Consider the following 57671-nt stretch of genomic DNA (forward strand, 5'->3'; position numbering starts at 1 on the left):
CAGTTGGGCGGGCTCAACGACCGCCGGCAGTTGTGGAGGTGTCATGACCACGATGCCCCTGTCCCGCGCCATACTGCACGATCACGACCCCACGCACCAGCCGCAGACCTCGCGCCCGGCTCAAGCCGCTGCGGTCGAGTCGCGCACAGTCCGGACGACGACCGAACGCAGCGATTCCAGGTTGGCCGCCATGCCCGCGATCGCCTGCCTCACCTCCGTGGCGCGCGCGTCCACCGAGGCGGCGTCGCGGCTGACATTAGCGATCTTGGCCGAGACCTCCTTCGCAGCGGATGCCGATTCGGAAATCGACCGCGCGATCTCCCTCGTCGCGGAGTCCTGCTCTTCCATCGCCGCCGCGACCGACGTCGCCACGCCGTCGATCTCGACGATGTGGCCTCCCATCGTCTCGACGGCATCGACTGCGGCCTGGGTCGAGGCCTGAACCTCGGCGATCAGGCGCCCGATCTCTTCGGTGGATTTGGCGGTCTGGTCGGACAGGGATTTCACTTCGGCCGCAACGACCGCAAAGCCGCGGCCGGCCTCGCCGGCCCGCGCGGCCTCGATCGTGGCGTTGAGCGCCAGGAGGTTGGTCTGGCCGGCGATGCCGCCAATGAGGTCGGAGACCTCCGCAATCTTCTTCACCGCGCCCGCCAGCGCCTGGATGGTCGAACGCGCCTGCTCGCGGCCGGCGACCGCCGATTTCGTGACCGTGCTGGTCCGCGCCACCTGCGTTGCGATGTCCCGGATCGAGGCACTCAGTTGTTCGGCCGCGGCCGAGACGGTCTGCGAGCTGCCCAGCGCCTGGGTGGACGCCGAGGCGACCGCCTGCGACTCCGCGGACAGCGACCGGGCGATCTCGGACAGGCTGGAGGCGGCCCGTTCGACGCCCTGGCTTGCCACGCTCGCAGAATCGACCGAGCGGCCGGTCTCGCGCTCGACGGTCTCCGCCATCTGGTGCAGGGCGCCGCGTTTGGCCGTCGCGGCCTCCTGCTCCTTCCGCAACTGCTCCTCGCGCAGCCGCGAATTCTCGATCGCCCCCAGCTTGAACACCTGGAGCGCCCCCGCCATCGAGCCGACCTCGTCCTGGCGGTGCGCGAAGGGGATGTCGACAGCGAGTTCGCCGGTCGCGAGCTTCTGCATCGTGTCCGTCATGCGTACGATCGGGCGCACCACGCCAAGCGCGACGCCGAGCAGGCCTGCGGCAATGAGGGCCAGGACGGCTGCGGAGACGCCGAGGAGAATGTAGAGGATCGAGCTGTCGCGTTCGGCGGCCAGCTTCTCCATGTCCGCATTCTGCTTGTTGGCGCTCTCGACGATGCTGTCGATGATGGCGCGGTGTGCGGTATAGGCGTCCTTGAGCTGCGCATAGGCGCGTTCGGCGCCGGCCACGTCCTTGGCTTTGAGGGCCGGCAGGAGCTGGTCGGACAGAAGCTTCCAGAACTTCTGCACCTCGGCGTCGGATTTCGACACCAGCGCCGTCTTCAGATCGGTGGAGAGACTGGAGGTGGTCCAGAATGCCTTGCGCTCGTCGTAATCCTTGCGGAGCTGGACCAGGCGTTCGCCATGGGCCGACAGCTGGTCCGGCTCGCGCATGGCGAGCGTGGCCTCGAGATAGGCTTCGATCACATATTCGGGCGGCGGCAGGATGTCCGCGATGAGGTCGTTGCCGAGCTTGATGTCGGAATAAAGCGGACCGCCGACCTTGAGCTCGCGCAGGGCGTAAAGGCTGGTCGAGACGACGGCAGTAAAGCCGATGGCGAGAACGATCCCGAATGCAATGACCGCAGAAGAAAGCGAGAGACGAATTTTCATGAAACAATCCAATGGCGCAGGTCGAAATCCGAACGGACCCTAAACAACTGCGGTAAACACGGGATTGCTTCGCGCGGAAATTGTATCCCGCGGGCACCGGAAAATTACGAAAAGAGGACGTCAGTCGGTCGTTTGTGAGTCAGCGAGACCAACTCAGGGCACGAACAGAAACGTCTCAGGCCCGATGAAACGCAGCAACCAGCTCAGTTGCGCTGGATGAGAAACGCGTGGCGGCTGTCGATATCGCCGCCACGCGTTGCTGCCTCACATGTCGAAGAAGACCGTCTCGTCGTCGCCCTGAAGCCGCAGGTCGAGCCGATAGACCGCCTTCCCCGCCTCGCGCGTCGCGATCAGCGTCGCGCGGCGATCGGCCGGCACCAGTCCCAGCACGGGATCGGTGGCATTGCCGGCCTCGTCGCTGAAATAGATGCGGGTGTAAAGATGCCGCAGCATGCCGCGACCGAACACCGCAAGGACGATGTGCGGCGCCTGTGGCTTGCCGTCGGGATCGGGCACCGCGCCCGGCTTGACGGTGTCGAAGGAATAATTGCCGTCCTTGTCGGTGCCGCAGCGGGCAAAGCCGCGGAAGCTGGCATTGGGCAACGCGCGCTTGTCCTGGGGGTCGGCGAAGCGGCCCTGCGCATCCGCCTGCCAGATCTCCAGCATGACGTCGGGCACCACGACGCCGTCGCCGTCGAACACGCGGCCTTCGATGCGGAGGCGATCGCCGGTGACGTCGGGCGTCAGCGTCGAGTTGGTGAACGCGTCGTTCCAGGCGTATTCGCCGGTCGGTGTCAGGCCGTATTTGAAGAACGGACCGACGGTCTGCGATGGGGTAATACCGTTGTCCTGCACTTAAGTGTTCTCCATTGGCGTGGCGTTCTTGCCGCGCAGCACGATGTCAAAGCGGTAGCACAGCGCCCATTCGGGCTGCGTGTTCTCGAGGTCGAATGACGACACCATCCGCGCCCGCGCCTTCTCGTCCGGCACCGAGTTGAAGATCGGGTCGAACGGGAACAGCGGGTCAGCAGGGAAATACATCTGCGTCACGAGGCGCGTGACGAAGGAATGGCCGAACACCGACAGATGGATATGCGCGGGACGCCAGGCGTTGTGGTGATTGCCCCAGGGATAGGCGCCAGGCTTGATGGTCACGAAACGGTAGTAGCCATCGGCATCGCTCACGGTGCGGCCCGCGCCGGTGAAGTTCGGATCGAGCGGCGCCGGGTGCTGGTCGCGGACGTGGACGTAGCGGCCGCAGGAATTGGCCTGCCAGATCTCGACCAGCGAGTTCGGCACGCCGCGGCCGTCCTCGTCGCGCACATGGCCGTGCACGATGATGCGCTCGCCGATCGGCTCGCCGGTATGCTGGGTGGTGAGATCGGCATCGCCCTCGCGCACGGTCTCGTGGCCGTAGACCGGGCCGGTCAATTCCGACAGCGTGTGGCGCATCGGGATCAAGGGCTTGTTCGGCGCGCGCTTGATCGAGCTCTTGTACTCGGGCGACAGCGGCAGCGGATGCGCCTTGTTGCTGTCGACGGGATAGATGAATGTCATTGGCGAACTCCTCCCCGGCCATTTTGCTCCGGCCGGTCAACGCTTCCCCCGATCATTATAGAACATAACTAATCTAGGGAAGCGGGTTTGGCAGGTGTCCTGCGCCCGGCAGGACCGCCCTATTTGATCGGCGGACGCGGCAGTACGGCCTCACCGGCCTCCAGCCGGTAGGTGTGGTCGAGCGAATACCAGGGGGTCGGGACGTCTCGTGCGGTCGGATGCGGCGTGTCGTGGCGCTGGAACTTGCCGATCAGTGCCTGCGTCACCCCGAACTGCACGTCGCTGTCGATATGCGGGTCGGCGGGGTCGTAGACCTGCGAGATCAGCACCTTGAATCCGGGCTTGAAGATCAGTGCGTGCAGATGCGCGGGCCGATAGGGATGCCGGCTCTGCGCCTCGAGGAGGCGCCCGACCACGCCATTGGTCGGGATGGGATAGCCCACCATCATCACCGAGCGGAAGGCGAAGCGTCCGTCCTGGTCGGTCGTGAACTTGCCGCGCAGGTTCATGTCGGCCTGATCAGGGTCCTGGTTCTCGTAGAGACCGACCGGCGAGGCGTGCCAGACATCGATCTCCGCACCCGTGACGGGACGGCCGTCCTTGTTGATGACGCGGGCGCTGACGAACAGCGGCGCGCCGGGCGTCTCCGAGCGGACGATCGAGCCGCCATTCTCGACCCGCGGCGAGCTCAGCCGCCAGAACGGGCCGAGCAGCGACTGATCGGTTTCGGTATTGCCCTGATCGCCGTTGTTGAGCAGGCACACCAGCGGCGAGACGCCGAGCGAGCCCGCCATCAGCACGACTTCGTTGTGCGTGTCGGTCGTGAGCTTGCCGAGCTCGGCCACGATCGCGGTCGCGTCCCGGAATTCCTTCTCGGTCAGGCGGACATCGCGGACGAAGGCGTGCAGATGCTTGACGAGGGAGACCATGATCTGGCGCAGCCGCGGATCGGACGTCCGCTCCATCACCGCCAATGCCGCAGCCGTGACGTCCTGCTCGCGCTCGATGATCATGCTCGTCTCCGGATTACCCGTCATTCCGGGCGCGAGTGAAACGAACGAGCCCGGAATCTTCGCCTCTCCCCGCAAGCGGGGAGAGGGAGAGGAGAGAGTTTAATTCAGCTTCTCGATCGCAACCGCAACACCCTGGCCGACGCCGACGCACATGGTGGCCAGCGCGAGCTTGCCGCCGCGCTTTTCCATGCCGTGGACGGCGGTGAGCGCGAGGCGCGCGCCGCTCATGCCGAGGGGATGGCCGAGCGCGATGGCACCGCCATGCGGATTGACGAAATCGGCATCGTCGGCAACGCCGAGCTGGCGCATGCAGGCGATGCCTTGCGAGGCGAAGGCCTCATTGAGCTCGATCAGGTCGAAATCGCTGATCTTCTTGCCGAGGCGCTCCATCAGCTTGCGGGTCGCCGGCACCGGGCCGATGCCCATGATGCGCGGCGGCACGCCGGCCGAGGCGAGGCCGAGGATGCGGGCGCGCGGGGTGAGGCCATGCTTCTTCACGGCGGCTTCAGAGGCCAGGATCATCGCGGCGGCGCCGTCATTGACGCCGGAGGCGTTGCCGGCGGTCACGGTGCCGGGATTGCGCACGATCGGCTTCAGTTTTGCCAGGCCTTCCAGCGTCGTCTCCGGGCGCGGATGCTCGTCCTTGTCGATCGTGATCGGGCCCGCCTTGCCGCCGGGGATGGTGATCGGCGTGATCTCCTCGGCGAAATAACCCGCCGCGATCGCCGCGCCCGCGCGCTGCTGCGAACGGATGGCGAAGGCGTCCTGGTCGGCGCGCGAGACCTGGAATTCCTCGGCGACGTTCTCGCCGGTCTCCGGCATGGCGTCGACGCCATACTGCGCCTTCAACAGCGGATTGATGAAACGCCAGCCGATGGTGGTGTCAAAAATCTCGGCGGAGCGCGAAAAGGCTTCCTGCGCCTTGCCCATCACGAAGGGCGCGCGGGTCATGGATTCAACGCCGCCCGCGATCGCAAGCTCGATCTCGCCGGAACGGATGGCGCGGCCGGCCGCACCGACCGCGTCGAGGCCGGAGGCGCAGAGCCGGTTCAGGGTCTGGCCGGGAACCGAATCCGGCAGGCCCGCAAGCAGCAGCGCCATGCGCGCGACGTTGCGGTTGTCTTCGCCGGCCTGGTTGGCGCAGCCGAAGAAGACTTCGTCGACCTGTGCCCAATCGAGATTGGGATGCTTGGCCATCAGCGCCTTGATCGGGGCCGCCGCGAGGTCGTCGGCGCGCACCTTGGCGAGCGACCCGCCGAAACGGCCGATCGGGGTCCGCACGGCATCGCAGATAAAGACGTCACGCATCGTTGTTCTCCCTGAATGCCGCGGTCCGGCCCAAATTCTTCAATGTCCGCGGAGTTTTAGGAGGGTGCCCGCGGCAGGTCAATTGACGGTTTCTTGCTTGTTCCGAGGGGGGCGCACGCTGCCAATGCATGCCGTGGTGCGGACAACGTGGAAAACCTCCCCTCGCCGGCCAAACCGGTAGGAGCAGGAGGCGAAATTTTGTAGGTTGCGCCGCCCATGACAATGCAACAGCCGATACCTGTGCCGCCCCCTGACGAAGCGCCCACGCCGCCGGCGGAAGCCATCGCGCGCGTCACGCCGATGATGGAACAGTACCTTGAAATCAAGGCGGCTCATCAGGGCCTGCTGCTGTTCTACCGGATGGGCGACTTCTACGAGCTGTTCTTCGAGGACGCCGAGATCGCCTCGAAGACGCTCGGCATCGTCTTGACCAAGCGCGGCAAGCATCAGGGCGCCGACATCCCGATGTGCGGCGTGCCGGTCGAGCGTTCCGAGGACTATCTGCATCGCCTGATCAGCGCCGGCCACCGGGTCGCCGTGTGCGAGCAGACCGAGGATCCCGCCGCCGCCAAAGCGCGCGGCAACAAGAGCGTGGTGCGCCGTGGCGTGGTGCGGCTGGTCACGCCGGGCACGCTGACCGAGGACACGCTGTTAGACGCGCGCGCCAACAATTATCTGCTGGCGATCGCGCGTGCCCGCGCCTCCGGTGGCGGCGACCGTTTTGGGCTCGCCTGGATCGACATCTCGACCGCCGAATTCACGGTGATGGAATGCTCTAGCGGCGAGCTCGCCGCGACGCTGGCGCGCATCAATCCGAACGAGGCGATCGTCACCGACGCGCTCTACAATGACAGCGAGCTCGGACAGACCTTGCGCGAGCTGCCGGCGGTGACGCCGCTGACCCGCGACGTCTTCGACGGCGCCACCGCGGAAAAACGCCTGTGCGATTATTTCGCCGTCGCGACCATGGACGGGCTGGCGCAACTGACGCGGCTGGAGGCCACCGCCGCAGCCGCCGCCGTCACCTATGTCGACCGCACCCAGGTCGGCAAGCATCCGCCGCTGTCGCCACCCGCGCGCGAGGCCTCGGGCGCGACCATGGCGATCGATCCGGCCACCCGCGCCAATCTCGAACTGACGCGAACGCTCGCGGGTGAACGGCGCGGCTCGCTGCTCGATGCCATCGACTGCACGGTGACCTCGGCCGGCTCGCGCCTGCTGGCGCAGCGACTGGCCGCGCCGCTGACGGACGCGCTCGCAATCGCGCGGCGGCTCGATGCCGTGAGCGCCTTCGTTGCGGACTCCGCTGCGCGTGAAGACATCCGCAGCATCCTGCGCGGCGCGCCCGACATGTCGCGGGCGCTGGCCCGTCTTTCGGTCGGCCGCGGCGGACCGCGCGACCTCGCCGGCCTGCGCGACGGCATCATTGCCGCCGACCAGGTGCTGACGCGCCTCGGCGAGCTCGACCAGCCGCCGCAGGAAATCGCGGTGGTGATGGCGGCCTTGCAGCGTCCGTCGCGCGAGCTCGCATCCGAGTTTGCCAGCGCCCTCGACGAGCAACTGCCGCTGATCAAGCGCGACGGCGGCTTCGTGCGTCAGGGCTACGAGCCCGCGCTCGACGAAACGCGAAGCCTGCGTGATGCTTCGCGCCTCGTCGTGGCCTCGATGCAGGCGCGCTACGCCGATCATACCGGCGTGAAGGGCCTCAAGATCCGGCACAACAACGTGCTCGGCTATTTCGTCGAGGTCACCGCGCAGCACGGCGACAAGCTGATGTCGGCGCCGCTGAATGCGACCTTCATCCACCGCCAGACGCTGGCCGGCCAGGTGCGCTTCACCACCTCGGAGCTCGGCGAGATCGAGGCCAAGATCGCCAATGCCGGCGACCGCGCGCTCGGCCTCGAGCTCGAGATCTTCGAGCGGCTGTCCGCGAAGGCGCTTGATATCAGCGACGATCTGCGCGCCGCCGCCCACGCCTTCGCGCTGCTCGACGTCGCGACCTCGCTGGCCAAGCTCGCGGTTGACGACAATTATGTGCGGCCGGACGTGGATGACTCCCTCGGCTTCGCGATCGAGGCGGGCCGCCATCCCGTGGTCGAGCAGGCCTTGAAGCGCAATGGCGAGCCGTTCATTGCCAATGCCTGCGATCTCTCGCCAACACCGGCGCAAAAATCCGGGCAGCTCTGGCTGCTGACCGGTCCCAACATGGCCGGTAAATCGACCTTCCTGCGCCAGAACGCGCTGATCGCGCTCTTGGCGCAGATCGGCAGCTTCGTGCCCGCCACGCGCGCGCGGATCGGCATCATCGACCGCCTGTTCTCGCGCGTCGGCGCCGCCGACGACCTCGCGCGCGGCCGCTCCACCTTCATGGTGGAGATGGTCGAGACCGCAGCGATCCTGAACCAGGCCGGCGAGCGCGCGCTCGTGATCCTCGACGAGATCGGCCGCGGCACCGCGACGTTCGACGGCCTCTCCATCGCCTGGGCCGCGATCGAGCATCTGCACGAGAGCAACCGCTGCCGCACGCTGTTCGCGACGCATTATCACGAGCTGACCGCGCTCTCGGCAAAACTGCCGCGCATGTTCAACGCGACGGTGCGGGTGAAGGAATGGCAGGGCAATGTCGTGTTCCTGCACGAGGTGCTGCCGGGCTCGGCCGACCGCTCCTACGGCATCCAGGTCGCCAAGCTCGCAGGCCTGCCGCCGGCCGTGATCACGCGCGCCAAATCGGTGCTGGCAAAACTCGAGGCCCAGGATCGCGGCCAGACGGCCCGCGCCCTCGCCGACGATCTGCCGCTGTTCGCTGTGCCCTCGCGCGCCGCCGCAGAAGCCGCGCCGCCGACCGAGGCCGAGCTATTGATGGACGCGGTGAAGGCGCTGCATCCGGACGAGATGTCCCCGCGCGAGGCGCTCGATGCGCTCTATGCGTTGAAGGGCAAGCTGCCGAAGCAGTGACGGTGCCGTAGGGTGGGCAAAGCGCAGCGTGCCCACCCTTCAACGACCAATTCGCGGAAAGATGGTGGGCACGGCGCGCGAAGAGCGCGCCTTTGCCCACCCTACGACGTCTGCGCGCTTGGCTTACGCCCTTGCCGCCATCGCAGCAGCTTCCGCGGCGGCGCGCTGCATGCTGGTCGACATCTCGTTCGTGACCGTGCTCTGCTCCTCGACGGCGGCGGCTGTCGAGGTGACGTATTCGCTGACGTTGTTGATGGCCTGCTTGATCGAGCCGAGCGCGCTGACGACGTCGCCGGAGATGCCGTTGAGGCTGCCGATCTCCTGGCCGATCTTGTCGGTCGCCTGTCTCGCCTGATTGGCGAGGCTCTTCACCTCGGAAGCGACCACCGCGAAGCCGCGGCCAGCCTCGCCGGCGCGCGCCGATTCGATCGTGGCGTTGAGCGCGAGCAGGTTGATCTGACTGGTAATGCTGTTGATCATCTCGATGATGCCGCTCATCGCCTTCGCCGCCTCGGTCAGCCGCTGCGCCTGCGCGTCGGCAGAGGCAACCTGCTCCACCGCGCTCATCGCGGTCTCGCGGGACTTGGTCATCGCTTCGGAGATCTCGCGCACCGACGCGTTCAGCTCCTCCGAGCCTGCGGCGACCGATTCCATCATGCCGCGGACGCGCTCATTGCCCATGCGGACCAGCACCTGCCGCGTGGTGTCAGTGGCGTATTTCACGACCTTGAACGGCTTGCCGTTGAGATCGAGGATCGGGTTGTAGGAGGCCTGGATGTAGACCTCCTTGCCGCCCTTGCCGATGCGCTTATATTCAGCCGCCTGGTACTGGCCGCGATTGAGCGTTGCCCAGAACTCGCGATAGGCAGCGCCGTCGCGCTCCGACGGCTCGACGAACATGCTGTGATGCTTGCCCTTGATCTCGGCCAGCGAATAGCCGAGCGTGCCGAGAAAATTGGCATTGGCGGTGATGATCGTGCCGTCCATGTTGAATTCGATCACGGCCTGCGCCTTGTCGATCGCCGAGATCTGACCAGCGAGGTCGGCGTTCTTCAGCTTCTCCGCGGTGACGTCGGTCGCAAATTTGGCAACGCCGAACGGCTTGCCGTTCTCGTCGAGCAGCGGGTTATAAGAGGCGAGGATCCAGACCTCGCGGCCGCCCTTGCCGATGCGTTTGTATTCGCCCGCCTGGTATTCACCGCGGTTGAGTCTGGCCCAGAATTCGCGATAGGCCGCGCTGTCGCGCTCAGCGGGGGCTACGAACAGGCTGTGATGCTTGCCCTCGATCTCGGCCAGCGAATAGCCGAGCGCCTGGCAGAAATTCTGGTTCGCAGTCACGATAGTGCCGTCGAGCTTGAACTCGATGACGGCCTGGGCGCGGCCGATGGCGGACACCTTGGAGGCTTCCGTCATGGCATTGATCTTCTTCGCGGTGATATCGGTCGCGATCTTCACGACCTTGATCGGCTTGCCGTCGCCGTCAAGCACGGGATTATACGACGCCTCGATCCAGATCTCGCGACCGCCCTTTGCAATCCGCTTGAACTCCGCGGCCTGGAACTCGCCGCTCTTCAACGCGGACCAGAACGCCTTGTACGCCGCGCCGCCTCGCTGATCGGCGGGCACGAACATGGAGTGATGCTTTCCCTTGATCTCCTCCAGCCCATAGCCCAGGGCCTTCAGGAAATTCTCGTTCGCGGTGAGGATGGTGCCATCCAGTGCAAATTCGATCGTCGCCTGCGAACGGCCGATGGCGTCGAGCTGTGCCTGGGCATTTCCATGGGGATTACGACCAAACATCAAAACATCTCCAGAATGGATCGCATGGTGCCGCAGCGCAACGCGCCTCAAAGACAGGCGAGCGGACGCCCTCGGACAGACCGAGCGTTGGAATATGACTAGCTGTGAACTATGTGGGTCCGTTCACGCGTACAGAGGACCCGCCTTGATGCCCATGTCCGCCCAAACGCGGAAACGACAACCGACGAGTAGCTTTACGGGGAATGCACCAAATTTAGATTAATGCACCTATCGGAATCGGGCAGCCCATCTCCGAAGAAATACGGAGTGATGGAACCGAACATAGCCGGCGGAAGAAACGGCCGAAACGCGAATTAGCAACGATCAAATCGATACTTAGCGACGTCGCGACATGAACGGATTGCGGCCCCGCGCGCGCTTTTCCGCGCGACTACCGTCCAGGATGCTGCCCCATTAACGCAACGCCTTCCGGCGGCCGTCAGCGGCCCACCCTGGCAAACGGCTCGATCAGCTTCAAGGTGGCGGCGAGGCGGATGCTGCGCTTGCCGGCGAGCGCGATCGCTTCCATGTCGGCGCCCTTGTCATCGCAGTGGCCGGAGAAGCCGATGCCCACCTCATAGCCACCGAACAAGGGATGCTCGCTCTTTGCCAGCGTGTGTTCCTGATTGACGAATTCACCTTTCCAGCGACCGTTCGCCGAAGAATAGGCGCCGAGATAATAGAAGAAAGCATCGCCGCCGAGGATGCGGCCGTCGCGCAGCAACATCACACCGGTATGGCCACCGGTAATTCCATCCAGCATCCGGATGTCGATCGAATAGAGTCCGCTGACGATGCCGCCCTCGCCGACCGCACCGGGCGGGGGAACGTCATCGTCGCCGAGCGGCGTCATCACGGCGCGAAACACCGAGGCGTCCTCGACCACTTCTCCCTCGAAGCGGTAGAGCTTGCCCTGCGGTCGACCGCGAATGCTGATTGTGACGGCGTCGGAACTGACCAGCGACCTGTGCTGCGGCGACCGGCTGTGGCGCTTCGTCCGGAGCCTGGCGACGATTTCGCCGTCCACAATCTCGTAGGTGCCGAAGTGCGCGAAGGCCGTGTTGCCGCCAAGCATTTTCCCGGCATGGGCGTACAGCACGCTGCGGCCGGAGCCGTCGTGTACAATCCCTCCACCGCACGCCCCGATCTTGCTCTGTTGCCAGTTTAGCGGGTCTGCCAGCCCGGGTAACTAACTATCCTGACGCAGGGTTGAGGTCCCAAGCGTAGCGTAACTCGCCTTACGAAGCGCGGCGCGGCTGATGCATCGGCCTCTTCCGTCGTCCCATCCACCACAGCGTCAGATTCCAGCCGATGCAGGTGGCGAGTGCGCAACTCAAGCCGATCGCCGAGCCGAACTGCGTGACGGCGACGTGCAGCACCGCAATTGCCAGACCGAAGCCGAGCAGGCCCCAGGCGGAGTTGGCGAGCACGGCGGCGGTCGGCGGGCCGCCGATGCGCGGATGCAGGATCACCATCATGCTGGTGAACACGATCGGGTAGAGCGCGATGACGCCGCTCACCCGCGGGCCGACCCAGCCCGAGGTCGAGACCACGATCGCAACCAGCGTCGCGACCAGCGAGGCGCGGAATGGAATGTCGTACCAGCGACGCGTCACCAGCGGCATCTTCACATGGCGGTACCTTGCGAGCAGCGGGATGCAGATGCCGAAGGCGACCAGGTTGACGGCGAGCCCGGCGGTCAAAGTCCAGTCGAACAGGCGGATGATGGAGGCCAGCACGATCCACACCGCGACCGCGCTGCCGGCGCTCACCAGCAGATTGTTCCGCTGCGCCAGCACGACATAGGTGAGCCCAAGGACGATCGTCGCGGCGTTGACCGGAAGGCTCGACAGCGCGCCTTGCGCGATGAAGGCGGCGTCGTGGTCGAGCGCGAGGAAGACGTAGGAAGGACCGGCCGAGATCGGCAAGGTCGCCACCAGTCCGCCGATCACCGGACCGGTGCGCTCGGCAATGAACGACGCGGACACGACGAACGCCGCGGCGATCGCCATGCGCAGGATGAGGAGGATGATGAAGTGGAGCTCGGGGGGCATTTTTTTGCTTCTTACCCTCCCCTGGAGGGGTCCGAGACGAGCGAAGCTCGCTCGCGGGTCGGCTCATATGGAGCGTAGCGAAAGATGAGACGGGGTGGGGTGACAGTCTCTCGACGGATACGGCGCCCGAGTGGAGAGATCACCCGCCCCGCTCGCGCTGCGCGCGATCGACCCTCCCCCTCAAGGGGAGGGTCAGGAAGTCACATCCGCTGCATCGACACCGAAACCTTCGGGCCGTTCTTGATGGTCTGGTAGACCACGCAATAGCGCTCGGTGAGTTTCAGGAGCAGATCAAGCTTGTCCTGCGGCGCGTCGGTGTCGACCTCGAAGCGCAGGCGGATCTCGGCGAAGCCGACCGGGGTCTCCTTGTCGACGCCGAGCGTGCCGCGGAAATCGAGATCGCCTTCGGCATAGACGTTGCCGGTCTTGAGCGGGATCTCGATGGCGGTCGCGACCGATTTCAGCGTGACGCCGGCACAGGCGACCAAGGCTTCCAGCAGCATGTCGCCGGAGCAGAGCTCGAGGCCGGAGCCGCCGGTCGCGGGATGCAGGCCAGCCATTGCGATGGCGCGCCCGGTCTCGACCTTGCAGGCGATGCCTTCGCTGTCGGTCGAGCCCTTGGCCTTCAGCGTGATCATCGCGGTCTTGGGATCGGTCTTGTAGCGTTCCTTGATCGGGGCCTGCATCTGGCGCAGTTCTGCGGCGTCCATCTTGTTCTCTCCCGGAAAAATCGTCCCTCGATGTACCGGCTCAGAGAGAAATTGTCACCACCACATGGCCTGACCGGGACCCTGGGTTGCGTCACGGTCGGGCACGTTACGGTCGAGCGAACGGTCGAGTGATGTCAGCACACTTCGCTTGAAATTCTCGAACAGCGGCGAGTTGCGGTCGCGCGGACGGCCGAGATTGATCTCGATCTGGTCGAACAGCCGGCCCGGCCGCGGCCGCATCACCAGCACGCGATCGGCCAGCACCACGGCCTCGTCGACGTCATGTGTGACGAGGATCAAGGTCGGCCGGGTGTCGGCCCAGAGGTCGAGCAGATGATCCTGGAGATCCCTGCGGGTGAAGGCGTCGAGCGCCGAGAACGGCTCGTCGAGCAGCAGCACTTCCGGCTGCGGCACCAGCGCACGCGCGATCGCGACGCGCTGCGCCTGCCCGCCCGAGAGCTCGCGCGGCCAGGCCTGCGCCTTGTCGGCGAGGCCGACGCGGGCGAGCGCGCGCGCCACCTTCTCGCGCCGCTCGGTCGCGGGCAGCTCGGCAAGGCCGAAGCCGATATTGTCGGCGACGCTGAGCCAGGGCAAAAGCCGCGGCTCCTGGAAGATGATGCCGATTTTTGCGTGCGGCGAACTGATCGCCTCGCTGTCGAGCGTCACCGTGCCTGCGCTCGCGCGATCGAGGCCGGCGATGGCACGCAAGAGCGTGGACTTGCCGCAGCCGGAGCCGCCGATGATGGCGACGATCTCGCCCTGTTTGATCTCGGCGGAGAAGCGCGCCAGCGCCTGCACGCCGTTGGGATAGGTCTTGCTGACCCGGTCGAGCGCCAGCATCGCGTTACGCTCCCTTCGCGCGCCCGAAGGCGTCCTGCCAGCGCAGGAACGGCGCGGCCCCGACCTCGATCAGCCAGTCGGTGAGCTTGCCGAGAATGGCGAAGATGACGATCGCGGCCAAAATCTGCGCGGGCTTGCCGAGCTGCTGGCCGTCGAGCAGGAGATAGCCAAGGCCTTCGGAAGCGCCGATCAGCTCGGCCGCCACCACGAACATCCAGCCCAGACCAAGGCCGACACGCAAGGACACCACATAGGCCGGCAGCACCGCGGGCAGCAGGATGCGGCGGATCATCGCCGGGCCGGAGAGACGGAAGGTGCGGCCGACCTCGACGATCTTGCGATCGACCGAGAGGATCGCGCCCATCACGCCGAGATAGACCGGGAAGAACACGCCGACCGCGATCAGCGCGATCTTGGAGGTCTCGAAGATGCCGAGCCAAAGAATGAACAACGGCACCCAGGCGAGTGAAGGGATCGCACGCAGCGCCTGCACGGTCGGATCGAGCAGCCGCCGCGCCAGCGACCAATAGCCGGAGATGGCACCGAGCACGGTGCCCGTGATCACGCCGAAGGCGAAGCCGAGGCCGACCCGCCACAGCGTCGCGGCGATGTGGCGGACCAGCTCGCCGGAGCGGGCGAGCTCGGTGATGGTCGCAAACACGCGCGAGGGCGGCGGCACCAGACGGCCGTTGGACCAGCCGGACCAGACCACCAGCTCCCAGCCGAGCGCAAGGATGAGCGGCAGCAAGATCCCCAACATCGGCCGCGCATAGCGCGCGAGCCGCGAGGGCGCGGCGGCGCTCTCGGCCGGTTCCGAGGTCTGTTGCAGGACTGGCGCGTCGGAGATCATGGCCGGTAGGAAGCGCGTCTCACGCCGGAATGCAACATGACTCTTGCCGCGCCCTCAGCCCGTCGTCCCGGGGCGCGCGAAGCGCGAGCCCGGGACCCATAGCCACAGGCAGACATGGCTACGGGGACTCGGAGTGACCGCCTTCGCGTCAAACTACTCCCCGGGGTTATGGGTCCCGGGCTCGCTTCGCGCCCCGGGACGACAGCGGAGTTTGTTGCGCGCGCCTGCCTCTTGCGCAGAACTAGTTCGTCGGCAGCGGGACCTGGTCGTCGATCAGGGCATCCAGCGTCGCCTTCACATCGACCTTGGCGTCGACGACGCCGGCCTGCTGGAGGGCAAGGCCGGCAGCCAGGATCGACTCGCGCTGGGGTGCGCCGATGCGGCTGTGGGTGAGCTCGGTGCGCTCCTTGAGCTGCTTGTCGACGACGGCGTCCGGCAGCTTGGTCACGGCGATGAAGGTCTTCTTCAGGTCGTCGTAATTCGCCAGTGAATATTTGCGGGCCTCTTCATACACCGCGAGCACGCGGCGGTCGGCGTCCGGATAGTCCTTCAAGAACTGCTCGCGCACATTGAGGATGCCCCAGGTGTTGGCATCCGCCTTGCGATAAAACAGTTTTGCACCTTCCTCGACCTCGGCCTGCGCCATCATCGGATCGAGGCCGGCCCAGGCGTCGACGTCGCCGCGGATCAGCGCGGTCTTGCCGTCGGCGTGCTGGAGCAGCACCGGCGTGATGTCCTTTTCGGTGAGGCCTGCACCGAGCAGCGCGCGCACAAGGAAGATGTGCGGATCGGTGCCTCGCGTCACCGCGACGCGCTTGCCCTTGAGATCGGCAACGCTCGCGATCTTGGAATCCTTCGATGTCACCAGCGCCGTCCATTCGGGACGCGAATAGACGTAGATCGACTTGATCGGGTTCCCGTTGATCTTCGCCACCAGCGCCGCCGAGCCCGCGGTCGAGCCGAAATCGATCGAGCCGGCGTTGAGGAATTCGAGCGCCTTGTTGGAGCCGGCCGACTGCACCCAAATGATGCTGATGCCGTCCTTGGCGAATTCCTTCTCCAGCAGACCCTTCTGCTTCAGGACCATCGACACCGGATTGTAGGTCGCCCAGTCGATGCGAATTTCCTTGAGCGGATCCGCCGCCCGTGCCGCAGCGGTCATGGCGAGCGCAACAGCTCCCGCCAACAGAATGCGTCGTGTAATCCCGGTCATGCCCAGCCTCCTCAAAAACTTCATTGTTTTTCAATGAGTTATTTCTAGAGGTCAACGAGAAAATCGCTATCCCGAAAGCCCCTCGGCCGAGAACGATTTTGCCCGAGGCCGGCCTTTTCCAGCATGGAACGACTATTGCCAGAGAATGGCGGGTGACAGCGCCTGTCACCTCTTATATCCGGTGAGACATGGACAGCGTCGCGACTGAGCACAAGCCAGAGGTGGACGATCGCTTCGACACCGCGCGGATCACCGCCGCGGTCGATGCGCTTGCCGAGAAGCATCAGGGACGTGAGGACAGTTTCCGCACAACCATGGCGCAAATGCTGAAGGCCGAGCTGATCGCAGCGCGCGCCGCGGCGCAGGCGATCCTGCTGAAGGACCGTCACGGCCGGCGCTGCGCCGAGCGGCTGTGCCACGTGCAGGACGAGATCATCCGCATCCTGTATTCGGCGGCGACCCGGCATCTCTACCGCTCGCCGATCCCGAGCGGCGCGGAGCGCATGGCGGTGGTCGCGACCGGCGGCTATGGCCGCGGCCTGATGGCCCCGGAATCCGACATCGATCTCCTGTTCATCCTGCCCTACAAGCAGACCGCCTGGGGTGAGCAGGTGGCTGAGGCTATTCTCTACTGTCTCTGGGACATGGGGCTGAAGGTCGGGCACGCCACGCGCTCGGTCGATGAATCGATCCGGCAGGCGCGCGGCGACATGACCATCCGCACCGCGATCCTGGAAACGCGCTTCCTGACCGGCGACCAGCCGCTCTATGACGAACTGGTCGCGCGCTTCGATAAGGACGTGGTGCAGGGCACGGCGTCCGAATTCGTCACCGCAAAGCTCGCCGAGCGCGAGGAGCGCCACCGCCGCGGCGGCCAGTCGCGCTACCTGGTCGAGCCCAACGTCAAGGACGGCAAGGGCGCCTTGCGCGACCTGCACACGCTGTTCTGGATCGCCAAATACGTCTACCGCGTCCGTGATACCGACGAGCTGGTCGAGCGCGGCGTGTTCGACGCACAGGAATACCGCACCTTCCGCCGCTGCGCCGACTTCCTCTGGTCGGTGCGCTGCAATCTGCACTTCTACTCCGGCCGCGCGGAGGAGCGCCTCTCCTTCGATCTCCAGCGCGAGATCGCGGTCCGGCTCGGCTATACCTCGCATCCCGGCATGCAGGACGTCGAGCGCTTCATGAAGCACTACTTCCTGGTCGCCAAGGAAGTCGGCAACCTCACCGCCATCCTCTGCGCCAAGCTCGAGGACCAGCAGGCCAAGCCCGCGCCGGTGCTGAGCCGGATGATGGCGCGGCTGCGCCCCGCCCCCGCGAAGCGCCGCGTCCCCGACAGCGACGACTTCCTCGTCGACAACAACCGCATCAACGTCGCCGCGCCCGACGTGTTCAAGCACGATCCGGTCAATTTGATCCGGATCTTCCGCCTGGCGCAGAAGAACAACCTCGCCTTCCATCCGGACGCGATGCGCGACGTGACGCGCTCGCTCGGCCTGATCAACGCGCAGCTGCGCGAGAACCCGGAAGCCAACCGGCTGTTCATGGAGATCCTGACCTCCGACAACGCCGAGATCGTGCTGCGTCGGATGAACGAGACCGGCGTGCTCGGCCATTTCATCCGCGCCTTCGGCAAGATCGTCTCGATGATGCAGTTCAACATGTATCATCACTACACTGTCGACGAGCATCTGATCCGCTGCGTCGGCTTCCTGCAGGACATCGAGCGCGGCGGCATCGAGGAGTTCACGGTCGCCAGCGATCTCTTCCGCAAGATCCGGCCCGAGCACCGTGCGGTGATCTACATCACGACGCTGCTGCACGACATCGCCAAGGGACGGCCGGAGGATCACTCGATCGCGGGCGCCAAGGTGGCGCGCCGGCTGTGCCCGCGGCTCGGCTTTAGCGCGGCCGACACCGAGCTCGTGGCCTGGCTGATCGAGGAGCATCTGACGATGTCCACGGTCGCGCAGTCGCGCGACCTCTCCGACCGCAAGACCATCGAGAATTTCGCCGCCGTGGTGCAGTCGGTCGAGCAGATGAAATTGCTCACGATCCTGACCACCGCCGACATCCGCGGCGTCGGCCCGGGCGTGTGGAACGGCTGGAAGGCGCAGCTGCTGCGCTCGCTCTATTATGAGACCGAACCGGTGCTGACCGGCGGCTTCTCGGAAGTCGATCGCGGCAAGCGCTTGACGGCCGCCTACGCCGAATTCCGCATGGCCTTCGCCGAGTGGCCGGCGGACGAGCTCGATGCCTATATCGGCCGGCACTATCCCGCCTATTGGCTCAAGGTCGAGCTGCCGCGGAAGATCCGCCATGCCCGCTTCGTCCGCTCCAGCGAACAGGCCGGCCACAAGCTCGCGATCAATGTCGGCTTCGACGAGGTGCGCGGCGTCACCGAGCTAACGATCTTCGCCGCCGACCATCCCTGGCTGCTCTCGATCATCGCCGGCGCCTGCGCCTCGGCCGGCGCCAACATCGTCGACGCGCAGATCTACACGACGACCGACGGCCGCGCGCTCGACACGATCTCGATCTCCAGGGAATACGACCGCGACGAGGATGAGGGCCGGCGCGCCACGCGCATCGGCGAGATGATCGAGGACGTGCTGGAAGGCAAGCTGCGTCTGCCCGAAGTGGTGGCGCGGCGCACCGTGCGCAGCAAGGCGCGGCCTTTCACGATCGAGCCGGAAGTGACCATCAACAACCAATGGTCCGACCGCTACACCGTGATCGAGATGTCCGGCCTCGACCGCCCCGGCCTGCTCTACGAGCTGACCACCGCGATCTCGAAGCTCAATCTGAACATCGCCTCGGCCCATGTCGCGACCTTCGGCGAGCGCGCCCGCGACGTGTTCTACGTCACCGACCTCCTCGGCGCGCAGATCAACGCACCGACGCGCCAGTCCGCGATCAAGAGCGCGCTGACCCACGTGATGGCCGGCGACAAGGCGGTGCAGCCGGCGGCGTGAGGAGAGAGCTAAATCTCCACCCCCTCATGCCGCAGCAGCCAGCGCTTGCGCTCGAGGCCACCGCCATATTTCACCAGCGAGCCGTCGGCGCCGATCAGGCGGTGACAGGGCAGCACCACGCTGATCGGGTTGGAGCCGTTGGCATGACCGACAGCGCGAATGGCTTTGGGCATATCGATCCTTTCGGCCAGCGCGCCATAGCTCATCGTGGTGCCGGCAGGGATCTTTGCCAACGCGGTCCAGACCTTCTGCTGGAACGGCGTGCCGGCGATGCGCCATGCGACGCCCGAGAGCTGGCCGAGATCGCCTTCGAAATATGCTGACAGCGCGGTCTTCATCGCCGCCGGCGCGGACCGATCAACCAGGTCCACGGCGCCGTAGTGCAGGCGCAACAGCTCGCGCATGCGGTGCTCGTAGTCTTCCCAGTCGAGCGCGCGCAGCGCACCCTCGGCATCGGTGACGAGCAGCGCGATCCCGATCGGCGTCGTCAGGCGATCGAGGCCGAATCGTTCAGGCGGTTTGGTTGATCGAGCGGGCATTGCGACACCAGGCCATCGAAACACGCCATCGCACTTGCCATGCCGGCCGTGCTAACGTCCACCCGAAAGCTGACGCTTTGGGGGGCTCAACTTGATTCTGATCACCAATGTCCTGGTGGCGCTGGTCGCCGCACTGCACGCCTACTTCCTGATCCTGGAGATGTTTCTCTGGGACAAGCCGCTTGGCTTGAAGACATTCCGCAATACGCCTGAAAAGGCCGAGATCACGAAGGTGCTGGCGGCCAACCAAGGGCTCTACAACGGCTTCCTCGCCGCCGGCCTGATCTGGGGCCTCGTCCACGGCAACCCGGCCTTCGCATTCCAGATCAAGGCATTCTTCCTGCTCTGCGTGATCGTGGCCGGCGCCTACGGCGCGGCGACCGTCAGCACCCGCATCCTGCTCGTGCAGGCGCTGCCGGCGGCGATCGCGCTGGTTGCGCTGTTTCTGACCTGATTCTCGTGACCTGAGACGCTACGGCGCAGCGTCGCGATCCTTGCGCGGCACCTCGCCTTCCTCCACACTCTCCGGCAGCGATGGCGACCGTTGCAATCAACGGGAAAAGACCGTCGGCCGGAAATTCCGTCAGGAGGAACAACCCAACATGAGCTATCGCAGAGCCTTCATAGCTGCCACGGCGGCGCTCGCCTTCGCGTTCTCCGCCAGCCAAGCCCTCGCCCAGAAGAAATACGACACCGGCGCGAGCGACACCGAGATCAAGATCGGCCAGACCGTGCCGTTCTCCGGCGCCTATTCCGTCTACGCCAATATCGGCAAGACCCAGGCCGCCTACTTCAAGATGATCAACGATCAGGGCGGCATCAATGGCCGCAAGATCAATCTGATCCAGTATGACGATGCCTATTCGCCACCGAAGACGGTCGAGCAGGTGCGCAAGCTCGTCGAAGGCGACGAGGTGCTGTTCACCTTCCAGATCATCGGCACGGCCGCGAACGCCGCCGTGCAAAAATATCTCAACGGCAAGAAGATCCCGCAGCTGCTGGCTTCTACCGGCGCCGCACGCTTCAACGACCCGCAGAACTATCCCTGGACCATCGCCTACAATCCCAACTACGTGTCCGAGGGACGCATCTACGCCAAATACATTCTCGCCAATCACCCCAATGCCAAGATCGGTGTGCTCTACCAGAACGACGACATGGGCCGCGACTATCTCGCCGGCCTCAAGAGCGGCCTCGGCGACAAGGCCGCCAAGATGATCGTCGGCGAGGTGTCCTACGAGGTCACCGACCCGACCGTCGACTCGCAGGTGGTCAAGCTGAAGTCCCTCGGCGCCGATCTTTTCTACGATGCGTCGACGCCGAAGTTCGCGGCGCAGGCCATCAAGAAGGTGGCCGAGCTCGGCTGGACGCCGGTGCACATCCTCGACATCAATGCGAGCCCGATCTCGGCGACGCTGAAGCCGGCCGGCCTCGACATCTCCAAAGGCATCATCTCGACCCAATACGGCAAGGAGCCGAGTGACCCGCAGTGGAAGGACGATCCGGGCGTGAAGGCGTTCTTCGCCTTTATGGACAAGTATTTCCCCGAAGGCGACAAGCTCAACACGGTCAACACCTATGCTTATTCGGTCGCCGAGTTGCTGACGCAGGTGCTGAAACAGTGCGGCGACGACCTGTCGCGTGAGAACGTGATGAAGCAGGTCGCCAACATCAAGGACTTCACCCCGAGCTTCGCGCTGCCCGGTATCAAGATCAACACCGGACCGAACGATTATCGCGTCAACAAGCAGATGCAGATGATGAAGTTCAACGGCGAGCGTTGGGAGCTGTTCGGCCCGATCATCGAGGACAACGGCCCGGCGGGTTAGTAACTGCGTGGGGTGGATTAGCCCTGCAGATGCGCAAAGCGCATCTGCTCGGCGTAATCCACCTCTTCGGCATCCGCGGCAACAGAAGTGGTGGGTTACGCCTGGCGGACTGCGCTTCGCGCAGCCGCAAGACTAACCCACCCTACGAATTGCGCGTCTCCACCCACCTTGCGTTGCAGCAACGCCTCATCCACAATCGCCCTCAGCGGTGACGTCCTGTGCGCAAGAGCACCCGGGCAGATCATCGGCAATAACAAACTGAGGAAATTGCGAATGAGGAATGGAATGCTGCATCTGGCCACGGCAACGGCGCTGACCCTGGCGCTGTCGGTCACCGCGGCCAGTGCCCAGAAAAAATATGATCCGGGCGCCAGCGACACCGAGATCAAGGTCGGACAGACCATGCCGTTCTCGGGACCTGCGTCGGCCTATTCGTCGATCGGCAAGACCCAGGCCGCCTATTTCAAGATGATCAACGACCAGGGCGGCATCAATGGTCGCAAGATCAACCTGATCCAGTATGACGACGCCTATTCGCCGCCGAAGGCCGTGGAGCAAATCCGCAAGCTCGTCGAGAGCGACGAGGTGCTGCTGACCTTCCAGATCATCGGCACGCCGGTGAACGCGGCCGTCCAGAAATATCTCAACTCCAAGAAGGTGCCGCAGCTGTTCGCAGCGACCGGCGCCTCGAGGTTCACCGATCCGAAGAACTTTCCGTGGACCATGGGCTACAATCCCAACTACTTCGTCGAAGGCCGAATCTACGGCCAATACATTCTGAAGCAGCATCCGGACGCCAAGATCGGCGTGCTCTATCAGAACGACGACCTCGGCAAGGACTATCTGAACGGCATCAAGGCCGGCCTCGGCGACAAGGCCGCCAAGATGATCGTGACCGAAGCGTCCTACGAGGTCTCCGATCCCACGGTCGACTCGCAGATCCTCAAGATCAAGGACGCCGGCGCCGATTTGTTCTTCAGCGCCACCACGCCGAAGCAGGCCGCACAGGCGATCAAGAAGATCGCCGAAATGGGCTGGCATCCGATCCAGATCGTCGACATCAACGCCACTTCGGTCGGCGCGGTGCTGAAGCCGGCAGGCCTTGATGCGGCCAAGGGCCTGATCAGCGTCAACTACGGTAAAGAACCGCTCGATCCAACCTGGAAGGACGACGCCGGCCTGAAGAAGTATTTTGACTTCATGGCGAAGTACTATCCCGACGGCGACAAGGACTCGAACTTCAACACCTATGGTTATGGCACAGCCCAGCTCCTGGTCCATGTGTTGAAGCAATGCGGCGACAACCTGACGCGCGAGAACGTCATGAAGCAGGCGGCGTCGCTGAAGGACGTCACCAGCGATATCGCGCTGCCCGGTATCAAGGCCAACACCTCGGCGACCGACTACCGCGTCAACAAGCAGCTTCAGATGATGAAGTTCAACGGCGAGCGCTGGGAACTGTTCGGCCCGATCCTGGAGGATGCCGGCCCGATTGATTAGTTCTCGGAAACAACTGCCTCAACGACGTCATGCCCGGGCTTGTCCCGCCTGCGCGGCCGAAGCCGCTTCGGCGCGGCGAAGGCCCGGGCATCCACGTTCTTGGAGCGGCAACGAAGGCGTGAATGGCCGGGTCAAGCCCGGCCATGACGGCGGAGGGAGATGCGCGCAGAGACATCTACTCCGGTATCTCCCCAAAATTCTTCCCCACCGGCAGCACCGCGTGCCGGATCAGCCGTGAATCCTCCACCGCGGCCTGGCGATGCTTCACCGCTTCGCGATAGACGGGATCGCGGATCATCTCGACGAAGGCGGCGACGCTTGGATATTCGGCGATGAAGCAATGGTCCCAGCGCTCCTCTTGCGGGCCGATCAGCATCAGCTCGAATTTGCCCTGCCAGACGATGCGGCCGCCGAGGCGCTCGAACACCGGGCCGCTCTCGCGGCCGTAGGCCGCATAGGCTTCCGCGCCGCTCGCCTTGCGGCCGTCGGGATAGGCGGCCTCTTCGCGCAAACGCACCAGATTGAGCATGTGGATCGGGCCGGGGCGATCGTTGTCCCGGAACTGCGCAAAAATCTCCTTGCTCGGATCGATATGGCCCATGCCGGTTCCCTCTTGTTTTATGCAGGCGATCCTAGCTCTGCCGCCCGGCGAGCGGAACTGCGGCAGGCGAATGCCGCACCTCCTAATCGCGCGTTAAGCTTTGGGTAACCGGGCCTTAAACAGCGACCGGTAGCGTGCGGCGGGGCGGGCTGACCGGGCGTTTTGCGTATGGCGTGGGGAAAGAAAAAGGGTGGGCGGAAGGAGCCGTTGTTCGGCTTGCCTGCTGCGCTCGCCGATCTGCGCCTGACCGCGGCCGACCGCGTCCCCGGCGGCGAGGACAAGCCGAAGAAATCAACGAAAGCATCCGCCAAGCGCAAGAGCGAGGATGCCGGCGACGAGCCGCCGCGCGAGCGGAAGGCACAAGCCAGCCGCAGCGGCGCCAAGCGCCGGTCGAAGTCGGGCGGAGGCTTCAGCCTCGGCCGCCTCGTCTATTGGGGTGCGGTGCTCGGCCTGTGGGGCATGATCGCCGTGATCGGCGTCGTGATCTATGTCGGCGCCCATCTGCCGCCGATCCAGTCGCTGGAGATTCCCAAGCGGCCGCCGACGATCCAGATCGTCGGCATCGACGGCAGCATGCTGGCGCAGCGCGGCGAGATGGCCGGCGCCAACGTCTCGCTGAAGGACCTGCCGCCCTATCTGCCGAAGGCCTTCATCGCCATCGAGGACCGCCGCTTCTACTCGCATTTCGGCATCGACCCGATTGGCATCCTGCGGGCCCTCGTCACCAACGTGCTCCATCGCGGCGTCTCGCAGGGCGGCTCGACCTTGACGCAGCAGCTCGCGAAAAACCTGTTCCTGACCCAGGAGCGGACCATGGCGCGCAAGCTCCAGGAGGCGGAGCTCGCGATCTGGCTGGAGCGCAAGCATTCCAAGAACGAGATCCTGGAGCTCTATCTCAACCGCGTCTATTTCGGCTCGGGCGCCTATGGCGTCGAGGCCGCGGCGCAGAAATATTTCGGCAAGTCGGCGAAGGACGTCACCGTCGCCGAAGCCGCGATGCTGGCGGGCCTCGTCAAATCGCCGTCGCGGCTGGCGCCGAACCGCAATCCGGAAGGCGCGGAAGCGCGCGCACAGATCGTGCTCGCGGCGATGGCGGATGCAAAATTCATCACCGAAGCACAGGCGCAGGCCTCGATCGGCCACCCCTCCTACAATGTGAAGCCGGCCGGCGCCGGCACGCTCAACTACGTCGCCGACTGGATCGGCGAGGTGCTGGACGATCTGGTCGGCCAGATCGACGAGAGCATCAAGGTCGAGACCACGATCGATCCGAAGCTTCAGAGCGTGGCGGAAGCCGCCATCATCGACGAGCTCGCAGCCAAGAGCGTGAAGTTCAATGTCAGCCAGGGCGCGCTGGTGGCGATGACGCCTGACGGCGCAGTACGCGCTATGGTCGGCGGGCGGAACTATTCCGACAGCCAGTACAACCGCGCGGTCACGGCGAAGCGCCAGCCGGGCTCCTCGTTCAAGCCGTTCGTGTACCTGACCGCGCTCGAGCAGGGGCTGACGCCCGACACGGTGCGCCAGGACGCGCCGATCGAGGTCAAGGGCTGGAAGCCCGAGAACTACACCCATGAATATTTCGGCGCGGTGACGCTGACGCAGGCGCTGGCGATGTCGCTCAACACCGTCGCCATCCGCCTCGGTCTCGAGGTCGGGCCGAAGAACGTGGTGCGCACCGCGCACCGGCTCGGCATCTCCTCGAAGCTCGAGCCCAATGCCTCGATCGCGCTCGGCACCTCCGAAGTCTCGGTCGTCGAGCTGGTCGGCGCCTATGCCCCCTTCGCCAATGGCGGCTTCGCGGTGGCGCCGCACGTCGTCACGCGGATCAGGACGCTCAGTGGCAAGCTGCTCTACATGCGGCAAGCGGAAGAGCGCAACCAGGTGATCGACCCGCGCTATGTCGGCATGATGAACACGATGATGCGGGAGACGCTGATATCAGGCACCGCCAAGAAGGCGGAGATCCCCGGCTGGCCGGCGGCCGGCAAGACCGGTACGAGCCAGGATTACCGCGACGCCTGGTTCATCGGCTACACCGCCAACCTCGTCACCGGCGTCTGGCTCGGCAATGACGACAACTCGCCGACCAAGAAGGCGACCGGCGGCGGCCTGCCCGTCGAAGTCTGGTCCCGCTTCATGCGCACGGCGCACGAGGGCGTGCCGGTGGCCGCCTTGCCGAACTCGCAAGCGAGCTGGGGCCTGTCGAACCTCGCGCAGGCGGCATCGCAGGTATCGCCGCCGACGGCGACGACAGTACCCGGACCGGCACCGGCGAGCAGTGGCGGCTATCGCCCGCCTCCGACGCGCGCCAATGTGCGGCCGGAAGCCGCAGCAGGCCTCGACGGCTGGCTGATGGACCGGCTGTTCGGCGGAAACCGGTAGCTCCGAGCTGAGGTCCCCAGGGCCTCAAAACAAAAAACGCGAAAACAACCCCATGCACAGTAGCCGGTGATATCAGGCGCGATGCACGGTGGATTGTAGGAAACGTTTGATCCGGCGGGGCAAATCGAGCGTGCCGCGCAATCGTCGCAAAGTATGGCGGGGATCGCGCAAAGCGCGCTGACGTCGCCCCACTCTCAATTGTCATTCCCCGCCACCGGGTCTCGCCCTTCGGCGAGCCCGATGACAGGCTCCAGCGGGGAATCCAGTATTCCGAGACGTCGAGATTCAAAACAGCTGCCGCGGCGTACTGGATCGCCCGCCTTCGCGGGCGATGACAGTGATGGATGCGGCCAGCAGCGTTTGCTCGGGCTGACATCGCGCCACGGCTTCGGCAAGTCCTGCCCAACAAGTCCTGCCCAAGACGGCAAGATTTACCGATGCCGAGATATCCCTGAACGCCAAAACACCAGTCTCTTCAAGGCTCCGACATCGGCCTAGGAATTGCTCTCTTAGGTTGAGTTCCGAAGACTCGGGTTTAGTGGGAAGGAGCGTTCCATGATTACAGGTCTATCCAGCGCGGCGTTGCCCTATCCGCGTCCTGCATCAACGTCCGGTTCCAATGCGACAACGACATCAGATCTCCAGCCGGAGGCGTCGACTGCAACTGACGCTGCGACCAGCAGCCCCGGAATCAGCGTGTCGCAACTCAAGCCGCTGCAAGGCGCCAAGCCGATCTCGGTGGCTGATAACCCGGTCCTGCGCGACCTGATGGCAACGAATTGGCTGATGACCCACGGCGCGAACGCGACTCAACCGGCCGTCTCGGACGACGCGCCTGAGAACACCTATGCCCAGGTGAAGGTTGACGGCAAAGTGGTGGCCACACTGTACAATGGCGGGTCCTCGACGATGACCAACGCGGCGGCCGCAAAGATCGGCAAGCTCGAGGATCCTCCCGGTCTGAGTGGACCTGATCTGGCGCAATGGCGAGCCGACAATTACGCCAAGCTGCTTGGCGGCACCGTCGAAAAAGCGTCCACCGCGATCACGCAATCGCAATGGACACCGCGTCAAAGCAGTTCTGCGCCCTATAGTCGCGATCAACTCGACGCGGCCTTCCAGGCGATGCTGGCCGAGGGCCAGAAGGCCGCCGCGCAACTGCAATCATCCTATCTCGCCTCGCGCGCCCAGCCGGGGACAAGCGCAGATATCAGCGCCTGACCTGAGATGGTTTGAGGACGCGCGGCATCCGGGCGACGAATTTTGTCAAAGCACATCAAGCAAAATCATCCCGGCTAACGCCGAACAACGAGCAGCCATCGTCGGCGTTCAACGCCCGCGATGTCGCGCGACGAGAGCTGCTCGCCTGGATAGTCCGATGGGTTGGTCGTTCGGGAAAATCGGGAAGCGTGGCACGAGACGCACTGATGTCGCCCCGTTCTCCGCTGTCATTCCCCGCGAAAGCGGGGAATCCAGTACGCTGCGGCTTCTCGGCTTAACAATGACCGCCTCTGGCATACTGGGTCGCCCGGTCAAGCCGGGCGACGACAGTGAGTGCTGGGCTAGCAGCGAGGCCTAATCTGCGACGAGGCCTAATCCTCGACCCCATAGCGGTGCAGGTCGTTGCCGTGCGTATCGAGCCACTTCTTGGCGCGCTCCATCGACGGGCAGGCCTTTCCGCAGACGCGCCAGAACCGCGCCGAGTGGTTCATCTCGACGAGATGGGCGACCTCGTGCGCGGCGAGGTAGTCGAGCACGTAGGGCGGCGCGAGGATCAGGCGCCAGGAGAACGACAGCGAGCCAGCCGAGGTGCAGGAGCCCCAACGGCTGGACTGATCGCGGATCGAGAGGCGCTTGACCCTGACGCCGAGCTCGACGGCATAGGCCTCCGCCGAGCGCTGGAGATCGTGGCGCGCCTCGCGCTTGAGGAAGTCGCTGATGCGGCGGTCGACATGCTCGACCCCGCCGGCGACGCAGAGAATGCGTTCACCGCTGTCGCGCACTTCCGTCCATACCGTGCCGCGCGTGCCGGCACGATGAACGATACGATGGGGGTTGCCGCGTAGCGGTATCACTGTGCCGGGTTGGAACGGCGCAGCCTTCGGCAAACGACCAAGACGTGCAGCGATCCACGCGCCGTGACGTTGTGCGAAGTCCTTGGCTTCGGCCAGCGTGCCGCGCGGCGGGATGGTGAGGATGGCTTCGCGATCGCTCGGATGAATTCTGAGCGTGTAGCGGCGCGCGCGGCGGTGCCGGCGCAATCGAATCGCAAAAAACTGCGATCCATGGGTGATGACCAGGGTCTTCGGCTCGTGGGGCCGTCGATAGAGGAGTGCGCGAGTGGCCATGTCTGTCAGTCCGGGGGGCAGGAGGGCGCCCGGATTCTGCCATAACCGCCGCCAGGGAAAGCGCTCGGCGCAAAAACAAATCATTTGCCCAACATACAGCGGTCTAGCGTCCGGGAGACCCTACAGACTGGGGTTGGAACCCGGTTTTTTCGCCCCCGCTGGACGCATGCGGCACCCCCAAGGGCTGAGGTGGGACTCACTCCTATAAGGCTACCTAAATACCGCGAATCTGGAGGGAACCAGCCCCTGCCGGAACCTCCGACAGGGCGCCGATTTTCAGCGGGAAAGCCGAAAAACGCGCTTATTCGGCCGCGAGGGCCTGCAACGAGCTCGGATTCGCAGCCGAGACCATGAAGTCATGGATGCGCGGCACGATTTCCGACTTGAAGCGCGAGCCGTTGAACACGCCGTAATGCCCGACGCCCTTCTGGACGTAATGAACGCGGCGGTGATCGGGGATCGAGCTGCACAATGTGTGTGTTGCTTCGGTCTGACCGAGCCCGGAGATGTCGTCGTTCTCGCCTTCGACCGTCATCAGCGCCACGCGCGTGACCTTCGAGGGGTCGACGCGTGTTCCGCGATGGGTCATCTCGCCCTTCGGCAGCGAGTGCTTCACGAACACGGTGTCGACCGTCTGCAGATAATACTCGGCGGAGAGATCCATCACCGCGAGATATTCGTCGTAGAAGTCGCGATGCTTGTCGACGAGGTCGCCGTCGCCCTTCACCAGATTGGCGAACAGGCGCTTGTGGGCGTCCATGTGCCGGTCGAGGTTCATGCTGATGAACCCGTTGAGCTGCAGGAAGCCCGGATAGACGTCGCGCATCATGCCCGGATGCGGGAACGGCACCTTGGTGATGACGGTGTTGCGGAACCAGTCGATGCCGCGCTCCTGGGCGAGCTTGTTCACCCCGGTCGGATTGCGGCGGGTGTCGATCGGGCCGCCCATCAGCGTCATCGACGTCGGCACGAAGGGGTCGCGCCGCGCTTCCATGATCGAGACGGCGGCAACGACGGGAACGGAGGGCTGGCACACCGCCATGACATGGGTGTTGCCGCCAAGGACGTGCAGCATCTCGATGACGTAGTCGATGTAGTCGTCGAGATCGAAGCGGCCATCGCTCAGGGGCACCATGCGGGCGTCGGCCCAATCGGTGATGTAGACCTCATGCGCCGGCAGGAACGCCTCGACCGTGCCGCGCAGCAGCGTCGCGTAGTGGCCGGACATCGGCGCCACGATCAGCACGCGCGGCTGCGGGCTGCGCAAGGGACGGGCGAACTTGCGATCGAAGTAGAGCAGCTTGCAGAACGGCTTTTCCCAGACCGAGCGGACCTCGACGGGAACGCGGATGCCGTTGACCTCGGTGTCGTTGAGGCCCCATTCCGGCTTGCCGTAACGGCGCGTGGTGCGTTCGAACAATTCACAGGCCGCGGCGACGGACTTGCCGACCTCGGTGCGCGCCCACGGATTGAGGGGATTCTGAAACAAGAGCTTGGTCGCATCGGTGACCGCACGCGCCGGATTGAGAGAGGCCTGCCCCATCTCGTACATCCAGTACATCGGCGTCGTCAGGACCGGACTGCCTTCGGCCGCCAGGGGCGGCGCGCCGCCGAACTCACCAATAGGCATCGTTAAAATCCTCTTCGCATCGCAACATACTGCCGAATGCGTAATATTGCGTCAATGCATGGTTCCGTACATCTACGGAGCCGGAACGGCTAAATCAGCCTGAATCCACGGGAAAGTGAGATTATTCACCGCTCGAGAGCAGCGAGCCGTGCTTCTTGGCGCTCCGCAAAAGGGCAAGGAATGCCCCAAAAGATGCAACCAGCAGCACCGCATTGATGGCCAACGCACGCAACATCAGATCGATCCGGAGGGTCTGTTCGATCAGGAGCGCCCGCATTCCCTCGAACACATAGGTCGGCGGCAGCGACCAGGCGACGTATTGCAGCCATGCCGGCAGCACGCTGACGGGATAGTAGACGCAGGCGAGCGGCATGATCGCGAACATCAGGGTCCAGACGATGCTCTCGGCGCCAAGGCCGTTTCGTAAGACCAGCCCCGAGACGAAGATGCCGACCGCCCAGCTCGTGAAGATCAGATTGCAGAAGAATGCGATCAGCGGCAGGCCGAGGGCATAGACGTTGAAGTGAAACAGGAACAGCGCGAGCAGCGTCATCGGGATGACGCCGATCGCGAGCCGGATCATGCTCATGATCATCAGCGACAGCAGAAACTCGATCGGCTTCAGGGGGCTCATCATGAGGTTGCCGATGTTGCGCGCCCACATCTCCTCCAGAAACGAGATCGAGAAGCCGAGCTGGCCGCGGAACAGGATGTCCCAGAGGATGACGGCGCCGATCAGCGTGCCGCCGGCGCGCGCGAAGAAATTGGCGTTCTCGGCGATGTAGAGCTGGAGAAAGCCCCAGGTGATGACCTGGAGCGCGGGCCAATAAAGCAGCTCGAGCAGCCGCGGCCAGGACGACATCAACAGATACCAGTAGCGCAGGATCATCGCGCCGATGCGATGGATGGAAATGCCGCGGTGGAGGGAGAGCTCGGTCATCGCGCCGCCTCCTTCGCACCGTTCACCCGCCCGCGCGCGACGTCCAGGAACACCTCCTCCAGCGTGGTGCGGTTGTAGCGCGCCATGATGGCCTCCGGCGTGTCGTCGTCCTCGATGCGGCCGCGCTTCATGATGATGACGCGGTCGCACAGCCGCTCGACCTCGAGCATGTTGTGCGAGGCCAGAAGGATGGTCGCGTTGTTCTCCTTGCGATAGCGCTCCATATGCGCCCGCACCCAGTCGGCCGTATCCGGGTCGAGCGAGGCGGTGGGCTCGTCCAGCAGCAGCAGCGCGGGCTGGTTGATCAGCGCCTTCGCCAGCGCGACGCGGGTCTTCTGCCCGGCGGAGAGCTTGCCGTTGGCGCGGTCGATGAACTCGGTGAGATCAAGCTCGTCGGCCAGCCTGGCGATGCGATCGGAGACGTTCTTCACCGCATAGAGCTTGCCGAACACGGTGAGGTTCTGCCGCACCGTGAGGCGCATCGGCATGTCGACATAGGGGCTCTCGAAATTCATCCGCCCCAGCACCGCCGCGCTCTCCTCCGGCATCCGATGCCCGAGCACCCGCACGCGGCCGGAGGTCGGCAACACCAGGCCCATGATCATCGCGATGGTCGTGGTCTTGCCGGCGCCGTTGCCGCCCAGGAGCCCGGTGATGCTGCCACGCGGCAGCGAAAAGGAGATATCGTCGACGGCGCGGGTCTGCTTGTAGACCTTGACGAGGTGATCGACCGCGATGGCCGCAGAGGAGCCGCGCTCCGCGACAGTCGGCGGACTTGAAGCTTTGTCGTTCCCGGTCATGCTAGCCGTTCTTCTGCTATTGCAGCGGATAGCGCAAGGCTTGTAATCCGGGTGGTTCCGCGAGCCCCGCGTTTGTGACCGAGAAGGCACCGCCACATTGGCCGAGATGACTGAGACTGCCGATACCGATTTCCGCCACGCACAGCGGCATATCCGCCTGGACACGATCTTGCGGCTGCGCTGGCTGGCGGTGCTCGGCCAGCTCGCGGCGATCTTCATCGTGGCGCAGGGGCTGGAGTTCAACGTCGAGATCGTCCCCTGCGTCAGCATCATCGCGCTGTCGGCGGCGCTCAACCTGGCGCTCCAGACCGTGTCCAATCCGCTGCAACGGCTGGAGCCGATGCAGGCGGCCGGACTGCTCGCGCTGAACATCGTGGAGCTGGCGGGGCTGCTGTTCTTCACCGGCGGACTGCAGAACCCGTTCTCGTTCCTGTTCCTCGCGCCCGTGCTGATCTCGGCCACGGCGCTGCCGGCCCGCCTCACCTTCGGCCTCGGCCTGCTCGCGGTGGCCTGTGCTTCGGTCCTGTTCTTCTTCCATCTGCCGCTGCCCTGGGATTCCGACGATCCCCTGGTGCTGCCGCCGATCTATCTCATCGGCATCTGGCTCTCGATCGTGCTCGCGATCGGCGTCACCAGTCTCTACTCGTTCCAGGTGACGGAGGAGGCGCGCAAGCTCGCCGACGCGCTGGCTGCGACCGAGCTGGTGCTGACACGCGAGCAGCATCTGACCCAGCTCGACGGCCTGGCTGCCGCAGCGGCGCACGAGCTCGGTACACCGCTCGCGACCATCTTCCTGATCTCGCGCGAGCTGGAAAAGACGGTGAAGGACCCAAGTTTCGCCGCCGACCTGAAAACCCTGCGCGAGCAGACCCAGCGCTGCCGCGACATCTTGAGCAAGATCACCCAGCTTTCCTCCGAAGGCGCGCCGTTCGACCGCATGAAAATGTCTGAGCTGATCGAGGAGGTGGTGGCGCCGCACCGCGATTTCGGCGTCGACATCAAGGTGCGGATCGCAGTGGCGGCCTTCGCCGAGCCGATCGGCTCGCGCAACCCCGCGATCCTCTACGGCGTCGGCAACATCGTCGAGAACGCGGTCGATTTCGCCCGCACCACCGTCGAGGTGAATGCATGGTGGAACAAGGACACGATCGAGCTCGTGATCTCCGACGACGGCCCGGGCATTCCGCCCGATATCCTTAACCGGATCGGCGAGCCCTATTTGTCGCGGCGGCGCAATCTGGATGACGGCGGCGGCGAGCGGCGTGGGCTCGGGCTTGGCGTGTTCATCGCGCGCACCTTGCTGGAACGCACCGGGGCCAAGGTCTCGTTTACCAACCGGACCTTTCCGGAACACGGTGCTGTGGTTCACATCAATTGGCCGAGAGAGCGTTTTGAGACTATCGAGACGCTCGAAGAAACAATAGGATAGGCCGCGACCTTGCGTCGCACAGCAGGGCCGATCGACTATTTGCGGCCTTGGCACCGCCTGATTGCGACGCCATATGTAGATGTGCAGAGAGAGGACAACACCTTGAACGCCATCGCCGAACTGAATGAACAGACCGACCGCTCGCTTCTCATCGTGGAGGACGACAAGCCGTTCCTGGAGCGGTTGTCGCGCGCGATGGAGACCCGTGGCTTTGCGGTGACGTCGTGTGACACCGTCTCGGATGGCCTCGCGCAGATCGGCAAGGCCGCGCCCGCATTCGCCGTGGTGGATCTGCGGCTCGGCGACGGCAATGGTCTCGACGTCGTCTCCGCGCTGAAGAAGAAGCGCCCCGAAGCCCGCGCGATCGTGCTGACCGGCTATGGCAACATCGCCACCGCCGTGACCGCCGTGAAGATGGGTGCGATCGATTATCTGTCGAAGCCCGCGGATGCCGACGACGTCGTCGCCGCCCTGCTCTCGACCAGCTCGGAGAAATCCGAGTTGCCGACCAACCCGATGTCCGCCGACCGCGTCCGCTGGGAGCACATCCAGCGCATCTACGAGATGTGCAACCGCAACGTCTCGGAGACGGCGCGCAGGCTGAATATGCACCGTCGTACGTTGCAGCGGATTCTGGCCAAGCGCGCGCCGAGGTAACGGTCTCGTAGGGTGGGCAAAGGCGCGTAGCGCCGTGCCCACCGCTTCTACTTCAATCCTGATCGGCTTGGATGGTGGGCACGCTTTCGCTTTGCCCACCCTACGGCGTCCGCGTTCGCCGCGCCGCTATTCCCAAAAATCCGCGTGGCCCTGCGGGTCGACCACACGGTTGATCCGGAGCGCTGCCGCCATCGCGAAACGCACCGTCATCTGCTTGCGCGTGGCGGCGGCGATCTTGTGCTCGGGCGCCTCGCACTGCATGTGCGCGCCATAGGCGTCCGCGATGATCAGGCCAGTGTCTTGCGGAAAGATCTCGCACGGCAGATCCTGCGTGAAGGCGAAGAATAGCCGGTCGCAATGGGCGCGGTATTCGTGCCATTTCTGGTCGGCACGCAAATCCTCGACCGACGATTTGATCTCCACGATCCAGATCTCGCCGCGCTCGTTGAGCGCCACCAGATCGGCGCGCCGGCCCGACGGCAGCGGCAGTTCGCTGATGCAGGTAAAGCCGAGCGAGCGCAGCAGCCGCGCCGTGCCGCGCGCGATCGCCAGCGCCGTCTCGGACTGGCGGCGGTCGGGCGGCGGAACCAGGGCGATGTTGCGGGCGGTGCTGTCCATGGGGGGAGCATAGCCGATTCCGGTGGGCCCGTCATTCCGGGGCGCGACGCAGTCGCGAGCCCGGAATCCATGGCCACAGGGAGAAGTTGTCGGGTGAGCAGGTAACTCCGAGTTTTGGCCAAACTACTCCCTGTGGTTATGGGTCCCGGGCTCGCGACTACGTCGCGCCCCGGGACGACAGCGGAGTGCGGGAACCTCGCCTCCCCCACGCACTTATCACGCAGCCGCCACACCTCGGCGGAGCATCGAGGCTGCTCGCGCATGATCGACGATCTCTGGTACAAGAACGGCGTGATCTACTGCCTCTCCGTCGGCACCTATATGGATGCCAACAGCGACGGCGTCGGCGACTTCAAGGGCCTGCTGCGGCGGCTCGACTATTTGCACGGCCTCGGCATCACCACGATCTGGTTGATGCCGTTCCAGACCTCGCCGGGCCGCGACGACGGCTACGACATCGCCGACTATTACAGCGTCGATTCCCGCTACGGCACGCTCGGCGATTTCGTCGAGTTCACCCACGGCTGCAAGCAGCGCGGCATCCGCATCATCATCGACCTCGTCGTCAACCACACCTCCGACCAGCATCACTGGTTCAAGGAGGCGCGGCGCGACAGGAATTCGCTCTATCGCGACTGGTATGTGTGGTCGGACAAGAAGCCGGCCGGCGCCAACAAGGGCATGGTGTTTCCCGGCGTGCAGAAGTCGACGTGGACGCGCGACAAGGAAGCCGGCGCCTGGTTCTTCCACCGCTTCTACGATTTCCAGCCCGATCTCAACACCTCAAATCCGCATGTGCAGGCCGAAATCCTGAAGATCATGGGCTTCTGGATCCAGCTCGGCGTCTCCGGCTTCCGCATGGACGCCGTGCCGTTCGTGATCGCCACCAAGGGCGCGAAGGTGAAGAAGCCGGTCGAGCAGTACGACATGCTGCGCGCGTTCCGCGAATTCCTGCAATGGCGGCAGGGCGACGCCATCATCCTCGCCGAAGCCAACGTGCTGCCTGAGACGGACATGGAATATTTCGGCCGCGACGGCGACCGCATGCACATGATGTTCAACTTCCACGTCAACCAGCATCTGTTCTATGCGCTGGCATCCGGCGATTCGCGTCCGCTGGCGAAGGCGTTGAAGGCGACCAGGCCGCGGCCGGCCAGCGCGCAATGGGGTCTGTTCCTGCGCAATCACGACGAGCTCGATTTGGGACGCCTGACCAAGGCGCAGCGTGACATCGTGTTCAAGCGCTTCGGCCCCGACAAGGACATGCAGCTCTACGACCGCGGCATTCGCCGCCGCTTCGCGCCGATGGTCGGCGGCGACCGAAGGCGGCTCGAGCTCGCCTACAGCCTGATGTGCACGTTGCCGGGAACGCCCGTCATCCGCTACGGCGACGAGATCGCGATGGGCGACGATCTCTCGCTCCCCGAGCGCAATTGCGCGCGCACGCCGATGCAATGGTCGACCGAGCCGCATGGCGGCTTCACCAAGGACGATAAGCCGGCATGCCCGGTCATCGACACGGGCCCCTACGGCTACGAGCACGTCAATGTCGCAAAACAGCGGCGCGATCCCAATTCCATGCTGAACTGGACCGAGCGCATCGTCCGCATGCGCAAGGAGGTGCCCGAGATCGGCTGGGGCGACTTCGTGATCATTCCGACGCGCGATCCCTCCGTGTTCATCATGCGTTACGACTGGCGCAACAATTCCGTGCTGTTCGTTCACAATCTGGATGAGAAGCCGCGCGAGATCGCATTCTCGGCGGGGCTGTCCGGCGAGGCCGGCGCGCACCTGATCAACCTGCTCGCGGAAGATCACAGCCACGCCGACAAGCGCGGCCAGCATCGCGTCGTGCTGGAGCCCTATGGCTATCGCTGGTACCGCGTCGGAGGGCTGGATTATTTGCTGAAGCGGAGCGACATCGACGGGAATGCCGCGGGTAACAAGCATCCGGGGTAGGTGCATCTCCGCACACGGCCGTCGTCCCCGCGAACGGCTACATGTGTGGCGGCATCACCACCACGCCCTCGTTGCCGCGCAGATCCAGCACGCCTTCCAGCCTCTCGCCCTCGCGATCCAGAAACGTCGACAGCAAGATCTCGCTGTTGAAACGGATCGCGCTGGTGGTCACGGCGATCGGGTCGGGCCCGAGATTGAGCACGACGATGATCGCGGTGCCCTCGGCCTCGCGGCGATAGACCAGCAGATCGCCTTGCGCGGCGATCGGATGGTAGTCGCCCTCGACCAGCGCCGGAGATGCCTTCCGCAAGGCAATCAGCCGCTTGTATAGACTGAGGATCGAACGCGAATCGGCTTCGAGATCGACGACGTTGTCGTGGATATGGTCCTCCGGCAGCGGCAGCCAGGGCCTTACGCCGGAGAAGCCGCTGGCCGGCGACGCATCCCACTGCATCGGCGTACGGCAGCCGTCGCGCCCCACTCCGATGCCGGGCACATTCTTCTCGAAGGGATCGCGCACGTCCTCGGGGGAGATCGCCAGCTGATGCATGCCGATCTCGTCGCCGTAATAGAGCGTCGGCGTACCGCGCAGCGTCAGCAGCAGCATCGCGGCAACGCGCGCCTGCTCCGGCCCGACACGACTCGCGACGCGCGGACGATCGTGATTGCCGAGCACCCAGTTCGGCCAGGCGCCCTTCGGCAGCGCCTTCTCGTAATCCTCGACGATTGTCTCGATCGAGCGCGCGCTCCAGAACGTCGAGAGCAGCGCGAAGTTGAACGGCATCTGCGCGCCGGTGAGATCGTTGCCGTAGTAGGCCATCAGCCGGTGCAGCGGCAGATAGATTTCGCCGATCAGCACGCGGTCGCGATACGCGTCCGTGACGCGCCGCATCTCGGCGATGACGTCATGCACCTCCGGCTGGTCGGTGGAGTATTGCGTCAGGATCCTCTCGTTCGGCGGCCGGCCCTCGACGTAATGCGGGTTCGGCGGGTTGTCGCGGAATTCGGCATCCTTGATCAGGTGCCAGATCACATCGACGCGGAAGCCGTCGACGCCCTTCTCCAGCCAGAACCGCATCGCGTCGTAGATCGCCGCGCGGACATCCGGATTGCGCCAGTTGAGGTCCGGCTGCTCGGCAAGGAAGGCGTGGTAGTAATATTGACCTGTCGTCTCGTCGAACTGCCAGGCGCTGCCGCCAAATTCGGACAGCCAGTTGTTCGGGACACCGCCATCGGCGGCCGGATCGCGCCAGACGTACCAGTCGCGTTTGGGATTGTCGCGCGAGGACCGGCTCTCGACGAACCAGGGATGCTGGCTTGATGTGTGGTTGGGCACGAGGTCGAGGATCAGCTTCACCCCGTTGTCATGCGCAGCCGCGAGCAGCGCATCGAAATCCGCCATCGTGCCGAACAGCGGATCAATGCCGGTATAGTCGGAGATGTCGTAGCCGAAATCGGCCATCGGCGAGGGAAAGATCGGCGACAGCCAGATCGCGTCGACGCCGAGCGATTTCACGTAAGGCAGCCGGCGCAAGATGCCGGCGAGATCGCCGACGCCGTCACCGTCTGAGTCCTGAAAGGAGCGCGGGTAGATCTGATAGAAGATGCCGTCGCGCCACCAATTGTCGCCGCCCTGAGCCATGGCCGGAATACCACTCACTAATCTACCCTGCGCGAGAAAACGCGAAAGGAACGCCCCGGTTCAAACCAGCAGGCCAATTGGGACGGCCGTGTGACGACCGGCTGTTCCCGGGTCTACGACACGAATCTTTTGCTTGGCGGCATGGCAAAAATCGGCATTGTGAGGCCATGACCGAGCAAAACGACACCCAAGAATCCCAACAAGCCAAGGCCGGCGCGATCATCGTCCCCGTGACGCTGTTCGAGCAGAACTGCACCATCATCTGGGACGAGCCCGGCAAGAAGGCCGTGGTGATCGACCCCGGCGGGGACGTGCCGAAGATTCTGGACGCGATCAAGCAGACCGGCGTCACCGTGGAGAAGATCTGGCTGACCCACGGCCATATCGACCATGTCGGCGGCGCGGCCGAATTGCGCGATGCGCTGAAGGTGCCGATCGAGGGGCCGCATGTCGCGGATAAATTCCTGCTCGACAACGTGGTCGAGAGCGGCGCGCGCTTCGGCATGACGGAGGTGCGCAATTTCGAGCCGGACCGCTGGCTCGACGAGGGCGACAGCGTGTCGATCGGCGGCCTGCAGTTCGACATTTTGCACTGCCCGGGCCACTCGCCCGGCAGCGTGGTGTTCTTCAACAAGGACTTGCGCTTTGCCCATGTCGGCGACGTGCTGTTCGCGGGCTCGGTCGGGCGCACCGACCTGCCCGGCGGCAGTCACGCCACGCTGATCAACTCGATCAAGACCAAGCTTTTGCCGCTCGGCGACGACGTCGGCTTCATCTGCGGCCACGGCGCCGGCTCGAGCATCGGCCAGGAACGGATGACCAATCCGTTCATCACCGGCGAGATGTGAGCGCTACTCGGCGGCCTCTGCCAACGCCGCCGTCTCACTGAGGTTGCGCTCGCCCCAGTCGCGGATCGCGGCGACGACCGGCACGAAACTCTTGCCCTTGCGGGTCAGGCGATACTCGACCTTGGGCGGCACCTCGCCAAAATCCTTGCGGTCGATCAGGCCGCTTTGCGTCAGCGCCTTCAATTCGCGGCTGAGCACGCGCGGGGTGATCTCGGCGCTGCCGGCCATGCCGCGCAACAGGCCGCTCCTGATCTCGCCATAGCGGCGCGTACCGTCCCTGAGGTCCCAGACGATGCGGAGCTTGTACTTGCCGCTGATCATCTTCTGAAACGCAGCGACCGGGCAGGCGCGAGCCGGAATTGCCTTTGCCCTGTTGTCTCCTCCATGCGCAGCCAGCTTGCGGGAGGATAGGAGCGACGTCGAAAAAGTCCATACTATCAATTTTGTCCATACTTGCAGGATCGCCCGCAAGGCGCAGATGATGGCGCACATGACGAACAGGGAGCGTCACATGAAGCACTTCATGATCAGGTACGAATTCAGGAACGGCACGACGGAAGCCTGGCACCAGGAGATCGGCCGCTTCATCAAGGCGATCGAGGGCGATCCGGAGTTGAAGGGGCGGATCGGCTATCGGGTCCTGAAGAACCGCGACGACGCCAGCTACTTCCACCTCGCCAGCGTCACCGACGAGGCCGCGCAAAAAGCGCTGCAATCGCGCGACTTCTTCAAGGCCTATCAGGAGATGACGCGGAAGGTCGCCGGCGGCGAGGTGACGGTGGCGCCGATCGAATGGATCGATCAGACGGCGTAGCCGTCGCTTATCGAGCGACGAACTACTTCATCAATCCCGCGGCGGTCAGTGCGCGGGTGATGATCTGGCCGAGATCGAAGCCGCGAGCCGCCTCGCGCTTCGGCTCGGCCGGCTCTTCGGCGACGGCGGCGCGGATCGAGCGGGCGAGATGCGGCGCGGGTGAAAGCGCCGGCTTCAACGTCCCGGGCCCGGCCTTCTTCCCGGCCGCGTCCGGAATCCAGCCGGTGAGGCCGAAGAACTTTGCGATGTGGTACGACGAGGAGATACCGGCCTCGATCAGGAACGCGCCTTCGATGCCGTAACGCTGATCATTGTCGGCGAGGCCGAGCGGCGTGCCGTGTGCCATGTCGGTGATGGCGTAGGACTCGACCAACGTCTCGCCGTCCTTGTTCCACCAGGCCTGGCGCGGATAGCCGTCGACAATGGTCTCCGCCATCGGCACGGCCGGCAGGTCGTGCAAATCGAGCCACTGCTTGACGATCTCGCTGGCATTGCCGGGATTGACGGTGCGGTCGGCGCTGCCGTGCCACACTGACATCTTCGGCCACGGCCCGCGATGGTTCGAGGCCCGCCGCACGAAATCGCCGAGCTCGCGCTCCGGCCGCTGCGGCGAATGAAACATGCCGTCGAGCGCCTCGCGCAAATTCGACGCGATGCCGTAGGGAAGTCCAGCGATGATCGCACCGGCCGCAAAAACTTCCGGATAGGTCGCGAGCATCACCGACGTCATGCCGCCGCCGGCGGAGAGACCGGTGATGAAGACGCGCTTGGGATCGATGCGGTGTGCTTCCGCCATATGCGCAATCATCTCGCGGATCGACCGCGCCTCGCCGCCGTCCCGCGCAGTGTCTTCCGGATTGAACCAGTTGAAGCAGGTGTTGCCATTGTTGACGCGTTGCTGCTCGGGCATCACCAGCGCGAAGCCGTAATGCTTCGCGAGCGTCGACCATCCCGCGCCGAGATCGTAAGCAGCGGCGGTCTGGCCGCAGCCATGCAGCACGACGACGAGCGCGCGCGGCTTCTGGAGCTGCGCCGGCACGAACGCGAACATGCGCAAGTTTCCGGGATTGTCGCCGAAGCCCGTGACTTCTTCCAACGGGCTGGACACGTCCGCGCTCCGGCCGAATTCGGCAAGGCGCAGACCATCCACCTTTGGCAGATGTCTCAAGAGAGCGAGATTTTTGGCAAGCGACACGGCAACTCCTGGCAGGCGACGTTCAACGTTCACCCAAACCAAATAGTTGCTGCGGTGCAAAATAAAAAGCCCGTGTGCTGTCTATCACCCGAAATCACGCAAAAATCCGCAGGAATACGCATGAATTAACCGCAATGCCTCAACTTCGTGCAGAGACGCGGCGCATCCACGCCAGAAATGCGGCGCAGATCGTGATTAACGCCGCAAACGCGGCGAGCGAAACGAAGAAGCCTGCGCGCGCCGATTGCAACGCTTCAACCGCAAAGAACGCCGCGCCGATTGCGGCCACTCCGGCCGCATTTCCGATCTGCGCTGTCGTGCCGTACATGCCGGACGCCGAGCCTGCCGCGACAGGCTTCACCGTCGAGAGCACCGCACCGGATAGCGGCGCCATCACCAGCCCCTGCCCGTAGCCGAAGATGATAATGACGAGTGCGAGCAGGATCGGCGCCGGCGCATCGATATAGCCCGTGACCAGCGCGAGTGCGGCGAGGCCTGCGATCTGCAACATGCAGCCTTCGATCAACACCTTGGTCCCGCGATGGCGCGCCCGCGCGCCGCTGTGACGCGACGCGACCACGAAAGCCAGTGCCAGCGGAATGAAGGCCATGCCGGCCGCGAGCGGCGGGATCTTCAGGCCGCGCTGCATGAACAGCGTCATGACGAGATAGAACGAGAGATTGGCGACGAAGAAAAAGAACGCCGCGCCGAGCCCACGCAGGAAGGCTGCGTCGGACAGCAGCGTCAGATCGATCAGCGGCATGCCGCCGGCGCGCGCCACTGCATGCTCGAGCTTCAGGAACGCGACAAGGATCGCGCCGCCGCTTGCCATCACGGCCCATAGCCACGGCGCCCAGCCGACATCGTGACCGAACAGCAGCGGTCCGATCAGGCACAACAGCCCCGCGAACAGCACCATGCTCCCCTTGATGTCGAGCCGCGTGCCGGCCCGGCGCGGCACCGACGGCATGATGCGCCAGGCGGCGGCCGCAATGACGAGGCCGCAGGGCACGTTGACGAAGAACACCGAGCGCCAGCCGGTCCCGGCGAGGTCGATCGTGACCAGGAGACCCCCGAGCAGGAAGCCTGCGGCGCCCGCAAGCCCCAGCACGATGCCGTAGATGGCGAAAGCGCGGCTGCGCTGCTCGTCAGTGAACAGCAGATGCAGCGTCGCCAGCACCTGCGGCACCATCAGCGCCGCAGTCGCGCCCTGCGCCAGCCGCGCGATGATCAGCTCCGCGCCCGATTGCGCCAACCCGCACCACAGCGAGGTCACCGTGAAGCCGAGCACGCCGGCCAGGAAGACATTCTTCGTGCCGTGGATGTCGCCGAGGCGGCCGCCGGTGACGACCAGCGTGGCGTAGGCGATCAGATAGATCGCGATGACGGATTCGATCTGCGCCGGCGTCGCATGCAGATCGACCGCGATGGTCGGGATGGCGACGTTCACGATGAAGGCGTCGACGCCGAACATGAATTGAGCAGCGACGACGATCGCCAGCACGCCCCAGCGGCGCGACGAATCGACCTGTTTTGTGACGGTTTGATGCATTTTCGCGCGAGCCTTCGGCGATTTATTTGCGCGCAAAACTCGCAGATCGGCGTCATTGGCGCGATTACCTCCGAGGTAGGACTTGCCGCTTTGGCCCGATTGCTGCATGGCAATTCCCGCTGGTTTTGCGGGCTCGGAAGTCTTCCGGATGTACGACTACGACATGGTGGTGATCGGCTCGGGCCCGTCGGGGCGCCGGGCTGCGGTACAATGTGCCAAGCTCGGCAAGGCCGTGCTGGTGGTGGAGAAGGGCCGGCGGGTCGGCGGCGTCTCGGTCCATACCGGGACGATTCCTTCAAAGACCCTGCGCGAGACCGTGCTCAATCTCTCCGGCTGGCGCGAGCGCGGCTTTTACGGCCGCTCCTACAAGGTGAAGCAGGACATCGCGGCGAGCGACCTGATGATCCGTCTTCAGAAGACGCTCGACCACGAGGTCGAGGTACTCGAGCATCAGTTCAGCCGCAACCTGGTGCGCACCGCCAATGGCGAGGCGCGGCTGGTCTCACCGCACGAGGTCGAGATCACGAGCTCAATTGGCGAGGTAAAGGTGGTGTCGGCCGCCTTCATCCTGATCGCCTGCGGCACGCGCCCGTTTCGCCCCGACTACGTGCCATTCGACGGCACCACCGTGCTCGACAGCGACGAGATCATCGAGCTGCCAAAGCTGCCGCGCAGCCTGGCTGTGATCGGTGCCGGCGTGATCGGCGTCGAATACGCCACCATCTTCAGCGCGCTCGACGTGCCGGTGACCCTGATCGAACCGCGGCCGACCTTCCTCGATTTCATCGACAAGGAATTGATCGACGAATTCGTGCACGAGCTGCGCGATCGCAACGTCGCGCTGCGGCTCGGCGCCAAGGTCAACTCGATCGAGAAGACCGCGCAGGGTGGCATCATCACGCATTTGTCGGACGGGCGGCACGTCACCACGGAAATGCTGCTGTTCGCGGCCGGTCGCGTCGGCGCCACCGACCGGCTCAACTTAGAGGCCGCCGGTATCGTCGTCGACCATCGCGGCCGCATCTCGGTCGATCCCGTGACCTTGCAGACCAGCGTGCCGCACATCTACGCCGCCGGTGACGTGATCGGCTTTCCGAGCCTTGCTTCCACCTCGATGGAGCAGGGACGCGTCGCCGCCTGCCACGCGCTCGGCATGGAGCCGCTCGCACCGCCGGAGTTCTTCCCTTACGGCATCTATTCGGTGCCGGAGATATCGACCACAGGGCTCACCGAAGAAGAGGTGCGCACACGCGGCATTCCCTACGAGGTCGGCATCGCACGCTTCCGCGAGACTTCCCGCGGCCACATCATGGGGCTGAACAGCGGCATGATGAAGATGATCTTCTCGACCAAGACGCGCCGGCTGCTCGGCGTGCACATCCTCGGCGAAGGCGCCACCGAGCTGATCCATATCGGCCAGGCCGTGCTGAATCTCAAAGGCACCATCGACTATTTCATCCAGAACACGTTCAACTATCCGACGCTGGCAGAGGCGTACAAGATCGCCGGGCTGGATGCGTGGAACAGGATGACGCGGTAGCGGCGTTCTTCGCGGCGAATTTGGCGAACAGTCCCATTGCGGCCAGCCTTCGAGACGACCGCTGCGCGGTCTCCTCAGGATGAGGTCTCGCTTCGCGGCGAGGTATTAGACCCTCATGGTGAGGAGCCCGCGAAGCGGGCGTCTCGAACCATGCAGGCCAAGCAGGTCGTTGCAGCGTCTCAACGCATGCCTGCATTCCGCCGCGCGGGACACCACGCGATTGCCATCGCTATCGCCAGCACGTAGCCTCGCCACCTCAACAAGCAGAAGATTCAGCCGGAGAGAACGCCATGGCGCGCCTGAAGTTCGGAGCCTTCCTTGCCCCGCATCACCCGATCGGGGAGCATCCGATGCTCCAGTTCCGGCGCGATCTCGACCTGGTCGAGCAGCTCGACGCGCTCGGCTATGACGAGTTCTGGTGCGGCGAGCACCATTCCTCCGGCTGGGAGATGATCGCCTCGCCCGAGATGTTTCTGGCCGCGGCCGGCGAGCGCACCAAGCGGATCAAGCTCGGCACTGGCGTGGTGTCGCTGCCCTATCATCATCCCTTCAACGTCGCCCAGCGCATGGTGCAGCTCGACCACATGACCGGCGGCCGCGCCATTTTCGGCTCCGGTCCCGGCGCGCTGGCGTCGGACGCGCACACGCTCGGCATCGACCCGATGACGCAGCGCGACCGCCAGGACGAGGCCATCGGCGTGATCCGCCGCCTGTTCAACGGCGAGCGCGTCACCGCGAAGAGCGACTGGTTCACCATGAACGACGCCGCGCTCCAGATCCTGCCCTTGCAGGAGGAGATGCCGTTCGTGGTGGCCTCGCAGATCTCGCCCTCGGGCATGACGCTCGCCGGCAAATACGGCATCGGCATCATCTCGCTGGGCTCGATGACGACGCAGGGGTTGATGTCCCTGCAACAGCAATGGCAGTTCGCCGAGGACGCCGCCAAGAAGCATGGCACCAAGGTCGATCGCGCGAACTGGCGCGTGCTGCTGACCTGGCATGTTGCCGAAACGCGCGAACAGGCCCGCCGCGAAGCCGGCGCCGGCCTGATGCGCTGGCACAACGAATATAATGTCGGCACGCTGCAGCGGCCGGGCCTGACGGCGTTCGCCTCGCCCGACGAGGCCGTGGACAAGACCGCTTTCGTCGACGGTGCGGCCTCCGTGATCGGTACGCCCGACGACCTCGTCAAGATGATCAAGAACGTGATGCAGGTGTCGGGCGGCGTCGGCGCCGTGATCGGCTTCGTGCACGATTGGGCCAATCCCGAAAATACCCGCCGAAGCTGGGACCTGGTGGCGCGTTACGTCGTGCCGGAGATCAACGGCTATATCGACGGACTGCGCAAGTCGCAAAAGTTCGTGATTGAGAACCGCGCGATCTTCGAACGCGCCGGGCAGGCCGTGATGGCGAAGATCATGGAGAACGAGAAGGCCGCAGAGGCCTTGAAGGTGACCGGCGCCGGCCGCGTCGCCATTCCCGCCGTCAACGCCCCGGATTTGCAGAAGGAAGCGGCGAAGCGGTAGGCCCGTCGGAACTACGCTTGTAACGACGTTCACAAGAAAGACATACCGGCCTGTGCTATGCTGACCCCGGTCAGCTGGCGCGGGTCGTAGTCATCTGTATTCGCGCGCCTGTTCGGTCGGTCAACCGGAGCAATCGTCATGTCGATGCAGAATGTCGCCCCTGCGCTTCCGTTCACCGCACCCAGGCGCAACGAGCTGACGCACATCCCCGGCGACGAGGGCTGGCCGATCATCGGCAAGACCTTTCAGGTGCTCGCCGATCCCAAGGGACATATCGAAGCGAACGGCGCCAAATACGGCCCGGTCTACCGCACCCATATTTTCGGCGAGACCAATGTCGTGCTGCTCGGGCCCGAGGCCAACGAGCTCGTGCTGTTCGACCAGCAAAAGCTGTTCTCGTCGACACACGGCTGGAACAAGGTGCTGGGCCTGTTGTTTCCGCGCGGCCTGATGCTGCTCGATTTCGACGAGCACCGGCTGCATCGCAAGGCGCTGTCGGTCGCGTTCAAGTCGGGGCCGATGAAGTCGTATCTGAGCGATCTCGACCACGGCATCGCCGCGCGCGTCGCGCAGTGGAAGGCGAAGCCCGGCGAGATGAAGCTCTATCCGGCGATGAAGCAGCTCACGCTCGACCTCGCGGCGGCGTCGTTCCTCGGTGCCGATATCGGGCCGGAGGTCGACGAGATCAACCGTGCGTTCGTCGACATGGTCGCGGCCGCCGTCGCCCCGATCCGCCGGCCGCTGCCGGGCACGCAGATGGCCGCCGGCGTGAAGGGACGCAAGCGCATCGTCGCCTATTTCCGCGAGCAGATCCCGCTGCGACGCGGCAATCACGGCGGCGACGATCTGTTCTCGCAGCTCTGTCGCGCCACCCACGAGGATGGCGCCCTGCTCTCCGAGCAGGACATCATCGACCATATGAGCTTCCTGATGATGGCGGCGCACGACACGCTGACCTCGTCGCTGACCTCCTTCATCGGCGAGCTCGCCGCCAATCCGGACTGGCAGGATAGATTGCGCGCGGAGATTCTTGCGCTGGGGCTCGCACCGGGTTCGCCGAGCAGCTTCGACGACCTCGAAAAAATGCCGCTGTCGGAGATGGCGTTCAAGGAGGCCCTGCGGATCAAGCCGCCGGTGCCGTCGATGCCGCGCCGTGCGATGCGCGATTTCACCTTCAAGGGTTTTACGATTCCGGCCGGTACCGCCGTCGGCGTCAATCCGCTCTACACCCACCACATGAAGGACATCTGGCCGGAGCCCGATCGCTTCGATCCCTTGCGCTTCACCGAGGAAGCCCAGCGCAACCGGCATCGCTTCGCCTGGGTGCCGTTCGGCGGCGGCGCGCATATGTGCCTCGGCCTGCACTTCGCCTACATGCAGGCAAAATGCTTCGCGCGGCACTTCCTGCAGAACATCGAGGTGTCGCTGGAGCCGGGCTACAAGCCGGACTGGCAGATGTGGCCGATCCCGAAGCCGCGGGATGGCTTGCGGGTGCGGGTGAAGGCGGTGTAGGCGCCCTCGCCGTCATTGCGAGCGAAGCGAAGCAATCCAGGCTGTTTTTGCGGAAACAGCCTGGATTGCTTCGTCGCTTCGCTCCTCGCAATGACGCAAGTTGCAGAGATATCGCGGGCTCAACTCTCGTGCCCCGGACGCGCTGCAGCGCTTGCGCCCCTGCGCAGAGCCGGGACCCAGCAAGCCAGAGGGTAAGCTGCGGATAGATGGGCCCCGGCTCTGCGGAGCGGCACTTCACGCCGCACCGCATCCGGGGCTCGAGACCTATCCGCTACGCCTCATCAAACGCCTTGCGCAACGCTGACAATCCCTGCTGCTGCTGGCTCCAGTTGCGACCGCCGGTGATGGCGCCGTCGATGACGAGGTCGTGGCCGTTGATGAAGCTCGACTCGTCGCTCGCCAGGAACACCGCAGCAAGGGCGATGTCATCAGGAATGCCGGCGCGCGGGATCGGCTGCGCGGTCTTGTAGACATCGCGCATCACCGCCGGCGTCTTCTCGGCGGCCTCTGTCGACAGCCCCAGCGCCTTGCCGAAAATGCCGGTCGCGATCGCGCCGGGCGAGATCGAGTTGACCCGCACGTTGGACTCGCCGAGCTCCATCGCCACGCATTTGGTGAGATGGATCACCGCCGCCTTGGCTGCGCCATAGACGACCGAGGAGGAAAAGCCGGCGAGACGGCCTGCAATGCTGCCATTGTTGATGATGCTGCCAGACCCCTGCTTCTTCATGACGGGCGCGGCATGCTTCATGCCGAGCATGACGCTGCGCACCAAGGTCGCCATCGCCGCGTCGAACCGCTCGACATCGAGGCCTTCGATGCCCCCGGTCTGCGCCGGGCCGCCGGCATTGTTGAACAGGCAGTCGATCCGGCCGAATTTCTCCACCGCGAGCGCGATTAGCGCCTGCATCTGCGCTTCGACCGTCACGTCGGTCTGGCGAAAGATGCAGGCGGCCCCGAGCTGCTTCGCCAGCGCCTCGCCTTCCGGTATGCGCCGCCCCGCGATCACAATTTTGGCACCTTCAGCAACGAAGACTTCCGCGGTACGCAGGCCGATCCCGCTCGTCGCGCCCGTAATCACCGCAACCTTGCCATCCAGCCTACCCATGGAATGTTCCTGTTTTCGAATGATTTGATGTCAAATGCCGGACGCCGATCGATCTCGGCGCCGCGACAGTCACTATTCCTGCCGGTCTGCGACAAGGCAAGCTTTGCTTGTGCATGCGACATGCGTAACATTCCCGCTCCTTTCTCGATTTACGCGCGCATAGCGCAACCGGGCCGGGCATGGAGAAGCTGATCGACGAATTCCGCAAGGGCTGGCAGGGCGTGGCAGCGCCATCGCTCGCTCTGAGCCTCGGCTTCGCGGTCGCCTGCCTGCTGGTTGCGACGGTGGCGCGCTGGGGTCTCGCGCATGTGCGGCCGGACGTCTACTTCACCCCGTACTTTCCGGCCGTGTTCTTCGCCGCCGCATTCGGCGGGTTGCGGATCGGCATCATCACCGCGCTGGTCGGCGGCGTGCTCGGCGTCGTCGTCAATTTCAGCGACGCTCTTGCCGATCGCTCCAGGTTCACCTTGCTGACCCTTTATTGGGGCGTCTCCGCACTCACGATCTGGGGCGTCGAGCATTATCGCGGGATGCTGGCGGAGCAGCGCCGGATTTCCAAACGCCTGATCGAGGAAGAAGACTATCGAAAGCTGCTGGTCGACGAGCTCCAGCACCGGCTGAAGAACAAGCTGTCGACCGCGCACGCCGTGCTGCACCAGGTGCTGCACGACCAGCCGCAGGTCTGGGCCCGGATCGACCCGCGGCTACGGTCGCTGGCTGCAACCGACGATCTGATCTCGCGGATCGACAAGGGCGGCTGCGACATCCGCGATCTCCTGATCGCGGAGCTCGGACCTTACGGCCATGTCCGCTTCACGCTCAACGGCGACCGGCTGTTCCTGCCGCCGAAGCTCGCGGTCACGCTGTCGCTGATGTTTCACGAGCTCGCCACCAACGCGGGCAAATATGGTGCGTTCTCCGCGCCGCGCGGATTATTGCAGGTGTCGTGGACCGTCAGCGGCGACCGTCTGACCGTCACCTGGGACGAAACCGAGGGCCCGAGCATCGACAAGGTCTCCGAGCCCGGCTTCGGCACCAAGCTACTGAAGTCAGCGCTGTCGGCTTTCGACGGCAAGTCCGAGGTCTCGTATCTCAAGACCGGCCTGCATTGCATCATGCAATGCCGCATCCCGCAGAACGGTTAGACGCGTTACGAGCGCAAGAGACGCGCGCTCCGCTCGCAGTTTCGCTGCGCGCGTTGACGCTCCGTTAATGACGATGGGTCGGGCGCGTCGCATCGCCGCAAAACACCCCCGTATTTCTCCGTACCCCTTAACCAAACCTAAGAGGGAACTGCGCAAGATCGCGTCCATTGCAAAGGCGCGTTGAAACAACAAGATTCATGACTTCTATGAACGACAACAGATATTCCGGCGCGAGTGAAGCCGAACTCGGATTTCTCAAGGAAATCGTTAGAATGCTGCCTGCCGGTCTGACCGTGCAGGATGCGCAGGGCGAGCTTCTGCTGGTTAACGATGTCGCGGCCGCCCAGCTCGGCATGGACGGCAGCCGTCCGTCGCCCGATCTGACGCCGCGCCGGGAAGCCTGCCAGCGGGCACTGAGGTCCGGCGAGGCGGTCATCTCCGAGGAAGCGCTCCAGGACGGAGCCGCACGCCAGGTGCTGCTGACCACCCATCGCCCCGTCCGCGTTGCCGGACGCGAGCTGCTGATCTCGGCGTCCTCCGACATCACCGAACAGAAGAACTTCGAGGACCAGCTGTTCCGCTCGGCCTATTTCGACGAGCTGACCGGCCTGCCCTCGCGGCGCGTGATCGAGCATCGCGCCGGCAGCCTGCTCGCGCGCGACGGCAAAGGCGAGCGGTTCGCGCTCGCCTTTCTCGACGTCGACAATTTCAAGCACATCAACGACTATTACGGCCACGCCGTCGGCGACGCGCTGCTGGTCGAGCTGTCGAAGCGGCTCGGGCGCGACTTGCGCGATTCCGACATGCTGTCGCGCATCTCCGGCGACGAATTCCTGCTGCTGCTCTCCCCGATCCAGAGCCAGGAGGAAGTCGCCGAATTCATGCAAGCGACGCTGGAGCGGCTGACCGCACCGTTCTTCATCGACAATTCGGAAGTCTTCGCCTCCACCTCCGTCGGCGTCAGCCTCTATCCCGACCACGGCCGCAGCTTCGAGACGCTGCGCCAGAACGCCGACATCGCGATGTACCGCATCAAGAACAGCGGCAAGGGATCGGCGGCCTTCTTCGACGCCAGCATGGAGCGCGAGGCGCTGGCGCGGATGAAGATCGAGCAGTCGCTGCGGCTCGCCATCCTCGAAAAGCGCTTCTGCTGCGCGTTCCAGTCCAAGGTCGACATCCGCACCCAGGCCGTGACCGGCATCGAGGCATTGGTGCGCCTGCGCGACGACGAGGGCGTGATCCAGGCGCCGGGCTCGTTCATCAACCTTGCCGGCGAATTGGGACTGATCGACGAGCTCACCCATCTCGTACTCGCCGAGATCGTCAAGTCGATCGACCTGATCAACGACAGCTTCGGCGCGGAAGCGACCATCAGCATCAACGTCGCCGCCAAGCAGGCCGGCAACCCCGAATTCATGCGCAGTTTCGCGCGGGCGCTGGACGACCGGCTTTCCACAGCGCTTCATGATCGAGGTGACGGAAGATGCCTTCGTCGCCAAGAATCATTTCCAGACCGAGATCCTGCCGATGTTCCGCAAGCTCGGCGTCGGCATCTCCATCGACGATTTCGGCACCGGCTATTCCTCGCTCTCGGCGCTCGCCGACATCACCGCCGACGAGATCAAGATCGACCGCTCGTTCATCACCGACATCCATAAGCGCCCGCGCAGCCAGGGTATCTTGCGCGCGATCGAATCCCTGAGCGAAGCGCTCGGGATGACCGTGATCGCCGAAGGCCTCGAATCCTACGAGGAGCTGGCCTATCTCCAGGCCGCGACCAAGATCCGCTACGCGCAAGGCTATTATTTCGCCCGGCCGATCTTCCTGGAGGAGCTCAAGCTCGCCACGCCCACCTCCAGCGAATCCCGTCCCGGCGTGTCCAACCGCCCGACGCAGCAGAACCGCCAGGGCTATTCGCGGGCGAGCGGGTATCGGCGGTAAGGCGACAACGGCGCAACGAGTACCGCCGTCGTCCCGGGTTCGCTTCGCGCCCCCGGGACGACGGCAATTGCTGAGCTGCTTACGTGCCATTTCCCCCTTTGAAATTACTGCCCTTTTGCTAATACACAGGCGGACTTCCCTGAGGTACGCCATGCCCTCCTCCCCAGACGTCAGCGATCCCGCCTATGTCCGCGCGCGGGCGATGGTGACGCTGTTCGAGCGGCTGGAGCATCTGTGCGAGGGCGCGATCGCGATCGATCGCGGTGGGCGGGTGATCTACGTCAACGAGAAATATCTGGCCTCGCTGGGCCTCAAGCACACCACCGAAGCGATCGGCCGGCCGATCGAGGAGATCATCCCGAACAGTCTGATGCGGAACGTCGCCGAGAGCGGCGAGCCGATCCTGCTCGACATCATGGAGCTCGGCGGCGAGCAGCTCGTGGTGACGCGCATGCCGATCGAGGACGAGGACCGCAACGTTATCGGCGCGATCGGGTTCGTGCTCTACGACCACCTCGAGAGCCTCAAGCCGCTGCTCGCCCGCGTCACCCAGCTCGAGAGCGATCTGCGGCTGGCGCGGCGGCAATTGTCCAACGCCCGCGCGGCGCGCTTCACCCTTGCCGATTTCGTCGGCACGACAGCGGCGATTGCGCAGGCCAAGGAGTTCGCCAAACGCGCGGCGCGGCAGAGCGTGACCGTGCTGCTCACCGGCGAGACCGGCACCGGCAAGGAGCTGCTGGCGCAGGCGATCCACAATGCGTCCTCGCGCGCGGAAAAACCGTTCGTCAGCGTCAATGTCGCGGCGATCCCGGAAACGCTGATCGAGTCCGAATTCTTCGGCACTGCTCCGGGCGCCTATACCGGCGCCGACCGCAGGGGGCGCGAGGGCAAGTTCCGGATCGCCGATGGCGGCACGCTGTTCCTCGACGAGATCGGCGAGATGCCGCTGCAATTGCAGGCCAAGCTGTTGCGCGTGCTGCAGGAGCGCGAGATCGAGCCGCTCTGCTCGGACAAGATCAGCAAGGTCGATGTGCGCGTCATTGCCGCGACCAATGTGGATTTGCGCAAGCGCGTCAGCGACGGCGCCTTCCGCGCCGATCTCTACTACCGCCTCAACGTGCTCTCGATCGACCTGCCCCCTCTGAGAAAATGCCTCGACGACCTGCCCGACATCTGCGCGCGGCTGATCGAGGACATCAGTGCCTCCGGCGACTTCCTCAATGCCAGGATCACGCCGAGCGGATTGTCGGCGGTCGCGCGCTACGACTGGCCCGGCAACGTCCGCGAGCTCCGCAACATTCTGGAACGCGCACTGATCCTCAGCGATTCCGGGCGCCTGACCGGCGACGATTTCGTTCACATCCTGCCGGTCAGCGCGGAGGCCGGCCCTGGACCGGTGCCGCAGATGACCGGCTCGGTCGTGCCCTATGCCGAAGCCGAGGCGGAGTTCGAGAAGCAGACGCTCGAGCATGCGCTCGCCGCCAGCAACGGCCAGATCTCGGAAGCCGCGCGGATGCTGCGCATCTCGCGCGCGACGTTCTACAAGAAGCTCGCCAAGTTCGGACTGGCGTCGGGAGCGCCGCCCGTCTGACTTTCGAGACGGCACGTGTCCGGAGTCTCGGACTCCTGACACCGTCATATCGGCGCTCGCCTGTGGCATTCGCGCGTGATCCGCCGCAATTTCAGGCATTCCCGCGCAAAGCTCCGGATCTGGCGCAGGGCTTGCTCTAAGGCGGCCTGAGGAAACGCAAGGGCTGATGTGAAGCCAGGGGATCGTTAACGCGAACTCGTCGCGGCCTGCGACGATCCGGCACGCGCACGTCAAGAGACTGTCACATGCGCCTCGTGCAAGCTCCGCCGGAAGGTGGAATTGCAATGTATGCACACTTGTGCAAATCGCTGTGATCAAGGCAGTTCATTCAAGGAGGAAATCATCGTGCGTCGATCGCTCATTCTCACGGCAGCCATCCTCGGCCTGGCCGCGAACACCTCCGCGCAGGCCGACGACCTCAAGGTCGCGCTGATCTACGGCAAGACCGGCCCGCTCGAAGCCTATGCCAAGCAGACCGAAACCGGCCTGCAGATGGGTTTTGAATACGCCACCAAGGGCACCATGACGCTCGACGGCCGCAAGATCGTCGTCATCACCAAGGACGACCAGGGCAAGCCCGACCTGTCGAAGGCCGCGCTCGCGGAAGCCTATCAGGACGACAAGGCCGACATCGCGATCGGCACGACCTCTTCGGCCGCGGCGCTGGCCATTCTTCCCGTCGCCGAAGAGAACAAGAAGATCCTGATCGTCGAGCCGGCGGTTGCGGACCAGATTACCGGCGAGAAGTGGAATCGCTACGTCTTCCGCACCGGGCGCAACTCCTCGCAGGACGCGATCTCGAACGCGGTCGCGATCGGCAAGCAGGGCGTCACCGTTGCGACGCTGGCGCAGGACTACGCTTTCGGCCGCGACGGCGTCGCCGCCTTCAAGGAAGCGCTCGCCAAGACCGGCGCGACGCTCGCCGCGGAAGAATACGCCCCGACCAACACCACCGACTTCACCGCGGTCGGCCAGCGCCTGTTCGACGCGCTGAAGGACAAGCCCGGCCGCAAGGTGATCTGGGTGATCTGGGCCGGCGCCGGCAATCCGCTGGCCAAGCTGCAGGACATGGACCCGAAGCGCTACGGCATCGAGCTCTCGACCGGCGGCAACATCCTGCCGGCGCTCGCCGCGTATAAGGGCCTGCCCGGTATGGAAGGCGCGACCTATTACTACTACGAGATCCCGAAGAACCCGGTGAACGACTGGCTCGTCGCCGAGCACCAGAAGCGCTTCGACGCGCCGCCGGACTTCTTCACCGCGGGTGGTTTTGCCGCCGCGATGTCCGTCGTCGCCGCCGTCACCAAGGCGAAGTCGACCGACACCGAGAAGCTGATCACGGCGATGGAAGGCCTGGAGTTCGACACGCCGAAGGGCAAGATGGTGTTCCGCAAAGAGGACCATCAGGCGCTGCAGAGCATGTATCACTTCAAGGTCAAGGTCGATCCGAACGTCGCCTGGGCCGTGCTCGAGCCGGTGCGCGAGCTGAAGATCGAGGACATGGACGTTCCGGTCCGCAACAAGCGTTGAGATCAAATTCCCTCTCCCCGCATCGGCGGGGAGAGGCTTCTTCCACATTCCCAGAGTTCTCCCGATGGCCCTGACGTTAGAGACGCGCGACCTCACCATCCGCTTCGGCGGTCATGTCGCGGTCAACAACGTCACCTGCACGTTCCGCCCCGGCGAGCTCACCGCCATCGTCGGGCCGAACGGCGCCGGCAAGACCACCTATTTCAACCTGATCTCGGGCCAGCTGCGCGCTTCACACGGCAGCATCCTGTTCGACGGCACCGACATCACGCAGCATTCCGCGCCGCTGCGCACCCGCGCCGGCCTCGGCCGCGCCTTCCAGCTCACCAACCTCTTTCCGAACCTCACCGTGGAAGAGAACGTCCGCCTCGCGGTGCAGGCCGCCAGCGGCACCCATTACGACATGCTGCGGCCCTGGATGGTCCGCCGCGACCTGATCGCCCGCGCCGATGCCATCCTCGACCAGGTCGCACTCGGTAATCGCCGCGGCGTCGCGGCGACTGCGCTGTCGCATGGCGACCAGCGCAAGCTCGAGGTGGCGCTGATGATCGCGCTCGAGCCCAAAGTGTTCATGTTCGACGAGCCGACCGCGGGCATGAGCATCGACGAGGTGCCGGTCGTGCTGAACCTGATCGCCCAGCTCAAGCAGGACAAGAGCAAGATCATCCTCCTCGTCGAGCACAAGATGGACGTGGTGCGCTCGCTCGCCGACCGCATCATCGTGCTGCACAACGGACAACTTGTCGCCGACGGTCCACCGGCCGAGGTGATCGCCTCGCCGATCGTGCAGGAAGCCTATCTCGGCGTTGCTCCAAAGAGTGCCGCATGACCGATCTGCTCAAACTCTCCGGCGTGCACACGCATATCGGCCGCTACCACATCCTCCAGGGCATCGACCTCGCGGTCCCGCAGGGCCAGACCACCATGCTGCTCGGCCGCAACGGCGCCGGCAAGACCACGACGCTGCGCACCGTCATGGGCCTGTGGCAGGCCTCCAGCGGCGAAATCACGCTCGCAGGCGAGCGCATCGAGAGCCGCGCCACGCCCGACATCGCGCGGCTCGGCGTCGGCTACGTGCCGGAGAGCATGGCGGTGTTTTCCGACCTCACGGTGAAGGAAAACCTGGTGCTGGCGGCGCGCGACGGGCCGCTCGACGACACCCAGCTCGACTGGATCTTCGGCTTCTTCCCCGCGCTGCGCCGGTTCTGGCTGTCGCGCGCGGGAAGCCTCTCGGGCGGACAGAAGCAGATGTTGTCGATCGCGCGCGCCATCGTCGAGCCGCGCAAGCTGCTGCTGATCGACGAGCCGACCAAGGGATTGGCGCCCGCGATCGTCATGGCCCTGATCGAGTGCCTGAAGGAGATCAAGCGCAAGGGCGCGACGATCCTGCTGGTCGAACAGAATTTCTTTGCCGCCCGCGAGCTCGGCGACAACGTGCTGGTCATGGACAACGGCACCATCGTTCATCGCGGCGAGATGGCGGCGCTCGCCGCCGACGTGGCGCTGCAGGAGCGGCTGCTCGGCCTGAGCCTGGAGGCGCATCAGTGACTGAACTCGCCGCAAATGATCCGCTGCCGAAGCCGAAGCGCGATCTCGCGCCGATCCTGCTGCCGATCGCGCTGGCGCTTGCGATGATTCCTCTGGTGGGATCACCCAGCACCTGGCTGACGCTGACCGCCGCGAGTCTTGCCATGGGCATGATGATCTTCATCATGGCCTCGGGGCTGACGCTGGTGTTCGGCCTGATGGACGTGCTCAATTTCGGCCACGGCGCCTTCATCGCCGTCGGCGCCTATGTGGCAACCCTCGTGCTGGCGCCGTTCGCGGCCTCGATGCAGGCGGATTCACTCTGGATCAACCTCGCGGTGCTGGCGCCGGCGGCACTGCTGTCGATGGCGGTGTCCGGCGCGCTCGGCCTGGTCGTCGAGCGCGTGCTGATCCTGCCCGTCTATGGCCAGCATCTGAAGCAGATCCTGATGACGACGGGCGGCCTGATCGTCGCCGAGCAGACGCTCTATGCGCTGTGGGGACCGCAGATCATCCCGACGCCCCTGCCGACATCGCTGCGCGGCTCCTTCATCCTCGGCGACGTCGCGATCGCCAAATACCGCGTGCTGGCGATGCTGATCGGCCTCGCGGTGTTCATCGCGATCCAGCTCGTGCTCAACCGCACCAAGCTCGGCCTGCTGATCCGCGCCGGCGTCGAGAACCGCGAGATGGTCGAGGCGCTCGGCTATCGCATCCGCCGCCTGTTCCTCGGCGTGTTCATGACGGGATCGGCGCTCGCCGGCCTCGGCGGCGTGATGTGGGCGCTCTATCGCGAGCAGGTTCACGCCTCCATGAGCGACGACCTCACCGTCCTGATTTTCATCGTCGTCATCATCGGTGGCCTCGGCTCGATCGGCGGCTGCTTCATCGGCGCCATCCTGGTCGCGATGGTCGCCAATTACGGCGGCTTCCTGGTGCCGAAACTCGCCCTCGTCTCCAACATCCTGCTGATGGTCGCCATTCTGATGTGGCGGCCACGCGGCCTCTATGCGGTGACCAGCCGATGATGCTCCTGTCGGGCGATCCGCCGAAGAGCCGCGTGCTCACGCTTCTCCTCATCGTCATCATCCTGGCGCTGGCGGCGACGCCGTTCCTGTTCCCGGGTGCCAAGGCGCTGAACGTCGCGGCCAAGATCTGCGTCTTCGCCGCGCTCGTCGCCTCCTACGATCTGCTGCTCGGCTATACCGGCTCGGTGTCGTTCGCCCACACCATGTTCTACGGCATCGGCAGCTACGCCATCGCGATCGCGCTGTACGGGATGGGCCCGAACTGGGCCGCGGTCGCAACCGGCATCGTCGTCGGCCTGCCGCTCGCGGCACTGCTCGCGCTCGCGATCGGCCTGTTCTCGCTGCGGGTCGCCGCGATCTTCTTTGCCATGATCACGCTCGCGGTCGCCTCCGCCTTCCAGGTCTTCGCAGCTCTCCTGGCTGACCGGTGGCGAGGACGGGCGCAGCTTCCAGCTGCCGGAATTGCTGCGGCCCGGCACGGTGCTGATCTCCAAGAACCTGTTCGGATTCGAGATCAACGGCCGCATCCTCACCTTCTACCTGGTGTTCGCCGTCTCGGCCCTGATGATCCTCGCTTTGTTGCGTGTCGTGAACTCGCCGTTCGGACGCGTGCTCCAGGCGATCCGCGAGAACCGCTTTCGCGCCGAGGCGCTCGGCTTTCGCACCGTCTTCCACCTGACCTACGCCAACTGCCTCGCCGCGCTGGTCGCCGCCAGCGCCGGCATTTTGAACGCGCTGTGGCTGCGCTATGCCGGCCCCGACACCTCGCTCAGCTTCTCGATCATGCTGGACATTCTGTTGATGGTGGTGATCGGCGGCATGGGCACGATCTACGGCGCGATCATCG

General features: G+C 64.7%; 46 protein-coding genes and 2 pseudogenes (2 of these 48 only partly in view). 23 read left to right on the plus strand and 25 right to left on the minus strand.

The annotated features are described in order from the left end of the window. From J4G43_RS51305 to pcaF, 6 genes are all read right to left on the minus strand, one after another. Positions 1-72 carry the 5' end (the start) of a phosphotransferase gene (locus J4G43_RS51305; RefSeq protein WP_208083638.1) on the minus strand. It extends 1017 nt beyond the left edge of the window, so only the first 72 of its 1089 coding nucleotides appear in the window; its start codon is at positions 70-72; the stop codon falls past the left edge of the window. A 48-nt stretch (positions 73-120) separates the two neighbouring features. Beyond that, positions 121-1812 (minus strand): methyl-accepting chemotaxis protein, encoded by a 1692-nt coding sequence (locus tag J4G43_RS51310; RefSeq protein WP_208083639.1) that lies wholly within the window; start codon positions 1810-1812, stop codon positions 121-123. A 264-nt stretch (positions 1813-2076) separates the two neighbouring features. Beyond that, positions 2077-2667, minus strand: coding sequence for a protocatechuate 3,4-dioxygenase subunit alpha (pcaG, locus tag J4G43_RS51315; protein ID WP_208083640.1), 591 nt, complete (start codon positions 2665-2667; stop codon positions 2077-2079). Then, positions 2668-3369, minus strand: a complete 702-nt coding sequence (pcaH, locus tag J4G43_RS51320) for a protocatechuate 3,4-dioxygenase subunit beta (RefSeq protein ID WP_208083641.1) — start codon at positions 3367-3369, stop codon at positions 2668-2670. It lies immediately after the preceding gene. A 119-nt stretch (positions 3370-3488) separates the two neighbouring features. Then, positions 3489-4382: a dioxygenase family protein gene (locus J4G43_RS51325; RefSeq protein ID WP_208083642.1), complete on the minus strand. Its 894-nt coding sequence runs from the start codon at positions 4380-4382 to the stop codon at positions 3489-3491. A 99-nt stretch (positions 4383-4481) separates the two neighbouring features. Further along, a complete protein-coding gene (pcaF, locus tag J4G43_RS51330; RefSeq protein ID WP_071909016.1) occupies positions 4482-5690 on the minus strand; it encodes a 3-oxoadipyl-CoA thiolase in 1209 nt (402 codons plus the stop codon). A 216-nt stretch (positions 5691-5906) separates the two neighbouring features. Between pcaF and mutS the strand changes: the two genes are divergently transcribed. Next, positions 5907-8645 carry a DNA mismatch repair protein MutS gene (mutS, locus tag J4G43_RS51335; RefSeq protein ID WP_208083643.1) on the plus strand — a complete coding sequence of 913 codons (2739 nt, stop codon included), beginning with the start codon at positions 5907-5909 and terminating at the stop codon, positions 8643-8645. A 123-nt stretch (positions 8646-8768) separates the two neighbouring features. Here the strand turns inward: mutS and J4G43_RS51340 are convergent, their stop codons facing one another. The 7 genes from J4G43_RS51340 to J4G43_RS51370 form a co-directional block, all read right to left on the minus strand. Next, complete coding sequence (locus J4G43_RS51340) at positions 8769-10445, minus strand: methyl-accepting chemotaxis protein (RefSeq protein ID WP_208083644.1); 1677 nt, start codon at positions 10443-10445, stop codon at positions 8769-8771. A gap of 439 nt (positions 10446-10884) precedes the next feature. Next, entirely contained in the window at positions 10885-11520 is a 636-nt protein-coding gene (locus tag J4G43_RS51345; RefSeq protein ID WP_321576361.1) for a GrlR family regulatory protein, read from the minus strand. Between the two features lie 163 nt (positions 11521-11683). Continuing rightward, positions 11684-12499: a hypothetical protein gene (locus J4G43_RS51350; protein WP_208083645.1), complete on the minus strand. Its 816-nt coding sequence runs from the start codon at positions 12497-12499 to the stop codon at positions 11684-11686. 200 nt (positions 12500-12699) lie between these two features. Beyond that, the gene (locus J4G43_RS51355) at positions 12700-13209 is read right to left on the minus strand and encodes an OsmC family protein (protein WP_208083646.1); all 510 of its coding nucleotides are present in this window, start codon (positions 13207-13209) and stop codon (positions 12700-12702) included. A 54-nt stretch (positions 13210-13263) separates the two neighbouring features. Further along, complete coding sequence (locus J4G43_RS51360; RefSeq protein ID WP_208083647.1) at positions 13264-14049, minus strand: ABC transporter ATP-binding protein; 786 nt, start codon at positions 14047-14049, stop codon at positions 13264-13266. Between the two features lie 4 nt (positions 14050-14053). Continuing rightward, entirely contained in the window at positions 14054-14899 is an 846-nt protein-coding gene (locus tag J4G43_RS51365) for an ABC transporter permease (RefSeq protein WP_208083648.1), read from the minus strand. Positions 14900-15140: 241 nt separating this feature from the next. Further along, a complete protein-coding gene (locus tag J4G43_RS51370; protein ID WP_208083649.1) occupies positions 15141-16112 on the minus strand; it encodes an aliphatic sulfonate ABC transporter substrate-binding protein in 972 nt (323 codons plus the stop codon). 188 nt (positions 16113-16300) lie between these two features. Between J4G43_RS51370 and J4G43_RS51375 the strand changes: the two genes are divergently transcribed. Continuing rightward, entirely contained in the window at positions 16301-19090 is a 2790-nt protein-coding gene (locus J4G43_RS51375) for a [protein-PII] uridylyltransferase (RefSeq protein ID WP_208083650.1), read from the plus strand. Between the two features lie 8 nt (positions 19091-19098). On the opposite strand, the gene J4G43_RS51380 is transcribed toward J4G43_RS51375, so the two are convergent. Continuing rightward, on the minus strand, positions 19099-19629 hold the full coding sequence (locus J4G43_RS51380; RefSeq protein ID WP_208083651.1) for a methylated-DNA--[protein]-cysteine S-methyltransferase: 531 nt from the start codon (positions 19627-19629) through the stop codon (positions 19099-19101). A 97-nt stretch (positions 19630-19726) separates the two neighbouring features. Between J4G43_RS51380 and J4G43_RS51385 the strand changes: the two genes are divergently transcribed. From J4G43_RS51385 to J4G43_RS51395, 3 genes are all read left to right on the plus strand, one after another. Next, the gene (locus J4G43_RS51385; RefSeq protein WP_187388035.1) at positions 19727-20083 is read left to right on the plus strand and encodes a DUF1304 domain-containing protein; all 357 of its coding nucleotides are present in this window, start codon (positions 19727-19729) and stop codon (positions 20081-20083) included. Positions 20084-20231: 148 nt separating this feature from the next. Then, positions 20232-21458 carry an ABC transporter substrate-binding protein gene (locus tag J4G43_RS51390; RefSeq protein WP_208083652.1) on the plus strand — a complete coding sequence of 409 codons (1227 nt, stop codon included), beginning with the start codon at positions 20232-20234 and terminating at the stop codon, positions 21456-21458. A gap of 273 nt (positions 21459-21731) precedes the next feature. Further along, a complete protein-coding gene (locus tag J4G43_RS51395) occupies positions 21732-22958 on the plus strand; it encodes an ABC transporter substrate-binding protein (RefSeq protein ID WP_208083653.1) in 1227 nt (408 codons plus the stop codon). 175 nt (positions 22959-23133) lie between these two features. On the opposite strand, the gene J4G43_RS51400 is transcribed toward J4G43_RS51395, so the two are convergent. After that, positions 23134-23559: a DUF1330 domain-containing protein gene (locus J4G43_RS51400; RefSeq protein WP_028149366.1), complete on the minus strand. Its 426-nt coding sequence runs from the start codon at positions 23557-23559 to the stop codon at positions 23134-23136. A gap of 168 nt (positions 23560-23727) precedes the next feature. Here J4G43_RS51400 and J4G43_RS51405 point away from each other — a divergent pair, with 168 nt between their 5' ends. Both J4G43_RS51405 and J4G43_RS51410 read left to right on the plus strand, forming a co-directional pair. Then, positions 23728-25944, plus strand: coding sequence for a transglycosylase domain-containing protein (locus tag J4G43_RS51405; RefSeq protein ID WP_208083654.1), 2217 nt, complete (start codon positions 23728-23730; stop codon positions 25942-25944). Between the two features lie 555 nt (positions 25945-26499). After that, entirely contained in the window at positions 26500-27165 is a 666-nt protein-coding gene (locus J4G43_RS51410) for a hypothetical protein (protein ID WP_208083655.1), read from the plus strand. Positions 27166-27536: 371 nt separating this feature from the next. On the opposite strand, the gene J4G43_RS51415 is transcribed toward J4G43_RS51410, so the two are convergent. The 4 genes from J4G43_RS51415 to J4G43_RS51430 all read right to left on the minus strand — a co-directional run bounded on the left by J4G43_RS51415 (position 27537) and on the right by J4G43_RS51430 (position 31662). Continuing rightward, positions 27537-28376 carry a M48 family metallopeptidase gene (locus J4G43_RS51415; RefSeq protein WP_208083656.1) on the minus strand — a complete coding sequence of 280 codons (840 nt, stop codon included), beginning with the start codon at positions 28374-28376 and terminating at the stop codon, positions 27537-27539. Between the two features lie 217 nt (positions 28377-28593). Then, entirely contained in the window at positions 28594-29922 is a 1329-nt protein-coding gene (locus tag J4G43_RS51420; RefSeq protein ID WP_063980052.1) for a polyhydroxyalkanoate depolymerase, read from the minus strand. A 121-nt stretch (positions 29923-30043) separates the two neighbouring features. Then, positions 30044-30862, minus strand: coding sequence for an ABC transporter permease (locus J4G43_RS51425; protein WP_063980053.1), 819 nt, complete (start codon positions 30860-30862; stop codon positions 30044-30046). Then, entirely contained in the window at positions 30859-31662 is an 804-nt protein-coding gene (locus tag J4G43_RS51430) for an ABC transporter ATP-binding protein (protein WP_208083657.1), read from the minus strand. Before J4G43_RS51430 ends, J4G43_RS51425 begins: the two co-directional genes overlap by 4 nt. A 106-nt stretch (positions 31663-31768) precedes the next feature. Here J4G43_RS51430 and J4G43_RS51435 point away from each other — a divergent pair, with 106 nt between their 5' ends. Both J4G43_RS51435 and J4G43_RS51440 read left to right on the plus strand, forming a co-directional pair. Then, on the plus strand, positions 31769-33091 hold the full coding sequence (locus tag J4G43_RS51435) for an ActS/PrrB/RegB family redox-sensitive histidine kinase (protein WP_028149359.1): 1323 nt from the start codon (positions 31769-31771) through the stop codon (positions 33089-33091). Between the two features lie 102 nt (positions 33092-33193). After that, on the plus strand, positions 33194-33748 hold the full coding sequence (locus tag J4G43_RS51440; RefSeq protein ID WP_014491094.1) for an ActR/PrrA/RegA family redox response regulator transcription factor: 555 nt from the start codon (positions 33194-33196) through the stop codon (positions 33746-33748). A 126-nt stretch (positions 33749-33874) separates the two neighbouring features. Here J4G43_RS51440 and J4G43_RS51445 read toward each other — a convergent pair whose 3' ends face one another. Next, a complete protein-coding gene (locus J4G43_RS51445; RefSeq protein WP_208083658.1) occupies positions 33875-34366 on the minus strand; it encodes an MmcB family DNA repair protein in 492 nt (163 codons plus the stop codon). Between the two features lie 261 nt (positions 34367-34627). Between J4G43_RS51445 and J4G43_RS51450 the strand changes: the two genes are divergently transcribed. Continuing rightward, the gene (locus J4G43_RS51450; RefSeq protein WP_208083659.1) at positions 34628-36325 is read left to right on the plus strand and encodes an alpha-amylase family protein; all 1698 of its coding nucleotides are present in this window, start codon (positions 34628-34630) and stop codon (positions 36323-36325) included. 37 nt (positions 36326-36362) lie between these two features. Here J4G43_RS51450 and J4G43_RS51455 read toward each other — a convergent pair whose 3' ends face one another. Beyond that, complete coding sequence (locus J4G43_RS51455) at positions 36363-37967, minus strand: alpha-amylase family glycosyl hydrolase (RefSeq protein ID WP_208089213.1); 1605 nt, start codon at positions 37965-37967, stop codon at positions 36363-36365. Between the two features lie 167 nt (positions 37968-38134). On the opposite strand from J4G43_RS51455, the gene J4G43_RS51460 reads away from it, so the two are divergent. Continuing rightward, positions 38135-38815, plus strand: a complete 681-nt coding sequence (locus J4G43_RS51460; protein ID WP_071909000.1) for an MBL fold metallo-hydrolase — start codon at positions 38135-38137, stop codon at positions 38813-38815. A gap of 3 nt (positions 38816-38818) precedes the next feature. Here the strand turns inward: J4G43_RS51460 and J4G43_RS51465 are convergent, their stop codons facing one another. Continuing rightward, positions 38819-39136, minus strand: a complete 318-nt coding sequence (locus J4G43_RS51465; RefSeq protein WP_208083660.1) for a winged helix-turn-helix transcriptional regulator — start codon at positions 39134-39136, stop codon at positions 38819-38821. Between the two features lie 190 nt (positions 39137-39326). On the opposite strand from J4G43_RS51465, the gene J4G43_RS51470 reads away from it, so the two are divergent. After that, a complete protein-coding gene (locus tag J4G43_RS51470) occupies positions 39327-39629 on the plus strand; it encodes a hypothetical protein (protein WP_223153830.1) in 303 nt (100 codons plus the stop codon). A gap of 22 nt (positions 39630-39651) precedes the next feature. On the opposite strand, the gene J4G43_RS51475 is transcribed toward J4G43_RS51470, so the two are convergent. Both J4G43_RS51475 and J4G43_RS51480 read right to left on the minus strand, forming a co-directional pair. After that, positions 39652-40824, minus strand: coding sequence for an extracellular catalytic domain type 1 short-chain-length polyhydroxyalkanoate depolymerase (locus J4G43_RS51475; protein WP_208083662.1), 1173 nt, complete (start codon positions 40822-40824; stop codon positions 39652-39654). A 139-nt stretch (positions 40825-40963) separates the two neighbouring features. Next, positions 40964-42376 (minus strand): MFS transporter, encoded by a 1413-nt coding sequence (locus tag J4G43_RS51480; RefSeq protein WP_208083663.1) that lies wholly within the window; start codon positions 42374-42376, stop codon positions 40964-40966. A 148-nt stretch (positions 42377-42524) separates the two neighbouring features. Here J4G43_RS51480 and sthA point away from each other — a divergent pair, with 148 nt between their 5' ends. The 3 genes from sthA to J4G43_RS51495 all read left to right on the plus strand — a co-directional run bounded on the left by sthA (position 42525) and on the right by J4G43_RS51495 (position 46954). Continuing rightward, positions 42525-43916 carry a Si-specific NAD(P)(+) transhydrogenase gene (gene sthA / locus J4G43_RS51485; protein ID WP_208089214.1) on the plus strand — a complete coding sequence of 464 codons (1392 nt, stop codon included), beginning with the start codon at positions 42525-42527 and terminating at the stop codon, positions 43914-43916. Between the two features lie 290 nt (positions 43917-44206). Further along, entirely contained in the window at positions 44207-45442 is a 1236-nt protein-coding gene (locus J4G43_RS51490) for an LLM class flavin-dependent oxidoreductase (RefSeq protein WP_208083664.1), read from the plus strand. 138 nt (positions 45443-45580) lie between these two features. Beyond that, the gene (locus J4G43_RS51495; protein ID WP_208083665.1) at positions 45581-46954 is read left to right on the plus strand and encodes a cytochrome P450; all 1374 of its coding nucleotides are present in this window, start codon (positions 45581-45583) and stop codon (positions 46952-46954) included. 271 nt (positions 46955-47225) lie between these two features. On the opposite strand, the gene J4G43_RS51500 is transcribed toward J4G43_RS51495, so the two are convergent. Next, a complete protein-coding gene (locus tag J4G43_RS51500; RefSeq protein WP_208083666.1) occupies positions 47226-48062 on the minus strand; it encodes an SDR family NAD(P)-dependent oxidoreductase in 837 nt (278 codons plus the stop codon). A 179-nt stretch (positions 48063-48241) separates the two neighbouring features. On the opposite strand from J4G43_RS51500, the gene J4G43_RS51505 reads away from it, so the two are divergent. From J4G43_RS51505 to J4G43_RS51540, 8 genes and pseudogenes are all read left to right on the plus strand, one after another. Next, entirely contained in the window at positions 48242-49207 is a 966-nt protein-coding gene (locus J4G43_RS51505; RefSeq protein WP_071908993.1) for a sensor histidine kinase, read from the plus strand. Positions 49208-49413: 206 nt separating this feature from the next. Further along, positions 49414-51148, plus strand: a pseudogene (locus tag J4G43_RS51510) (putative bifunctional diguanylate cyclase/phosphodiesterase). 151 nt (positions 51149-51299) lie between these two features. Next, entirely contained in the window at positions 51300-52739 is a 1440-nt protein-coding gene (locus J4G43_RS51515; RefSeq protein ID WP_208083667.1) for a sigma-54 interaction domain-containing protein, read from the plus strand. 345 nt (positions 52740-53084) lie between these two features. After that, a complete protein-coding gene (locus J4G43_RS51520; RefSeq protein ID WP_208083668.1) occupies positions 53085-54269 on the plus strand; it encodes a substrate-binding domain-containing protein in 1185 nt (394 codons plus the stop codon). A 64-nt stretch (positions 54270-54333) separates the two neighbouring features. Beyond that, positions 54334-55098, plus strand: a complete 765-nt coding sequence (locus tag J4G43_RS51525; RefSeq protein ID WP_028155337.1) for an ABC transporter ATP-binding protein — start codon at positions 54334-54336, stop codon at positions 55096-55098. Further along, positions 55095-55817, plus strand: a complete 723-nt coding sequence (locus J4G43_RS51530; protein ID WP_166066215.1) for an ABC transporter ATP-binding protein — start codon at positions 55095-55097, stop codon at positions 55815-55817. The genes J4G43_RS51525 and J4G43_RS51530 overlap by 4 nt, the downstream gene beginning before the upstream one ends. Next, the gene (locus J4G43_RS51535) at positions 55814-56824 is read left to right on the plus strand and encodes a branched-chain amino acid ABC transporter permease (protein WP_208083669.1); all 1011 of its coding nucleotides are present in this window, start codon (positions 55814-55816) and stop codon (positions 56822-56824) included. Before J4G43_RS51530 ends, J4G43_RS51535 begins: the two co-directional genes overlap by 4 nt. Further along, positions 56821-57671: pseudogene (locus J4G43_RS51540) on the plus strand (branched-chain amino acid ABC transporter permease); it runs 230 nt beyond the window's last position. Before J4G43_RS51535 ends, J4G43_RS51540 begins: the two are co-directional and overlap by 4 nt.

The organism is Bradyrhizobium barranii subsp. barranii (assembly GCF_017565645.3).
Taxonomy (GTDB): Bacteria; Pseudomonadota; Alphaproteobacteria; order Rhizobiales; family Xanthobacteraceae; genus Bradyrhizobium; species Bradyrhizobium barranii.

Excerpts from the sequence above, each read along its gene's own strand:
- J4G43_RS51310 (WP_208083639.1), bottom strand. The coding sequence starts at position 1,812 with ATGAAAATTCGTCTCTCGCTTTCTTCTGCGGTCATTGCATTCGGGATC.
- pcaH (WP_208083641.1), bottom strand. The coding sequence starts at position 3,369 with ATGACATTCATCTATCCCGTCGACAGCAACAAGGCGCATCCGCTGCCG.
- J4G43_RS51325 (WP_208083642.1), bottom strand. The coding sequence starts at position 4,382 with ATGATCATCGAGCGCGAGCAGGACGTCACGGCTGCGGCATTGGCGGTG.
- pcaF (WP_071909016.1), bottom strand. The coding sequence starts at position 5,690 with ATGCGTGACGTCTTTATCTGCGATGCCGTGCGGACCCCGATCGGCCGT.
- mutS (WP_208083643.1), top strand. The coding sequence starts at position 5,907 with ATGACAATGCAACAGCCGATACCTGTGCCGCCCCCTGACGAAGCGCCC.
- J4G43_RS51340 (WP_208083644.1), bottom strand. The coding sequence starts at position 10,445 with ATGTTTGGTCGTAATCCCCATGGAAATGCCCAGGCACAGCTCGACGCC.
- J4G43_RS51345 (WP_321576361.1), bottom strand. The coding sequence starts at position 11,520 with ATGCTTGGCGGCAACACGGCCTTCGCGCACTTCGGCACCTACGAGATT.
- J4G43_RS51350 (WP_208083645.1), bottom strand. The coding sequence starts at position 12,499 with ATGCCCCCCGAGCTCCACTTCATCATCCTCCTCATCCTGCGCATGGCG.
- J4G43_RS51355 (WP_208083646.1), bottom strand. The coding sequence starts at position 13,209 with ATGGACGCCGCAGAACTGCGCCAGATGCAGGCCCCGATCAAGGAACGC.
- J4G43_RS51360 (WP_208083647.1), bottom strand. The coding sequence starts at position 14,049 with ATGCTGGCGCTCGACCGGGTCAGCAAGACCTATCCCAACGGCGTGCAG.
- J4G43_RS51365 (WP_208083648.1), bottom strand. The coding sequence starts at position 14,899 with ATGATCTCCGACGCGCCAGTCCTGCAACAGACCTCGGAACCGGCCGAG.
- J4G43_RS51370 (WP_208083649.1), bottom strand. The coding sequence starts at position 16,112 with ATGACCGGGATTACACGACGCATTCTGTTGGCGGGAGCTGTTGCGCTC.
- J4G43_RS51375 (WP_208083650.1), top strand. The coding sequence starts at position 16,301 with ATGGACAGCGTCGCGACTGAGCACAAGCCAGAGGTGGACGATCGCTTC.
- J4G43_RS51380 (WP_208083651.1), bottom strand. The coding sequence starts at position 19,629 with ATGCCCGCTCGATCAACCAAACCGCCTGAACGATTCGGCCTCGATCGC.
- J4G43_RS51390 (WP_208083652.1), top strand. The coding sequence starts at position 20,232 with ATGAGCTATCGCAGAGCCTTCATAGCTGCCACGGCGGCGCTCGCCTTC.
- J4G43_RS51395 (WP_208083653.1), top strand. The coding sequence starts at position 21,732 with ATGAGGAATGGAATGCTGCATCTGGCCACGGCAACGGCGCTGACCCTG.
- J4G43_RS51400 (WP_028149366.1), bottom strand. The coding sequence starts at position 23,559 with ATGGGCCATATCGATCCGAGCAAGGAGATTTTTGCGCAGTTCCGGGAC.
- J4G43_RS51405 (WP_208083654.1), top strand. The coding sequence starts at position 23,728 with ATGGCGTGGGGAAAGAAAAAGGGTGGGCGGAAGGAGCCGTTGTTCGGC.
- J4G43_RS51410 (WP_208083655.1), top strand. The coding sequence starts at position 26,500 with ATGATTACAGGTCTATCCAGCGCGGCGTTGCCCTATCCGCGTCCTGCA.
- J4G43_RS51415 (WP_208083656.1), bottom strand. The coding sequence starts at position 28,376 with ATGATTTGTTTTTGCGCCGAGCGCTTTCCCTGGCGGCGGTTATGGCAG.
- J4G43_RS51420 (WP_063980052.1), bottom strand. The coding sequence starts at position 29,922 with ATGCCTATTGGTGAGTTCGGCGGCGCGCCGCCCCTGGCGGCCGAAGGC.
- J4G43_RS51425 (WP_063980053.1), bottom strand. The coding sequence starts at position 30,862 with ATGACCGAGCTCTCCCTCCACCGCGGCATTTCCATCCATCGCATCGGC.
- J4G43_RS51430 (WP_208083657.1), bottom strand. The coding sequence starts at position 31,662 with ATGACCGGGAACGACAAAGCTTCAAGTCCGCCGACTGTCGCGGAGCGC.
- J4G43_RS51435 (WP_028149359.1), top strand. The coding sequence starts at position 31,769 with ATGACTGAGACTGCCGATACCGATTTCCGCCACGCACAGCGGCATATC.
- J4G43_RS51445 (WP_208083658.1), bottom strand. The coding sequence starts at position 34,366 with ATGGACAGCACCGCCCGCAACATCGCCCTGGTTCCGCCGCCCGACCGC.
- J4G43_RS51450 (WP_208083659.1), top strand. The coding sequence starts at position 34,628 with ATGATCGACGATCTCTGGTACAAGAACGGCGTGATCTACTGCCTCTCC.
- J4G43_RS51455 (WP_208089213.1), bottom strand. The coding sequence starts at position 37,967 with ATGGCTCAGGGCGGCGACAATTGGTGGCGCGACGGCATCTTCTATCAG.
- J4G43_RS51460 (WP_071909000.1), top strand. The coding sequence starts at position 38,135 with ATGACCGAGCAAAACGACACCCAAGAATCCCAACAAGCCAAGGCCGGC.
- J4G43_RS51465 (WP_208083660.1), bottom strand. The coding sequence starts at position 39,136 with ATGATCAGCGGCAAGTACAAGCTCCGCATCGTCTGGGACCTCAGGGAC.
- J4G43_RS51470 (WP_223153830.1), top strand. The coding sequence starts at position 39,327 with ATGAAGCACTTCATGATCAGGTACGAATTCAGGAACGGCACGACGGAA.
- J4G43_RS51480 (WP_208083663.1), bottom strand. The coding sequence starts at position 42,376 with ATGCATCAAACCGTCACAAAACAGGTCGATTCGTCGCGCCGCTGGGGC.
- sthA (WP_208089214.1), top strand. The coding sequence starts at position 42,525 with ATGTACGACTACGACATGGTGGTGATCGGCTCGGGCCCGTCGGGGCGC.
- J4G43_RS51490 (WP_208083664.1), top strand. The coding sequence starts at position 44,207 with ATGGCGCGCCTGAAGTTCGGAGCCTTCCTTGCCCCGCATCACCCGATC.
- J4G43_RS51495 (WP_208083665.1), top strand. The coding sequence starts at position 45,581 with ATGTCGATGCAGAATGTCGCCCCTGCGCTTCCGTTCACCGCACCCAGG.
- J4G43_RS51500 (WP_208083666.1), bottom strand. The coding sequence starts at position 48,062 with ATGGGTAGGCTGGATGGCAAGGTTGCGGTGATTACGGGCGCGACGAGC.
- J4G43_RS51505 (WP_071908993.1), top strand. The coding sequence starts at position 48,242 with ATGGAGAAGCTGATCGACGAATTCCGCAAGGGCTGGCAGGGCGTGGCA.
- J4G43_RS51515 (WP_208083667.1), top strand. The coding sequence starts at position 51,300 with ATGCCCTCCTCCCCAGACGTCAGCGATCCCGCCTATGTCCGCGCGCGG.
- J4G43_RS51525 (WP_028155337.1), top strand. The coding sequence starts at position 54,334 with ATGGCCCTGACGTTAGAGACGCGCGACCTCACCATCCGCTTCGGCGGT.
- J4G43_RS51530 (WP_166066215.1), top strand. The coding sequence starts at position 55,095 with ATGACCGATCTGCTCAAACTCTCCGGCGTGCACACGCATATCGGCCGC.